We start from the raw sequence: 54,590 nt of genomic DNA, 5'->3' as shown, positions 1-54,590 counted from the left end.
GTTCTGTTAACCAAAATCCTGCAACTCTGCGGCATGATCCGGTGTCTTGCCCCTCTGCTGTTGGCTGCCTGCGCGGCCGGAACCCCTCATTTTCGTGACGTGCCTGCCACGCGCGTGGCGGTGAATGGCAGCGTATTCGACGTGCGCGTGCGCGGTGAGCTGGCCGAAGCGGTTCGGGTCAACGCGCAATACGCACCCCGGCTGGGTCCGGTCCGAGACCGGGCTGCCCTTGCGATGGCTCAGGTTTCGGGTTGTCCGATTCTGGATGTGCTGGGCGATGCGGCGGTAACGGTTGGTGTTTTGGGCTGCGATCGAGACGCTGGCGAGCGGTTGCTGCTGACCGCTGTTTCTACGCCCAATTATGAATGCATCGACTATGGCATCTACGAAAACGTTGGGGATGACTACGGCTATCAGGTCTTTGAGTGCACACCATATTGATATACGCGTATTTTCGGGTATTCCGGCAAGATATTGTGGATAACTCAAAATGATATCCCATATCCTGCGCAACTCCGTTGACTCGGACCCTATCCCTTGCGCAGACTTTCAACTCATAGGAATCACGGGACACGCTGCCATTGCGTTTCAGCAAGCTCAAACTGACCGGCTTCAAAAGCTTTGTTGATCCGACCGATCTGATCATCGCGGACGGGTTGACAGGTGTGGTGGGGCCAAATGGCTGCGGCAAGTCCAACCTTCTGGAAGCTTTGCGATGGGTGATGGGCGAGAATCGCCCCAAATCCATGCGTGGCGGTGCGATGGAGGATGTGATTTTTGCCGGTGCAGCCACGCGGCCCGCGCGCAATTTTGCCGAGGTTGTCCTGACCATGGACAACTCGGAACGCCTCGCGCCATCCGGGTTCAACGACAGCGATCAGTTGGAGATCGTGCGGCGCATCACCCGCGATGTTGGCAGCGCTTACAAAACCAACGGCAAGGATGTGCGCGCGCGCGATGTACAGATGCTGTTCGCCGATGCCTCGACCGGGGCGCATTCGCCTGCGCTGGTCGGGCAGAACCGCATCGCCGAATTGATCAACGCCAAACCCCGCGCGCGCCGCCGCATTCTGGAAGAAGCTGCTGGGATCTCGGGTCTGTATCAGCGTCGTCACGAAGCCGAATTGAAGCTGAAGGGCACCGAGGCGAACCTGACCCGCGTCGATGACGTTCTGGAGCAGCTTGGTGGGCAATTGGCTCAACTGGCGCGCCAGGCCCGCCAAGCTGCACGATACCGCGAGATTGGCGAGCAACTGCGTCAGGCCGAAGGGATGCTGCTCTATCGGCGCTGGAAAGAGGCCGATATGGCCCGCCAGCAGGCTGAAGATAAGCTGCGTGAACGTATCGCCGAAGCCTCTCGTGCCGAAGCTGAGGCGCGCGCCGCTGCTGCAAAACGGGCTGAAATCGAGGAAACTTTGCCGCCTTTGCGGGAAGAAGAGGCCATTGCTGCGGCTGTCTTGCAACGCCAGCAGGTGCAGCGCGATCAGCTTGCGGATCAGGAAACCCGCGCGCGGCAAACCATTGAGACACTGACCAACCGTATCCAGCAGCTTGGCAATGATATTGAACGAGAAACCGGTCTGAACCGCGACGCGGGCCAGATGATCGAGCGCCTGGAATGGGAAGCGCGCGAGCTGGCGAAAGCAGCCGAGGGTCATGACGAGAAAGTGGCCGAAGCGGCAGAAATCGCACGCGAAGCAGCCTCGATTCTGCAGGACCGTGAAGACCACCTGTCGCAACAGACCGAAGATATGGCTCGCCTTGTTGCACGGCATCAATCGGCACAGCGATTGGTAGAAGACAGTCGCAAGACATTGGCCCGGTCTGAGGGCGAAGAGGAAAAGGCACGACAGGCTGTGGATGAGGCCAAGACAGCCCTGACCCGCGCCAGCGAAGCGTTCGAAGCAGCCCTTGAGGGCGAAGAGGAAGCCCGAGAAGCAGCGGAAGCCGCAGAAGAGGCTCTGGCTGCTGCAGATGAGCTGCGCAACGAAACGCAAGCCCGCGAGGCCGAAGCGCGCGCACAGCGTTCTGAGGCCGAAGGTGAGCTTGGTGCGATCCGGGCCGAAACCACGGCGCTGGCCAAGCTGGTGGAACGCGACACCGCTGAAGGTGGTCAAGTGCTGGATTTGTTGCGCGTCGAGCCGGGCTTTGAAAAGGCTCTGGGCGCCGCGTTGGCCGATGATCTGCGCGCGCCGCTGGTCGACGGCGATGGCCCCTCTGGCTGGGTGCAGGTGGCGGGCTATGACGGGGATCAGCCTTTGCCGGATGGGGTTGAACCGCTGGCGCTGCACGTCTCCGGCCCGGATCGTCTCAGCCGTCGGATTGCGCAGATCGGTGTTATAGATGCTGATCAAGGCGCACGCTTGCAGGCGTCTTTGAAACCGGGGCAGCGGCTTGTATCCCGCTCAGGCGACCTGTGGCGTTGGGATGGGTTCCGGGCGTGGGCCGAGGATGCCCCAAGCGCGGCAGCGCTACGGTTAGAGCAGCTCAACAAGCTGGAAGCGTTGAAACAGGAACTTGCCCGCACCGAGGCGCAGGCAGAAGGTGCGCGCGCCGCGCATGAGGCGCTGTCGCGGCAATTGGCGGATGTGACTGAGGCCGACCGCCGTGCGCGAGAAGCCCGCCGTGCTGCGGATCAGCGCATGGCCGAAACTGCGCGCTTGCTCAGCCGCGCCGAAGCGGATCGTAATCTGGCGCAGGGCAAGCTGGAGACTTTGACCCTTGCCGTAGATCGCCACAAGGAAGACGCTATGGCGGCCCGCGCGCAACTGCGCGAAGCCGAGGGCGCATTGAATGGCTTGGGCGATCTCGACAGTGCACGTGCCGAGGTCGAAGACATCAAACAAACTGTCGAGGCGGCGCGGATCACGATGCTGACCCACCGTTCGACCCATGATGAGCTGCGTCGTGAGGGGGACGCACGCACCCGCCGCTCGCAAGAGGTCACTAAGGATCTCAGCGGGTGGCGGCACCGATTGGAAACCGCTGAAAAGCGGATTTCGGAATTGGCTGAGCGCAAGGAAAGTTCGGAAGAGGAACTGACCGAGGCCATGGCCGCACCGGCAGAAATCGCCGAAGCGCGGGAAGAGCTGAACGAATTGATCGAAGCTGCCGAAGCGCGCCGGGCAGAGGCTGCGGACAAGCTGGCCGAGGCTGAGGCCCAGCAGCGTGAGGTTGTTCTGGCAGAACGTGAAGCGGAACGCCTGGCGTCGGAAGCGCGCGAAAGCCGCGCGGCGGCTGAGGCGCGCTGTGATGCGGCAAAGGAAAGTGTGGTCGCTGCGGCAGAACGGATCGCTGAGGATCAACAACTGACCCCGAACCAGTTGCTGAACCAGTTGGATGTGAACCCCGACCAGATGCCTGCGGCGGATGTTCTGGAATCTGAGGTGAACCGCCACAAGCGTCAACGCGACGCCATGGGTGCGGTGAACCTGCGGGCGGAAGAAGACAGCAAAGAAGTTCAGGAAGAGTTCGACACGCTCAGCAGCGAAAAGGCCGATTTGGAAGAGGCGATCAAGGCCCTGCGCAGCGGTATCGCAAGCCTCAACCGCGAAGGGCGCGAACGTCTGCTGACCGCGTTTGAACAGGTGAACTCGAACTTCGCGATGCTTTTCAAGCACCTGTTTGGGGGTGGCGAGGCCAACTTGGTCATGGTTGAAAGCGACGATCCGCTCGATGCGGGGCTTGAGATCATGTGCCAGCCGCCGGGCAAGAAACTGTCGACCCTCAGCCTGTTGTCGGGCGGGGAACAAACCCTTACTGCGACCGCGCTGATTTTTGGTGTCTTCCTCGCCAATCCCGCACCGATCTGTGTGTTGGACGAGGTCGACGCGCCGCTGGACGACGCCAACGTCACGCGCTTTTGCGACTTGCTGGACGAGATGTGCCGCCAAACCGACACACGCTTTCTGATCATCACCCACCACGCAGTGACAATGGCACGGATGGACCGATTGTTCGGCGTCACGATGCAGGAACAAGGCGTGAGCCAGCTGGTCTCGGTTGATCTGAAAAAGGCCGAACAGATGGTCGCGTGACCGTTCACTGCAAGTTTACAACGTTTGCGTTCGGATCGCGCTAGCTTGGGCGCATGACACGATTTCTGATCCCCGCCCTGTTCGTAGCAAGCTTTGCTTATGCTGCAGACTGGCCTTTAAAGTCCGGGGACACTCCTCTGACATCAGCAGAGCTTGACGCTTTGGCAGGCCAAACGATCACCTTCTACGATGATGGTCAGGCCAAATTCTCGGCTGGTGGGGCTTATTCCTATACCTATGCCAGCGGAGACTCGGCTTTCGGCACCTATTCCATCTCCGAGGACGGCAGCGTTTGTATCGCCTATCGAAACGGATTCAGCCGGTGTGATCTTTATGTACGAAGCGGTGAACGGCTGATTCTGATTGATCAGAAAGGAGATCGCTATCCCGTCCGGTCTGATTAAAGCTTTTCGAAATTGAGGCGCTCGACCTGAGCGCAAAGCTGGTGCTCTCTTCATTTTGGTAGGAAACCTTGCCAGACTGAACGGAGGACCATGCCAGTCTATGGCTTAGGAAGGGATTGAACCTGTGGCAGAAGACACCGACGACCGGCTCGCTTTAGGAAAGCAACGCGGCTCACATGGTCGTCAGCAGGACGAAGGTGTTCTGGTCATTCGAACGATTGCAATGCCCGCGGATACCAACCCGGCTGGTGATATTTTTGGCGGGTGGCTGATGTCACAAATGGATCTGGCGGCGGGTAATATGGCGGCGCGTGTGGCGCAAGGACGCGCCGCGACCGTTTCCGTTGAGGCCATGCAATTCTTGCAACCGGTCAAAGTTGGGGACGAAGTGACACTGTATGCGGCGCTGACGCATGTCGGGCGCACATCCATTCGTGTTCACGTGGATGTCTGGGCACGCCCGAGGCAATCGCAGAATGGAAAAAAGGTTACGGAAGCCGAGTTCGTATTCGTCGCTTTGGACGACAACGGTGCGCCGCGCCCTGTGTTCGACGACAGTTAAACGCGGCGTGCCAAGTCAAAGCCGGTTCAGCAAGTCGACCGTTGGCCAGGCATCTGCAGGCAGGCCCAAGCGGGCCTGTTCAGCCTGCACCGCGGCACGTGTGCCGGCCCCAAGAATCCCGTCGATCTTGCCCACGTCATACCCTTTGGCTTGCAGTTTGGTTTGCAATTGCTTCATTTGCGCGCCATTCAAACCTTGCGCCGGGTTGCCCGCATCATAGATTTGTGCCCCTTCCAGTCGTGTACCAAAATAAGCCGCGGTCAGAACGTAGACAAAGCTCTGATTCCATTCGAAATAGACGTCGAAATTCGGGTAGGCCAAAAAGGCCGGACCATTGCGCCCTTGCGGCAGGATCAGCGAGGCAGGCAAGTTGGCCAACGACCCGCTGCGCGCCTGCACGCCCATGGCTTGCCAGTCGGCCACCGAACGCGGTTTGCCGGGGCCGGACAGGGACCAGTCCATCTGTGCGGGCACCGTGACCTCTTGCAGCCAAGGCTCGCCTGCGCGCCAGCCCAGATGCGACAGCATTTTGCCCCCGGACATCAGCGCATCAGCGGCAGAGGTTTTCAGGCGGACATGCCCGTCGCCATCACCGTCGACGCCGTTTTCCAAAATGTCGCGCGGCAGCATCTGGACCATTCCAATCTCTCCGGCCCATGCGCCTGTTGTTCGGGCCGGGTCGAAATCGCCGTTCTGATACAGTTCGATGGCGGCGAAGATTTGTGGGCGGAAGAGTTCTGGCCGGCGACAATCATGCGCCAAAGTCACCAGCGCGTTGCGGGTGTTGAAGTCGCCCTGGAATGACCCATAGTCGGTCTCGAACGCCCAGAATGCCAGCAGCACGCCGCGAGAGATGCCGTATTCACGCTCGATCCGATCAAAGACCGCATCATATTTGCGCGACATGGCCTGCCCGCGCTCTATCCGGTTGGCTGAAATCAGACGGCGCGAAAACTCGATGAACGGTTTCTGAAACACCCCTTGCGCCCTGTCGGCCCTGAGTACGGCATTGTCTTGCTGCACCCCTTTGAAAAACGCGTTCACGGTGGATTTGTCAAAGCCTTGTTGTACCGCTTCGGTCTTCAGCCCTTTGACAAAGGAATTGAACCCACCCCCACATTGGGCAAAGGCAGGAGAGGCAAACAACGCGGCTGCAATCAGCCCAGAGAGTAAACGCATGAAGAGACCCGTCAGAAAATCAGATTGACCCCAACCCACACCGACACGAGCCCAAGCGCAAGCCCCCAAACGCTCCACAACATGTGACATGCGCGGAAAACCTCCGCCGCCCCGATCTCGCGCGGCGCGTCGCCATTGACCCAGGCCAGGTCCCGCAGCTTTCCATCATAGCTGCGTGGCCCTGCCAGGGCGACGTTCAGCGCGCGAGCCATCGCGGCCTCGGGCCAGCCTGCATTGGGCGAGATATGGCGGCGCGCATCCCCCACAATTTCGCGCCAGCGCGACCGCTGCCCCGAGAGCGCCACGATCAGCACACAGGTCAGGCGGGCAGGGATCAGGTTTAGCAGGTCATCGAACCGGGCCGAGGCCCATCCAAACTCGCTGTACTTTTCATTGCGATAACCGATCATGCTGTCGGCGGTATTCACGGCCTTGTAAATCAGTAACCCCGGCAACCCTGCGACAAGAAACCAGAAAGCAGGCGCAATGACCCCGTCGCTGAGGTTTTCCGCCGCGCTTTCGATGGCCGAACGCGCCACCTGCGCCTCGGTCATGTCCCGCGTATCGCGTGAGACGATCATGGCCACCTGTGCCCGCCCCTCGTCCACTGAGGTCAGCAGACCGTCGCCCACTGCTCGCACATGTTCAACCAGCGATTTCTGTGCCAGCAGGATCGTGCAAAGCAGGATCTCGGCCACAGGCCCCAGCATGGACATTGCCCATCCAAGTCCACATGCACCGCCGACCAGTACGGCAAGCACGCCCGCACCTTTCAATCGTCGTGATGCCCCGTGGTTTAAGCGATTATCCAGCCAGGCAATCAAATTTCCGATCATCACTGCCGGGTGTTTGACGCGCGACCATAGCCAGTCGGGCTCTCCCAGCGCTGCGTCCAGACACATGGCACAGACCAGCATCAGGCCAAGGCTCACAGCGCGGCCTCCAGCCGATCCCACCCGTTTGCAGGCGGCAGCCCGAGGCGCAGGTAGGTGGTCGAATAAGGAAAGATGCGGCTCCAGATATGGGTCTTAGCAAGCCGATCCCGCCATTTCTCGGCATCATCAACCTGATAAAGACGGAACAGGCTTGTGCCGCCAACGACCTCGGCACCTTTGGTTGTCAGCAGCGTATCCAGTCGAGATGCCTCATCTGCCAGCCGCGCACGCATAGAGTCCGCCCAGCCGGTGTCTGACAGGGCCTGAGTTCCGACCCGCAGGGCAGGGCCTGACACCGACCAGGGGCCAGTCAGAGCATTCAGCTGGCCAATCACATCTGGCCGCCCGATCGCAAAACCAAGTCGCATTCCGGCCAATCCCCAGAACTTGCCAAAGCTCTTCAACACGATCACGCCGGGGCGGTCTGCCAGATGGATCAGAGAGGCGTCGGGCGTGACGTCGCAAAAGCTTTCATCAATTACGGTCAGCGGGGCAGAGACATCGCTTTCCAGCCAGATACGCCCGTCGGGATTGTTCGGGTGCACGATCACTCGGGCGTCTCCGGGCGTGTTTGCCTGAACACTCCACCCCTGAGATGTAAAGGCGGCCGCGTGTTCGTTATAGGTGGGTGGCGTGATTTGAACCGTGCCGGATTTAGCCAGGGCTGGGATTCGGGCGATAATGGCTGATGCCCCGGGTGCGGGAAGGATCGCTGCCCCATCCGGCACGTTCCAGAACCGGCGCGCGGCATTGCTAAGTCGTTCAAAAGCACCATGATCCGGCAGCTCAGTCCAATCCCCTGCGGTCAGTCCTGTAATCTCATAGGGATGTGGGTTGATGCCGGTCGACAGATCAATCCAGTCGCCACGTTGACCGCCATATCTGATGATCGCTCTGTCCAGCCCGCCGCCGTGGTCGCGCACCGCGCGTGGGTCCAGACCGTGATCCAATGTGCTCATCTGCTCTCTCTGCGGGAAATGACCGGTTTTGGCGCGTTTCAAGCGGATTTTCGCCTCTTTTACAAGCAAATCCGCTAGATCACGGAGCTGTGGGGGCGCTGTTAACACTTTGTTAAGGAAATAACGAGATCACGGATCACGGGGGTCGGCACCACTCACCATATCAAGTGCCGAGGTTGTTGCAAATGAAAGTTCTGATTGTTGAGAGTAACCCCGACCTTGGTCGGGTCTGGAAAAGGCATCTGGAACGGCAAGGCGCCGAGGTCACGCTGGTCGAGACGCAGGAGGCCGCCATTCTGGCGCTTTACGGCACGGATTTCGGAATCATCGTGCTGGATCTGGTTCTGGAAACCGGCAGCGCATTAGCCGTGGCCGATTTCGCAAGCTATCGCCGCCCCGAGGCGCGGGTGATCTTTGTCACCAACACCACCTTTTTCTCGGACGGTTCGATCTTTGCCCACAGCCCGAATGCCTGTGCCTATGTGCAAAGCGAAACACCGCCAGAGGACCTGGCGGCGATGGTTGAACATTACGCAGCGGGGCGCTGATCGCGTCGGTGCGGTTCCATATAGTCCAGCACAGGGTTCGTCGGGATGATCCGGTGTGGATTGATGCTGTTGTGGCTAAAGTGATAGTGGCGCACGATATGGTTCATGTTCACCGTGGGCGCGACACCCGGCCACTGATACAACTCACGCGTATAGGCCCAAAGGTTGGGGTAGTCGATCAGACGGCGCTTGTTGCACTTGAAATGCAAGTGATAGACCGGATCAAAACGGATCAGTGTTGTGAACAGTCGCCAGTCAGCCTCGGTGATCCGACCCCCTATCAAATACCGATTGCGGGACAGGCGCTCTTCAAGCCAGTCCAGTGTCTCGAACAGCGGGCCCACAGCGGCGTCATATGCTTCTTGTGAAGTGGCGAAACCGGACTTGTAGACGCCGTTGTTCACGTCTGAATAGATGCGGGCGTTGACCTCTTCGATTTCGTCCCGCATCGCCTCGGGCCAGTAGTCATCGGTGTTGCCCGTGATCCCGTTGAAGGCGGAATTGAACATGCGGATAATTTCCGAGCTTTCATTCGAGACAATGGTCTCTTGCTGCTTGTCCCACAGGATCGGCACCGTCACGCGCCCGGAATAGGAGGGGTCAGCCTTGGTGTAGATCTGATGCGCGTAGCTGAACCCATAGAGGTCATCGCCCGTCGCGCCATGATCGTCTTTTTCAAAAGTCCAGCCCTTGCCCAACATGTCGGGGTACACAACAGAGACTGAAATCAGATCGCTCAACCCTTTCAGCTCGCGAAAGATCAGCGTGCGATGTGCCCATGGGCAGGCATAGCTGACATAGAGGTGATAGCGCCCGGCCTCCGCCTTGAAACCGCCCTTGCCGGACGGCCCCGCGTTGCCGTCGGCTGTCAGCCAATTGCGAAATTGCGCCGCGCTGCGTTTGAATGCGCCGCCTGTCGATTTCGTGTCATACCAAGTGTCGTGCCATGTTCCGTCGACCAGCAGGCCCATACCTTTTCCTCCGCAAGAGCGTTTCGTCAAAGATAAGCCCAAGCAGGACCCGTTCCTATGCGAATGGCCGCGCAAAATCCCTGCGTTAGCGCACAGTCGCGGTTGGGATATCCGGGCAACAATTTGTACCGGCTTCGATTTCCGTGATCTCCTTCACTGGATTTTTACAACCTTTCCCGCACAATAGAAGTCATTCACGGGGGAACGGATTAATGAGTACTTATGTTTCAAAGGAAATACGCGCCGAGTTGGACGCTGCCCGAATCGCCACGCTGAAGAAAGCCAGCCGTCTAAGGGTGGAAATGGGCAACAATACCTACAAAATCCTCAAACTGTGGAAGGATGGATTCACAGTTGAGGCTGAAACTACGCCGCGTTTGCGCGGTCTGGTCGATATCTATGATGGGGCCAACCATCTCTACCAATGTCTGATCGTCGCGGACGAAGATGAGGGTGGTGAGATGCGGTATGAATTCAAACGCAGCACGGCGGCGCATGACAGGGCTCCGCTGGATTTCTATCGCGTGCCGGACGCGCCGATTGCTTTGTTGGGGCACGAAGATTAAGGCCTGATTTCTTTCGTTGTACCGGTTTTAGTCAGGCTCCAATGATGGCCATTCAGGCGTTCGACGATGCAATCTGGCCTCATGTCCGGTCTTCGGGCGGTTTTCTCGATCAGGTTAGGATCGAAACGTTAAGTTCGGGGCGTAACCACGGGCGCGGATCGGCGAGGCACAAAAAGTGCCAGCCAAGCTGGCTGGCACCTACGATCAACAGGGCCAGGCAAATCAATCCCAGCCAAATCATGTCTTACTGCAAATCACCGAAGGCCCGTTTCAACCGCGTACAGGCTTCTTCGACCCGCGCGCGCTGGGTGGCGAGGTTGAACCGCTCAAACGTTTCGCCACCCGTTCCGAAACCGGGGCCTGAGGAGGTTGCAATTTTTGCGTCCTCACGCAGGCGGCGGACAAATTCGTCGTGATCCATACCGGTGCCCGAGAAATCGACCCAGGCCAGATAAGTTGCCTGCAAAGGCATCGACCACAGGCCCGGAATCCCGGCAATGGTCTGATCAAACAAACGCTTGTTGCCTTCCAGATGTGCGACCTGGGCATCCACCCATTCGGCCCCTTCCGGGCTGTAAGCGGCGGTGATCATTTCCACGCCCAATGCACCGGGATCGTAATCCAGCGCCTGAAGCCGGTTCTTCATAGCTGTGCGTAGTTTTGGGTCGGGGATGATCATGTTGCCAGTGCGCTGACCCGCGATGTTGAAGGTCTTTGACGCCGCGGTCAGGGTCACGGTCCAAGGCCGTGCATCAGGCGCTGCCACATCCATCGGCACAAATTTGGTGCCGGGGTAAACCAGATCGTGGTGGATCTCATCGGACACCAGGATCAAGCCGTTGCGTTCGGCAAACGCGGCCACAGCGCACAGTTCCTCTGGCGTCCAGACCCGACCCGATGGGTTTTGCGGCGAACACCACAGCAGCATCGTTTCGGACCCGTCCAGCCGCGACTGCGCGTCGTCCAAATCAAGCCCATAGCTGTCGCCATCACGCACCAGCGGGCATTCCACGACACGGCGGCCCGATTTGTTCACTTTATGGGCAAACTCGTGGTAGACCGGGGTGAAGATCACGATGCCATCGCCCGGCTCGGTCCAAACATCCAGCGACAGCGCGATTGCATTGCCCAGACCTTGGGTCGTCAGGATCCAATCCGTGTCGATTTCCCAGTCATGACGGCTTTTCATCCACCATTGGATCGAAGCGAGATAATCCGGGTGCGTCCACGAATACCCGAAAACGCCTTGATCTGCGGCTTTACGCAAAGCGTCGATCACGCAAGGCGCTGTTTGGTAGTCGGAATCGGCCGTCCACATGGCCAGCCCATCCTCGGGTGAGACACCATAGAGCATCTCCATCTTATCCCATTTGGAACTGTTGGTGCCCCGGCGATCGATCAGGTCGTTGAAAGTCATGTCTGCTCCGTTCTGTTGGACGAAAGCTAACCGCAAATCAGGCAGGTGCAAGGGGGGCGTTGCGGCGCGAGGCGGGATGGCCTAAATCAGCCTCATGAAACGCAATATCCTGATCCATCCCGATCCCCGCCTGAAGAAGGTCTGCGCGCCCGTGGGCGACCTAACGGACGAGCTGCGCAAACTGGCTGATGACATGCTGGAAACCATGTATGACGCGCCCGGCATCGGCCTGGCCGCGCCGCAGATCGGTGTGCTGGATCGGTTGATTGTTCTGGATTGTGTCAAAGAAGAAGGTGAAACCCCGCGCCCCCTGATCATGTTCAACCCCGAGGTCATCGCATCATCGGATGAAACCAATGTCTATGAGGAAGGTTGCCTGTCGATCCCCGATCAATACGCCGAAGTGACCCGCCCTAAGGTGGTGGATGTCACCTGGATGGATCAAAACGGCAATCTGCAGCAGGAAACCTTTGATGGGCTTTGGGCCACCTGCGTGCAGCATGAGATTGACCATCTGAACGGCAAGCTCTTCATCGACTATCTCAAACCGCTGAAACGACAAATGATCACGCGCAAGATGCAAAAGCTGAAACGCGAGAAAGCGCGCTCATGACCGTGCGCACCTGCTTGCCCTGGCCGGACAAACGTCTGCGCACCAAAGCGGATGAGGTGGCTGAAATCACCGATGAAATTCGCGCCGTGTGGGATGACATGATTGACACGATGGAAGCGATGCCCGGTGTTGGTCTGGCCGCGCCACAGATCGGTGTGATGCTGCGTCTGGCCGTGGTTGATGCTTCAGCAGAACGTGGCAAGGCCGTGCGTCTGGCGAACCCGGAAATCCTGCACAGCTCGATCGAACTTCGCGAACATGAAGAGGCCAGCCCGAACTTGCCCGGCGTTTCGGCCAAGATCAAACGCCCGCGTGCAGTGACCGTAAAGTTCCTGAACGAACAGGGTATGGTGGACCGTCGTGACTTTGTCGGGATCGACGCTACCAGCGTGCAGCATCAGATCGATCACCTGAACGGGAAGATGTTTTTCGACCGTCTCAGCAAGGTCAAACGCGACATACTGCTGCGCAAAGCCAAAAAGCAGGGGTAAAGATGCGCGTTATCTTCATGGGAACCCCGGATTTCTCAGTTCCGGTGCTGGATGCGCTGGTCGAGGCCGGGCACGAAATTGCTGCTGTCTATTGTCAGCCTCCGCGCCCCGCTGGTCGCGGCAAGAAAGACCGCCCAACGCCCGTTCACGCCCGGGCCGAGGCTCTGGGCTTGCTCGTGCGCCATCCCGTTTCGCTGAAATCAGCCGAGGAGCAAGACGCCTTTGCCGCGCTGAACGCGGATGTGGCCGTTGTGGTGGCTTACGGCCTGATCCTACCGCAAACCGTTCTGGATGCGCCCAAGCATGGGTGCCTGAACATCCACGCCAGCCTGCTGCCGCGTTGGCGCGGGGCTGCGCCGATTCATCGGGCGATCATGTCCGGCGATGCCGAGACCGGGATTTGCATCATGCAGATGGAGGCTGGTCTGGACACTGGTCCGGTTTTGCTGCGGCAGGCAACTGAAATTGAATCCGAAGAAACCACCGCGCAACTGCATGACCGGCTTTCGATCCTTGGGGCCGTGTTGATCGTCGACGCACTTGCCAAGCTGCCGGACCTGGTGCCCGACCCGCAACCTGAGAGCGGTGTGACCTATGCCGCTAAGATCGACAAGTCTGAGGCGCGCATCGACTGGAGCCGCCCGTCGGTCGAGGTTGACCGGAAAATCCGGGGCCTTTCGCCTTTTCCCGGGGCTTGGACCGAAATGGATGGTGAACGCATCAAGCTGCTGGCGTCGCGCCTTGCAGAGGGGCATGGCGCACCGGGTGAGGTTCTGAACCAGGATCTGCATGTGGCTTGTGGGCAGGGGGCCGTTGAACTGCTGCGCTTGCAAAGGGCAGGCAAAGGCGCGCAGGATAGGGAAACGTTTCTGCGGGGCTGGGCAATACCAACTGGCGCTCGGTTATCTTCGGAGTAGAGCCATATGTTCATGGTGTTGATGGGCACCGTCGTGATTGCGGGGATCGTGGGCTACCTGTCCGAACAGACCGGTTTTACCCATAACGGCTATTTGCAATCGATCATCATCTGTGTAGGCGGGGCATTTTTGTTCTATTTCTTGCGCATCATGTTCGGCATCAGCTTTGGTCCTCCGGGTCTGGATGCGGTGATCTCATCCGTTGGTGCCCTGATCATTGTGCCGACCCACTGGAGGAAATGAGATGCCCATTGTCGCCCTGATCGTCATCGGTGCTGCCGCCGGATTTCTGGCCACCCGACTGATGCGGATCGAGGCGGATATCCCGACAACCATGTTGATCGGCATTATTGGGGCTCTGATCGGCGGGCTTCTGCTGCGGTTTTTGGCGACGGTAATGGGCTGGATGTCTGGCTTTGTCGGGGCGATCCTTGGTGCGTTGCTGGTGATCTGGATCTGGCAGACTTACCTGCGCCGCTAACCCCTTGACCTAGTACCTTTTGCCCGGCCAGATCGTGTCTAAACGATTTGGAGGATCTTGATGCAGTACGATCTGAAGCCTGGGGATGTAGCCCTGATGGGGGTGCCTCTGGATCTGCATTCCTCGTTCCTGCAAGGCCCGACCTTTGCCCCCGGACGCATCCGCGAGGCGCTGCATTCCGGCGCCGCCAACCTGACTGCTGAGGATGGCACTGATCTGGGTGCAAGCATGCGATTTTGCGATGCCGGAGATCTTGACGTGTTCGAAATGCGCGGACAGGAACCGATTGACCGGATCGAAGCCGAAGCAGCCAAGCGGATCGCAACTGGCGCGCGCCTGTTGTCTCTGGGCGGGGATCATTCCGTAGCCTATCCGCTGATCAAAGCCCATGCGGATCGTTACCAAGGGTTGAACATCCTGCATATCGACAGCCATCCTGATCTGTACGACCAGCAAGACATCGGCCCACTGGGCCATGGCTGTCCCTTTGCGCGGGTGATGGAGAATTGCCCGATCAACCGATTGGTGCAGGTCGGCATCCGCACCATGAACGCCCATCAGCGCGAACAGGCTGATAAATTCGGGGTCGAGGTGATCGACATGCGAAACTGGAGCCCCGACCTGCAGATTTCCTTTGATGGCCCTGTCTATTTGTCACTGGATCTGGATGCGCTGGATCCTGCTTTTGCCCCTGGTGTCTCGCATCACGAACCCGGAGGGCTGAGCACGCGCGAGGTCATCGACCTGATCCACCGGTTCGAAGGTCAGTTGGTCGGGGCAGACATTGTCGAGCTCAATCCGCATCGCGACCCTTACGGTATGACCGCAATGGTGGCCGCAAAATTCATCAAGGAAATCGGTGCGCGCTTGCTGACGGGGTGATTTACCGCTCGTCGCAGACCGTGGCCGATCCAAGCGCCGGAGCACCCCGCGTGGTCATGTCGTATTGGTTCGCCTCAGCGGCGGTCATCCAGTGCATGCTGTCGGCTGGGGCAGCGAACAGGGTATACCAGTAAAACTCCGCATCCACTCCGATGTCTTTGAAATAGTCCAGGTACCGGTCATGTTCCGGGTCGTCCTCGGGCAATTCTGTCGCCACCAATCCCGATCCGGCCCAGCTGTGAACGCCGACACAGGCCCCCGGCTGCAGGGTGCGGCGGTTTCCAGCCAGAAACAGATCGGTGCCGCCGCTGGCGACCAGACCGTTTGAAGGAACGACCGTATCGAAACCGGCCCTGCGCACTTCGCGGCTGAAGATGACATTGGCATCATCGTCCACTGATCCTTCGATGTATTGAAGAACCAAAATTCGGGCTTCGGGGTTTTTTGCGATGACCTCCTCAAAAGCGGATAACGTTGTTTCATCAATTGTGCCGGAGGCAATGATCTGGTCGCCCTGCGCAACGAAACTGACTGGTGTGTAGTATTCCCCGCATGAGGCTAGCAGGGTCATACAGGCTGCAAATGATGTTAGTCTAAAGATCACGCTGGCCTCCGGGCTGCAATGTTCACAGAGGTATCAGCACATTGCTTTGACGTCCATCGACAGGCTCAGTTGCGCGGTGGGCGGCTTTTGTAGACGGGCAATTGCCAGCCAAACACCAGTGACCCGGCCCGCAAGGCCCAGCAGACCAACGCGCACAAAGCCAGTGCAAGCGCGGGCTCCGTTCCGGCCTGAACGGCCAGAACTGCCGTCAATGACCCCGCAAAAGCACATGAAACATAAAGCTCGCCCTGCTTCAGCACCAGCGGCACCTCGTTGCAGACCACGTCGCGCATCAGCCCGCCCAGACACCCGGTTGTTACGCCCATCAACACGACGATGACGCCGGATTGGTCCAATGACAGCGCAGCGCCTGTACCGGCAGCGACGGCAACCGACAGAGCGAAACTGTCCAGCCAGATCAGCCAGTTGTAGCGGCTTTCCATCAGGTGTGCGGTAAAGAACACCAGCACTGAAGCGGCAACGGCGATCAGGATGTAATCCGGCTGACCGACCCAAAAGATCGGATGTCGGTCCAACAACAGATCACGCACTGTGCCGCCGCCGACTGCGGTCAAGCAAGCCATGAAAGCAAACCCAACAAGATCCAGCTGGGCACGGCTTGCCACCAAAGCCCCGGTCAGAGCAAATATCAGGACCGAGGCGTAATCCAGCAACGAAAGCGCGGTCACACCTGCGCCTTCTTAGGTTTGAATGGGGCCATGCCCGCGCGGGCCAGTTCGTCGGCCTTTTCATTCTCTGGGTGGCCCGCATGACCCTTGACCCATTCCCAGGTCACATCATGCCGTTCTTGCGCTTCGTCCAGGCGTTGCCACAGATCGACATTCTTTACTGGCTTCTTGTTCGAGGTCTTCCAGCCATTGCGCTTCCAGCCAAAGATCCAGCCGGTGACGCCGTTCTTAACATAGGCGCTGTCAGTCACGATGGTGATTTTCGAGGAACGCTCAAGCGTTTCCAAGGCCGAGATGGCGGCCAGCAACTCCATCCGGTTGTTGGTTGTCTCGGCCTCGCCCCCGTTTAACTCACGCTCTTTCAAGACAGTGTCCCCGTCCATTGCACGCAAAAGCACGCCCCAGCCTCCGGGGCCTGGATTGCCGGAACAGGCACCGTCGGTATAGGCAAACAAGTCAGGCATGAGCAAACACCAGCATGTATCCTTCGTAAGACCCGGCCAGACCTTTGCCCATCCCTTTGACGGTGCGGTCAATCGTGAACCCAGCCTGGGTCAGAGCGTCTTCGATCTCGGCTTCGGTATAATAGGTAAAGTAACGATCAAGCGCGTCCCTGTGTTCGCCCGTGCCCAGTTTCATGCCCAAAAACAACTGACCTTTGGGCTTTAGGGCTTCATGAATTGCCCGAAGGTGGCCGGGGAAATCTGTGCGCGGCGCATGAAGCAAGGAGAAGCTGGCATAAACACCATCATAGACGGACGTCTCCGTGACGTCGTTGAACGTGCCCAAATGCGCATCCACGCCGTTGTCGCGGGCGTGGTCAACAAAGGCAGGCGTTACGTCCAGCGCCCGTACCGTCAGCCCTTGACGCATCAGAAAGATGCTGTCTGATCCGGGCCCGGACCCCAGGTCCAGCACATAGCCCCCAGTGTCGACTGCATCAGCAAATGCCTGGCGCGCCTCAAGCTGTTCCGGCGGCAACGGGATATTCAGATACTCGGCCAATCGGTTGGTGTAGGCGCTGATCGTGCGTTTGTCGGTCACATATAAACTCCGACGGCAAGGCTGGCGACAACGACGGCGGTCAGCAGGACGCGCAACCGCATCCACCAGACCGGCGTCAGCCGCCAAAAAGTGAACAGGGCATCAAGAATCAACAAACCGGCAAACCCGTAAATCAGGTTTGTACCTGCTTGAACCGGTCCGCCGCCTGTCATGAAAAAGGCCCAAAGCGCGGGCAGGACCGACAGAGTGTAGCACAAACCTGCCTTGCTGCCCGAGGTTTTAGTTGCAAAGCCCCAAAGAACACCTGACATGAAACTCAAGATGACCGAGCCATAAAACAACTGCACGTACGGTCCCACAAAACGCGCGCCAAGGTTTTGTGCGCCCCAGGCATTCAGGTCGCCGCTCAGGTAGGTCAGCGCACCCCAAACAAACGGGATCAGCCCCGCGAGCCCCAGAAAAAGCGGCGCCTTTGGTACTCCGATCACGCTGGTTGCCTCAGGACGCGGGGGACTTTGAATTCGACGTTCTCGACGGCTGTCTCGACCAATTCGACGGTGACATCATAATGCGCGCGGAAGGCGTCGATCACTTCGTTCACCAAAAGCTCTGGGGCCGATGCGCCTGCGGTGACGGCCACGGATGAGATCCCATCCAACGCGCGCCAATCGATCTCGGTGGCGCGCTGCACCAGTTGCGCGTATTTGCAGCCCTCGCGCGAGGCGACCTCGACCAGACGGCGCGAGTTCGATGAGTTCGGCGCACCCACAACCAGCAGAGCGTCTGCCTTAGGCGCCACGGCCTTGACGGCCTCTTGCCGGTTCGTCGTGGCATAGCAAATGTCTTCCTTGTGTGGTCCGACAATGGCCGGGAACCGGGCCTGAAGCGCGGCTATGATGTCTTTGGTGTCATCAACCGACAGGGTGGTCTGGGTTACAAAAGCAAGTTTCTTCGGATCGCGAACATCAACCGTGGCCACATCTTCGACGGTTTCAACCAACAGAACATCGCCCTCGGGCAATTGTCCCATGGTGCCAACGGTCTCGGGATGGCCCTTGTGGCCGATCATGATCATCTGCAACCCCGCATCCGCATGGCGCTGTGCCTCGACATGCACTTTCGAGACCAACGGGCAGGTCGCGTCCACATAGATCATCTCGCGCTTTGAGGCCTCTGCGGGCACTGACTTCGGGACGCCATGAGCGGAAAATATCACCGGACGATCATCAGGGCATTCATGTAGCTCCTCGACAAAGACCGCGCCCTTGTCTCGCAATCCGTCGACGACAAATTTATTGTGCACGATCTCATGGCGCACATAGACCGGAGGTCCCCATTTTTGCAGGGCCATTTCTACGATCTTGATGGCACGATCCACACCGGCGCAGAAACCCCGGGGAGCGGCAAGGTAAAGTGTCAGTGGTGGCTTTGTCATTGAGTTGTCTCCTTAAGGCACAGGTAAGTCTTTTCACGGCCTTGGTCCAGACAGGAGATCGTCATTCAACTGACACGAATCGATGCTAGTCAGGTTTTGTTTCAGCACCTGTTTATAGTTAAAGAAGCGCGGCCAGGACCTCGGTCCTGACCGCGCGAAATTTACCCCATCAGAAAGAGAGTGCCGGATCAGCTGTTGCTGGCCATGGCGACGTTGCGCGGCTCAGCCGGCATTTCACGCGGCGGGCGCCCGATTACGTCACGCAAATCTTCCAGTTCGATGAAGTTGTCAGCCTGGCGGCGCAGTTCGTCCGAGATCATCGGCGGCTGGCTGCGGATCGTCGACACGACCGAAACGCGCACGCCTTGACGTTGCAGGCTGGCAATCAACGGGCGGAAATCCCCATCGCCCGAGAACAGCACGATATGATCCACGCGTGGTGCAAGCTCCATGGCATCGACGGTAAGTTCGATATCCATGTTTCCTTTGACTTTCCGACGCCCCATGCTGTCGGTGTATTCCTTGGCGGGTTTCGTGACCATGGTGAAGCCGTTGTAGTGCAGCCAGTCAACCAATGGGCGGATCGGCGAATACTCGTCATTTTCCAGGAGCGCTGTGTAATAGAAAGCCCGAAGCAACTTGCCACGGCGCATGAATTCCTGCCGCAGAAGTTTGTAGTCTATATCGAAACCGAGTGCTTTTGCCGCGGCATAAAGGTTCGAGCCGTCGATGAACAGCGCTAGCCGTTCGTCTTTATAAAACATAAATAGTCCCTTCCGGTATAATCCAGACCGCCCCGCATGGTGAGTGAGTGAGTGAGTGATGATTTGGCGCGATCTGTCGGTCTATAATTAGAACTTTTGCTGGTTATCGCAAGTATGCAATGTGTCGAATATAGGGTGCTATATGAGCAATTCGTTGTCAAATGCCGTTGTTGCGCTGGGCGCAAATCTCAGCTTGAGAGGAAAAGGGCCCGAAGTTACGCTGCGGAACGCACTTGACGCTATTTCGCGTCAAGGTGTAGTGATTCGCGCGGTCAGCCGGTTTTTCGCGACGCCTTGCTTCCCCGCCGGGGCGGGTCCGGACTATGTGAACGCTGCGGCTTTGATCGCCACCGAAAAACCTGCGACCGAGTTGTTAAGTGTGCTGCACGCCGTGGAACATGAGTTTGGGCGCGAACGGATACAACGTTGGGGAATGCGAACTCTGGATCTGGACCTGGTGTGTTTTGATGAACAGGTGCTGCCTGATCGCGCCCAGTTCGATCGCTGGCTGACGTTGCCACCAGAGGCGCAGCGGCAAGAGGCCCCGGATCAACTGATCCTGCCTCATCCGCGTCTGCAGGACCGCGCTTTTGTGCTGGTGCCGATGGCCGATATCGCCCCCGACTGGCGTCATCCTGTTCTGGATCGCACGGTATCGCAGATGGTCACCGATTTGCCTGCGGACGATATTGCAGCGGTCACACCACTGTGATCCTTGCAATTGGGGTATTTCCTGCTTGTCAAGGCGCGGATTCGCGCTTAGATAAACCTCTTCCTGACATGGATTCAGAAACGGAGAGCGCCCCATGGCCCGCGTGACGGTTGAAGATTGCGTAGATAAGGTTCCAAACCGGTTCGAGCTGGTGATGCTTGCCGCCCATCGGGCGCGTGAGATTTCCGCCGGTGCAGCGATTACCGTTGACCGCGACAACGACAAGAACCCTGTCGTGTCCCTGCGTGAAATCGCCGACGAAACCCAAAGTGCGGATGAACTGCGCGAGCGCCTGATCGAAGCCAACCAAACCCAGATCGAGGTTGATGAGCCGGAAGAAGATCAGATGGCGCTGCTGATGGGTGCCGAATCGGACAAACCTGCCATGGACGACATGTCTGAAGAAAAACTCCTGCGCGCTCTGATGGAGGCACAGGGACAGGGGTAAGCCCCAAAGACGAAGGTGCGGACCGGATGATTTCTGCTGACGACCTGATTGCGCTGGTCCGCAACTACAATCCCAAGACGAATGCTGAACGCATCACTCTGGCTTACGAATTCGGTCAGCAGATGCATGAGGGGCAGTTCCGCCATTCTGGCGAGCCCTATTTTACCCATCCCGTTGCCGTTGCCGCCATCCTGACCGAACAGCGTTTGGATGATGCGACCATCATTACGGCGCTGCTTCATGACACGATCGAAGACACCAAAGCCAATTACGGCAAGGTGGCCGAGCTGTTTGGGGATGAGGTCGCCAAGCTGGTCGATGGCGTGACCAAGCTGACCAACCTGCAATTGTCCAGTCGCGAAACCAAGCAGGCCGAGAACTTCCGCAAGCTGTTTATGGCCATGTCCAAGGACTTGCGGGTTATTCTGGTCAAGCTGGCCGACCGTCTGCACAATATGCGCACGATCAAGGCAATGCGCCCCGAAAAGCAGGTGATCAAAGCGCGCGAGACGATGGACATCTATGCGCCGCTTGCAGGCCGGATGGGTATGCAATGGATGCGCGAAGAACTGGAAGACCTCGCTTTCCGTGTCCTGAACCCCGAAGGCCGTCAATCGATCATCCGGCGTTTTATCACGCTGCAACGCGAAACCGGTGACGTGATCCATCGCATCACCGGCGACATGCGGCACGAGCTGGAAAAGGCGGGGATCGAGGCTGAAGTGTTTGGCCGCGCCAAAAAACCCTATTCGATCTGGCGAAAGATGCAGGAAAAGGATCAGGGCTTCTCACGCCTGTCGGACATTTACGGCTTTCGCATCATCACCCAGACCGAAGAGGACTGCTATCGCACACTTGGTGCCATCCACCAACGCTGGCGCGCGGTGCCGGGGCGGTTCAAAGATTACATCAGTCAGCCGAAATCGAACGGCTACCGCTCGATCCACACCACTGTTTCAGGGCGCGACGGAAAACGGGTCGAGGTTCAGATCCGCACCCGCCAGATGCATGACGTGGCTGAAACCGGCGTTGCGGCGCATTGGTCCTATCGTGACGGTGTACGGACCGAGAACCCCTTTGCCGTTGACCCGGCCAAGTGGATTTCCAACCTGACTGAGCAGTTCGACAACGAAGAAGATCACGAAGACTTCCTCGAGGCCGTCAAGCTCGAGATGTATTCCGACCAGGTGTTCTGCTTCACGCCCAAAGGGGATGTGGTGAAGCTGCCGCGCGGGGCGACGCCGATTGATTTTGCCTATGCTATCCACACCCGGATCGGCCATGCCTGTGTCGGGGCCAAGGTGGACGGCATTCGCGTGCCGCTCTGGACCCGACTGAAGAATGGGCAATCGGTGGATATCATCACCGCCGACGGTCAGACGCCCCAGGTCACGTGGCTTGAGATCGCCGTCACCGGCAAGGCCCGCACCGCCATCCGTCGCGCCTTGCGCGAGGTCGACCGAGAGCGGTTCATCAAGCTGGGCAAGGAGCTGGCGCGTTCCGGTTTCGAACATGTTGGGCGCAAGGCAACAGACAAGGCGCTGGACACTGCTGCCAAGCACCTGCGCCTGAAAGATCGGCATGAATTGCTGGCCCGTCTGGGCAGCGCGGAACTGACGGCGCATGAAGTGGTCGAGGCTGTTTATCCTGAACTGGCTAAGGACGATGGTGACGCCATTCCGCTGCGTCGCGCCGTGATCGGCCTTGAACCAGGTCAGAAATTCGATCGCGCCCCATGCTGCCAGCCATTGCCGGGAGAACGTATTGTCGGCATCACGTACCGGGGCAAGGGCGTGGTGGTACACGCCATCGACTGCAACCGGCTGAGTGAGTTTGAAGGCGAACCCGACCGCTGGGTCGATCTGCACTGGCATTCGGGAACCCACCCTGCCGTCTATGGTGCGACATTGGATCTGACCATCGGCAACGATGCAGGAGTTCTGGGTCGTATTTGCACATTGATCGGCGAGAAAAAGGCCAATATCTCAAACTTGGAATTTGTTGACCGCAAACCGGATTTTTACCGTCTGCTGATCAATGTCGAACTGCGCGACCTTGAACAGTTGCATTCGCTTATGCTGATGCTTGAGGCGGAAAGCGATGTTGCGGCCGTCGAACGGTATCGGGATCAGACCAAAGCTGCGGTTGCGGCTGGCTGAGGAAGGGTGAGCACGCGTGGTATTCAAGCGCCGAGACCGACGCTCTGCTGTCCAAGTCGCGTCGGAGTTTGTCTATCCGCGTGGTGGGTGGACCCGCGCTTTTCACTATGTAAAACACCGAGTTCGCCGTCTTCCAGATTCGCCTGACCGAATTGCGCGTGGAATTGGGGCAGGGGTTTTTGCGGCGTTCACCCCGTTCTACGGATTGCATTTTCTGGTCGCGGCTGTTGGCGCAAGGCTGATCAAGGGAAACATTCTGGCCGCGCTGAGTGGCACATTTTTCGGTAACCCTCTGACCTATGTGCCGATCGGTGTGATCTGCCTGCAGACCGGGCACTTTCTGTTGGGAACCGAATATGAAGAGGGTGACACACAGGGGCTGATGGGAAAGTTCGCTGACGCCATCGGTGATCTCAAGAATAACTTTGTGGCCTTGTTTACAGACCGCGTGGCAGATTGGCATGGGTTGGCGCAGTTCTACGATGACGTCTTCTACCCCTATATGATTGGTGGCATCATCCCCGGCATTGTGGCGGGTGTGGTCTGTTATTACCTCAGCCTGCCATTGATCCTAACCTATCAGCAGCGACGTCGCGCCAAGATCAAGGCGAAGTTTGAGGAAATCAAGCGCTTGGCCGAAGAATCGACTGCCGTTTATCCGGCAGAGCCACTAGGCTCGGGCCAAACGACTCAAAAGGAATCGAGGGATGTCTGAGAACCATCTGCGGCTTGGTGTGAACATTGATCACGTTGCCACTGTGCGCAATGCGCGGGGCGGGGCTTATCCCGATCCGCTACGCGCCGCCAAACTGGCGGAAGAGGCTGGTGCTGATGGCATCACGGCGCATTTGCGCGAAGACCGCCGCCATATATCGGACGCTGATATCGACGGGTTGATGGAAGTTCTGTCGGTGCCATTGAACTTTGAAATGGCCGCCACGGAAGAGATGCAGAAAATCGCCCTGCGGCACAAACCGCACGCGGTCTGCATCGTGCCTGAAAAGCGCGAGGAACGTACCACCGAAGGCGGGCTTGAAGTCGCGCGTGAAGAAAACAAGCTGGCTCATTTTATCGCGCCGCTGCGCGATGTCGGCTGCCGCGTGTCGATCTTCATCGCCGCTGACCAGCGCCAGATCGAGGCGGCCCACCGTATTGGCGCCGAAGTGATCGAATTGCACACCGGTGCCTATTGCGACGCCCACGCAGAGAGCCGCATGGGAGATGCCACGCAAGAACTTGAATCGCTGCGCCAGATGTCTGCGTTTGCCCACTCGCTGGGGCTTGAGGTGCACGCGGGGCATGGTCTGACCTATGACACGGTCAAGCCGGTTGCGGCCTTCCCTGAGGTGAAAGAGCTAAATATCGGCCATTTCCTGATTGGTGAATCGATTTTTCTGGGCCTCACCCCCGCCATTCAGGAAATGCGCCGCCTGATGGACGAGGCGCGCACGTGATCACGCCCGGCTTTGTCGCCATCTGGCTGGCCTGGCTGATGGCTGGCGGCTCTCCGGGGCCTGCAACGATGGGTATTGCCGGAACTGCGATGAACGAAGGCCGCCGTGCCGGTCTGGTCTTTGCGCTGGGCATCTGTGCCGGATCCGCCGCTTGGGGCATAGCAGCTGCACTGGGTTTGTCGGCGATCATGCTGGCCAATGTCTGGGTGTTCGAGGCGATCCGCTACATCGGTGTGGCCTATCTGGGCTGGCTGGCCCTCAAGGCGTTGCGCCGTGCGATGACCTCGGACGAAGTCGCCTTGGGCAAACCTGTCACTGGTTCGCTGCCGACGATCTTTGCCAAAGGCGCGGCGATCCACCTGACCAACCCCAAAGCGATCCTCAGCTGGGGCTCGATCTACGCCATCGTCGCCCCAAATGACGCCAGCCTGTCCATGCTATTGAGCTATTTTGCCATGTTGTATGCGGGGTCACTGATGATCTTCATCGGCTATGCGTTTCTGTTTTCGTCCGAGCGTATGGTCCGAACCTACCGCCGCGCCCGCCGCTTGTTCGATTTTGCCTTTGCCGGGTTCTTTGGCTTGGCGAGTTACAAGATCCTGACGGTGCGGTTGTCATGATCCTCGGTATCGGCACAGACCTCGCAAACATCGACCGCATCCAAGGCACGCTTGACCGCTTTGGCGATCGGTTCCGCAATCGTGTCTTTACTGACATCGAACAGCGCAAAGCCGAACGCCGCCACGACACCGCTGGCACCTATGCCAAGCGGTGGGCGGCGAAAGAGGCATGCTCTAAGGCGCTGGGCACTGGGCTGCGCATGGGCATAGCGTGGAAGGACATGGCCGTTACCAATCTGAAAACCGGCCAGCCTGTCATGCATGTCACTGGCTGGGCCGCCGAGCGCCTCAGGGAAATGACACCCGAAGGATATGAGGCCATCATCCATGTCACCCTGACGGATGACCATCCCTGGGCCCAGGCATTTGTGGTGATCGAGGCGCGTCCGCTTCAAGATCACGCCACGCAGCCTTGACTTGCCCCCATCCCCCCCGCATGTAGCAGCCAAGCCAAGCACAGAACTGGAGAGAGCAGTATGGCCGAGGAAGCCAAAACCGGAAATCCCGTTTGGGAGACGATCAAAACCATCGTCTATGCGCTGCTGATTGCAGGCGTGTTCCGCACCCTCTTCTTTCAGCCGTTCTGGATTCCCTCGGGCTCGATGAAGCAGACCTTGCTGATCGGCGATTTCCTTTTCGTCAACAAGATGGCCTATGGGTACTCATACGCGTCTTGCCCCAGTCTGATCATTCCAAGCGTCGGTTTGAATGTTGATGCCGAAGATATCTGCGGCTGGATGCAGGGCGATGGTGATACGCGCATCTGGGGCGGTGAGCCTGAGCGCGGCGATGTCATCGTCTTCCGCCACCCCGTCACGGGCCGCGATTATATCAAGCGTCTGATCGGCTTGCCGGGGGATCGCATCCAGATCCGTGAAGGTCAGATCATCCTCAATGGTACGCCGGTTCCACAGCAGCCCGACGGCGTCTTTACCGAAGTCGCTGAACCTCAGGGGCCTCAGCGTCTGCGTCCCCGTTGTGAAAATGGAGCTGTTGGCATTGGTGGTGCTTGTGAAAAATCACGCCTGATCGAAACCCTGCCAAATGGGGTGTCTTATGACGTGCTGAACATCGGCAATCAGGGGTCGGACAATACCGGCATCTATACCGTGCCCGAGGGCCACTATTTCTTCATGGGCGACAACCGCGACAATTCCAGCGACAGCCGCCTGCCGCAATCTGCAGGTGGGGTGGGCTATGTGCCGTACGAAAACCTGATCGGTCGCGCTGATCGGATCATGTTCTCGTCTGCGGGCCGATCGATGTTGTTTTTCTGGACCTGGCGCGGTGATCGGTTCTTCAAGGCGGTCAATTGAAGCTATCGGCTGAAATAAAAGCGTTCCAGCAGCGTTTGGGGTACGATTTCACCAACCCCGAACTGCTGGTGCGCGCGTTGACCCACGGCTCGGTGTCGTCGTCTACCCGGCCCGACAATCAGCGGCTGGAGTTTCTGGGCGACCGAGTGTTGGGCCTTGTTATGGCCACGGCGCTGCTAGAGGCCGATAAGAAAGCCTCCGAAGGTCAGCTGGCCCCTCGATTCAACGCATTGGTCCGCAAAGAGGCTTGTGCCGATGTTGCGCGTCAGATCGATCTGGGCGCGGTGCTGAAGCTGGGCCGGTCCGAGATGTTGTCCGGAGGTCGCCGCAAACAGGCGCTGCTGGGTGATGCGATGGAGGCTGTCATTGCAGCCATCTATCGCGATGCCGGGTTTGAGGCCGCCCGCGATGTCATCTTAGCCCTGTGGGGGGACCGTATTCACAAAGTCGAGGCCGACGCCCGCGATGCCAAGACCTCGCTTCAGGAGTGGGCGCAGGCCCGCGGCCAAAGACCGCCCTCATATGTCGAGATCAAGCGCAGCGGTCCGGATCACGCGCCGATCTTTACCATTGCCGCCCGCCTTCAGGACGGAACCGAGGCACAGGCCACTGCGGGATCCAAACGGCAAGCCGAGCAGGCAGCTGCGAAGGCGCTGCTTGAGAGGTTGAGCCCGCCCAGTTCCTCTTAGGGAAATGAATTTCAGGCCAGCCGTAAAGGCGGATGCTGCCAGCCTGGCTGCTTTGTCGATTGAAGTCTGGGTGGGCACCTACCTGCGTCATGGCGTGAGTTCTTTGTTCGCCGAGTTTGTACTGGCTGAGTTTACAGCGGCGCGGTTTGAAGCACTTATCGAGGAAGGTTCGGACCTTTTGGTGGTCTTGGAAAACCGGGATGGTATTGATGGCTATATTCGGGTTTCAGAAGGTCGCGCAGCTCCTGTCGACGGGCTGTCCGATCTTGAGATCGTGACATTTTATGTCCAGCCGCGGCATCATGGTAAGGGTATTGGGTCAGCCTTGCTGCAATTAGCGACCGACCACTGCCGAGATAAAGGGCAGGGCGAGATCTGGCTGACAACAAATTCCGAAAACGCACCCGCTATCGATTTCTACCTGTCCAAAGGGTTCAGGCAGGTTGGCGTTTCGGACTTTCGGATCGGCGACCAAGCCTATCCGAACCATGTTCTGGCGCTGGACGTAGCGACGCTGGGCTAGGGTCAAACCACCCGAATGAACCCTGCCAGCCCGGTTTTCTGATGCTCGATCACGTGGCAATGAAAGGCCCAGTCGCCGGGGTTGTCAGCGACCAGCGCGATATCAATGGTCTCGTCTTTCAACAAAAGCATCGTGTCGGTCATCAAGGGCGGCAGGGCGCGCAGGTTCGATTTCAGCGGCACGAAAGCCAGTCCGTGCAGGTGGATCGGGTGCAAGTTAGGAGATTCGTTACGGAGGCGCAAAACATAGCTCTTGCCTTGTTCCAGCACGGCCAGCGGACCGGTTCCCTCTGCTGCATCTCCGGGCCACGGCGTGCGGTTGATCGACCAGAAACTATACCCCAGTGATCCGCAGAACCCGTCATTCGGAGGGCCACCTTCAGGCGTCCAGCCGAACACGAACTCATGCAGCTCGGCTTGGTTCAGTTCAGGGCGCAGAACAGGGTTTCTGCGCAAAGGGCGCAATTCCCTCATATCGCGCGCTTTGGATTGTCCGGTCGCGCGCAACCGCGCCATCGCGCGGTGTTTCTGTCCAGGAAATTTGGCGACAAGTGCCACCGACTGCCCTTCATCGTCTGGCATCAGTACGGCAAAATCCGCCCGCTGACCCGGGCCCAGCAAAAGCGGTGCATCGGGTGTGGGTAAGGTCAGGTCGATCTCAACCGGATGCCCGTCCCACGCAATGATCTGCGCCTCAGCCCCTTCAAGATGCAGCTTGTAGATGCGGGTTGTGTCCGTATTGACGACGCGCAGCCGCACAAGGCTGCCTGCCGCGTGATCATACACTGCTTCTGTCAACCAGTTTGCAGTCTGGACATTGCCAAACGTACCTGCGCGCGCAGCACCACGCGCCGTATAAGCGGGCAAAAACGCGTCTTCTTCGTCCAGTCGGAAATCACGCAGATTGATCACTTGCTCGCTGTCGAAACCGGGGTCTTCCCGCTCGGCAATCACCATGACGCCGGTCAACCCGTGGGCCATTTGATCCATTGTCATGCAGTGGGGGTGATACCAATATGTGCCGGCGTCCGGTGGTGTGAATTCATAGGTAAAGCTGTCATCCTCGCCGATTGGCATCTGGGTCAGATAAGGCACCCCGTCCATCTCGTTGGCGATGCGCAGCCCGTGCCAGTGCATTGCGGTGTAATCGGGAAGGGTATTGCGCACCGTAAGCCGCATGACGTCGCCTTGCCGTCCATACAGAACCGGTGGTGGTGCGTCGGGGTAAAGGCTGACCATCCCCGTGGTCAACCGATTGCGCAACCTGTAGCTGGCGGTCTGCAACACGAGGTCTTGCGTGGCATCGCTTGCCGCCAAAGACAAACCACCCAAACCCATGGCACCAGCAGCGGCACCGCTTCCAAGAATAAACTTGCGACGTTTCATTGCGACCTCTCTGTAGGGATGTGTCGCCGGGCTGGGAACGGCTGGGCGTCTGTGCCTGACCTGCCTTGGCCCGCGCATAGCTGCAATGCGACAAATCCCTCTGGCCCAAAGGTCCTTTCTGCTATAGCAGAGCGCAATTGCAAACAGGAACGCCAGATATATGACCACACGCGCCGGATTTATCGCCTTGATCGGAGAGCCCAACGCAGGCAAATCCACCCTTCTGAACCGCATGGTTGGGGCCAAGGTCTCGATCGTGACGCACAAGGTACAGACCACACGCGCCCGCATTCGGGGTGTGGCGATGGAGGGTGACGCGCAGCTGGTCTTTGTTGACACGCCGGGCCTGTTTAAGCCCCGCCGCCGCCTGGACCGCGCCATGGTCGCTGCCGCGTGGGGTGGGGCAGCGGATGCCGATGTCGTTGTCCTGATGGTTGAGGCGCATCGCGGCATCACCGAAGGGGTTGAACGCATCCTTGAGGGGCTGGAAGAGATCGGGCAGGGTCGGACCATCGCGCTGGCGATCAACAAGATCGACAAGGTGCCGTCCGAGAAGTTGCTGGCGCTGACCAGCGACCTGAACGCCCGCTATCCGTTTGCAGAAACTTTCATGATCTCGGCCGAAAAGGGACATGGTGTAGACGATCTGCGCAAATGGTTGGCCGGGGAACTGCCAGAAGGCCCGTGGCTCTATCCTGAAGATCAGATCGCTGATTTGCCTTTGCGCATGATCGCGGCTGAAATGACGCGCGAGAAACTGACCCTCCGCCTGCATCAGGAACTGCCTTATCAGCTGACCGTTGAGACCGAAAACTGGGAAGAGCGCAAAGATGGCTCTGCCAAAATCGATCAGGTCATCTATGTCATGCGCGACGGCCACAAAGGCATCGTACTGGGCAAACGCGGCGAGACGATCAAGGCTGTCAGTCAGGCGGCGCGGGCCGAATTGGAAGAGTTCCTTGACCGTAAGATTCACCTGTTTCTGCAAGTGAAAGTCCGGCCCAACTGGCTGGAGGAATCCGAGCGGTATTCGGAAATGGGTTTGGATTTCAAAGACGGCAACGCATGACCCGCCTGACGGCCGAATTCTGGGTCCATGCCTATTTGGCACGGCTTCGGTTTCAGGAAATCCCGGCCTTTGTTGTGGCCCATGGCGATGACACTGCTGGGGCGGTTCTGGTTAAGCTCAATACGCTGGACGGAAAGGCCGCCGCATTCCAACGCAGCTTTGACCTGATGAGTGGTGAGCGAAAATGGGTCGAGCTTTCCAGCGGCACTGAGATGGATGTGGACGCCGCCATCACCAAACAGCGCAGCTTTGACCCTGACCTTTGGGTGATTGAAGTTGAGGACCGACAAGGGCGACATCTGCTTGGCGAAGAGGGTTTGGAGTAACCTCTGCACAGATCGCGCTTTGACGCGTGGATCAAAGTGACTATTTTCAAATGACATCTGGCCGTTCAGGGCTGATTGCCCCTTGGATCAATGCAAAACGATGAGGTGTTCTCGTGACTGAAACACTTGCTGAGAAACTGGAAAAATCGGAACTTGGCCACTGGATGCAGCGGTTCGAGAACTTCATGGTCTTTGTCGGTGTCGTCGGCCCATTCGCCACGCTTCCGCAACTGGTCAAGCTCTACTTTACCCATTCCGATCACGCCTCAGGTCAGTCGCTGCTATCCTGGTCGCTTTATGCGGGGCTGTCTTTTCTGTGGTTTGCCTATGGGCTGGTGGTCGGCAAGTTGCCCATCTATGTGGGCAACGGAATCTCAACGGTGCTGAATCTGCTGATGGTCGTGGGTATTCTGATTCATGCCGGTGTGACGTTCTGATCTTCCGACGTCCTTGGAATTCTTATCAACATCGCCCCGGAAAATCATTCACGACGCTTTCAACCTGCATCGCTGAAGTAAACAAAGCTCATCTTATTCCCATCCGGGTCGCGGGCATAGGCGCCAAAGAAGTTCGGACCGTATTGGGGGCGATCACCCGGGTCGCCCTCGTTTGTGCCGCCATGGGCCAGCGCTGTTTCGTGTGCATCTCTCACTTCTTTTTCGCTTTGGCAAAGCAAGCCAACCATGTTGCCATTTCCGATTGTCGCAACTTCCTTATCGAACGGCGTCGCGACCCATATGCACCCGCCACCGCGCAGCTCATAGCATACTGCATGCGGCATGTACTCGGCGACGACTTTTCCGCCCATTGTTGACACAACCGCATCATAGTATGTGCGCGCCTTAACAACGTCGTTTGAACCGATCATGACATAGTTGAGTGACATTTCTGAAATCCCTAAATTTAGAACATAAAGGGAACATTAATGGCGGAATTGCATTCGTGCAATGCGATTCTTGCACTGTGGTCAGCCCGATCCCCGCGAAACCGTGACTTCGGACCGTGATGTAATACCACGCTGGAAGTGACCTAGATCCGTGTTGAAGGCTGCCTTTGCTGGGACTGAAGGGAATTGCGACAGACTCGCCTTACACGGCCCTATGTTCAAAAGGGCAGGGTTTTGGCTTGCTATTCTGTGTGGGCAAATCTCACATGTTGTTTTGACCACTCCAGCCGTCTTCGTACGCGCCCAACACTCTGGACATCTGTAGCAGTGATGAGAACAAGCGCGCGTAAACATCCCTTGATAGCATGGGTTTGTTGTCGTCCAGCACCTGCACCAGATCGACAACGGTCGAAGCGAACCTCTCATACACCTGCATGTCAGCAGCCGTTGGATCATGCGTCCAGATGTTTCGTGCGTCGTAGTAAGCCCCAGGTTGCGGTTCGTCATCGATCATTACTTGACCCCTTCCATTTGAAGCGCAGGTGGGCGAGCTTGTGAGGCTGTGCAAGATGGCTGGCAGGAAGTCACAAAACTATGGCTGTTTCTGAAAAGAACCTTGAACGGTACATGCGGGGCAGGTTCTGCACTTGCGTGCCAACTCGGCTTGGGATTTTCTGCGGTTTAACCCAAGCAGCAACAAGGTCGAGTTTTGGACTGGCGTGATCACGGCATACTTCTGACCTCTCGCAACCACGGTGAGACTGCGGCGATAATAGAGGTCTTCACCGAGGCCCACGGGCGTCACGCCGGTGTTGTACGCGGTGGAACCAGCCGTAAGGTCGCGCCCATTCTGCAACCAGGCGCGCAGCTGGACGTGCTGTGGCGCGCGCGGCTGGAAGAGCATCTGGGCACGTTTCAGGTTGAACCGCTGAGGTCCCGCGCGGCGGCCGCGTTTTCGGGGCGGCTGGCATTGTCCGGGCTCAATGCCGTTGTGGCGTTGCTATCCTTCTGCCTGCCCGAACGCGAACCGCATCCCGCGCTTTACAAGCGGACCGAACAATTGATGGATCTGCTGGGTCAGGATGAAATCTGGCCGCTGGCGTATTTGCGTTGGGAGCTTGCTTTGCTGGATGAGCTGGGCTTTGGTCTTGACCTGACCACTTGCGCCGTGACCGGAGTGACGGAAGGGCTTGTTTACGTGTCACCCAAAACGGGTCGCGCCGTCAGTGCAAAAGGTGCCGGGGAATGGGCGGACAAGCTGTTGCCGTTGCCGCCGTGCCTGCGCGGCCAAGGTACCGCGCCGGACACCGAGATCGCCGAGGCCTTGCGTACGACCGGGTATTTCTTGGAACACCGTGTCGCCCCGTCTTTGGGGCATAACCCGCTGCCAGAAGCACGTGCGCGGTTTGTGGATCAGGTTACTCGGCGGCTGTGAACACCATCTCGTGCTCATCCTCATTGCGCAGGATCAGCACGTCGCCGGACACTTCGGATTGGGTCATGGCCATGAGGGCGGCGAAATAGAACCCCTCTGCCTCGAGTCCCGCACAAGCGGCTCGTGTTGCGCTCAGGTCTTGTATCTCAAACCAGGGGTAGGGCGCATTCAGAGTGCCTGTGTAGCTGTTGCAGGGGGCGTTTCCTGCAATCTTACCCTCTTCTGGAAAGCGCAGCAGGGCGCTGGCCTCGTAAGGTTGGCCATCGATTTCCTGCAACACCCATGTCCGGTCCGCAGCGCCATAGGCGGCGACGGTTTCGTCTTTTTCACATTGGAACAGGCCCAGCAGGGGCAGAGTCAGGATCAGGCGGGTCATTTCAGGGTCTTAACCCAATTAGGCTGTAGGGAAAACTCAATAGGGGATCGTGCCGCTCAGCAAGTCCCGGCGCACTTCAAGGCGTGGCCTCCAGTTGTATTTGGTGTCCTCGCGCACGGGTGCCCAGTACAATGCGCCGCTATTCCGCCACGGGTCCAGAATGATACCGTCATACATCGAATCCCCTTTGGCGCTGATCAGCGCGGAATGATGGATGATCCGAAACTGCGTTGGTGGAGACGTGACCCAATGCAAGTCGAGCGTGCGGAAGTTTTCCTGCCGTAGCCGTGCGGTCATGGCCTGTGCCCAATCGTTGCACAGACCAAACTCGCGAAATCCGTTAGCGATCTTGGCATTGTGGATGATGGCTGGATCGGTGATGTTCCATTCCCGCGCCAATTGCTGAGAATAGGTGTAGGAGATCGTGGCAGCCTGTTGCGCCTCGACGGGATCAACCTCGGGCCCGAGCGACCGGATGGCCTGTGTCAGCGCATCGATGTCGCTTTGGGTCGCGTTCGGTTGACTGACGGAGCAGCCGCCCAGCACAAGTGCAGCAAGTATCGCCCAAAGCGCAAAGAGTCGTCGGATCATTTTATGCTCACCATTCCGTTGACTGGGCCTGTTTCGCTGGGTGCTGTACCGGGGTTCCAAACAGATGCAAAGGGGAAGTTTGCAGAGTTCAGCGCCGCACAGCGGAAGTGCGCCGGATGTTCTCTGTTTACTGAAAGTACATCAGTGGCTGCCCTTGCAATGCCATTGCATCAAGAAAAAGACCCGGCGCAAAGGCCGGGTCAGTTGGGGAAACGGGATGCTGAAAGCAGTTACCCAAGCAGTCGGCGTGCGATAACCTGCGCCTGAATTTCAGCGGCCCCTTCGAAAATGTTGAGAATGCGCGCGTCACACAGGACGCGGCTGATCTTGTATTCCAGCGCAAAACCGTTGCCGCCGTGAATCTGTAGCCCGTTATCGGCAGCGGCCCAAGCCACACGGGCGCCCAGCAACTTGGCCATACCGGCTTCAAGGTCACAGCGCTGGCCGTGGTCTTTCTCCCACGCGCTGAAATAGGTCAGCTGACGTGCAATCATGATCTCGACCGCCATCATTGCCAGCTTGCCGGACACGCGTGGGAAGTTGATCAGTGATTTGCCGAACTGTTTGCGGTCGATCGCGTACTGCATTGCGATATCCAGCGCGCTTTGCGCCACACCGATGGCGCGTGCAGCGGTCTGGATGCGGGCAGATTCGAAGGTTTCCATCAACTGCTTGAAACCCTTGCCTTCTTCGCCGCCCAGCAGGTTTTCACCTTTGACGTGGAAGCCGTCAAAGCCCAGCTCGTATTCTTTCATACCGCGATAGCCCAGAACTTCGATCTCGCCGCCAGTCATGCCGGGGGTTGGGAAGGGATTCTCGTCTGTGCCCGGGGTCTTTTCGGCCAGGAACATCGACAGGCCTCGGTGGTCGGTGCTGTCGGGGTTTGTCCGCGCCAGCAAGGTCATCACATGGGTGCGTGCCGCGTGGGTAATCCAGGTCTTGTTGCCGGTGATCTTATAGTCGCCGTTTTCATCCTTCACAGCACGCGTGCGCAGGCTGCCAAGATCCGACCCGGTGTTGGGCTCGGTGAACACGGCGGTGGGCAGGATTTCGGCGCTGGCCAGTTTTGGCAGCCAGTTGGCTTTCTGCTCGTCCGTGCCGCCGGCGATGATCAGCTCGGCTGCAATTTCGGACCGGGTGCCCAACGAACCGACGCCGATATAGCCGCGCGACAGTTCTTCTGAAACTACGCACATCGACGCCTTGGACAGGCCAAATCCGCCGAATTCCTCTGGGATGGTCAGGCCGAACACGCCCATTTCCGCCAGCTCTTCGATGATTTCCAGCGGGATCAGCTCATCCTTCAGGTGCCATTCATGGGCGTGGGGCTCGACCTTCTCCTGCGCGTAGCGTCGGAATTGGTCGCGGATCATCTCAAGCTCTTCGTCCAGACCAGAGTTGCCGAACATGGTGGCACCCGCCTGATCCTGCATCAGTTCGACCAAACGGCTGCGCGCCGCCTGAGAGTTGGCCTGCGCCATCAGAGTTTGAACTTCGCTAGACTGAAAGCCCGACAGCGCGTCCCAGCCAAGGCCCATATCCTGAAGGCGGACGACTTCGCCTTGATTCATCGGGATGCCACCTGCGACCTGATGCAGATATTCGCCAAAGGCGATCTGGTGCAGCAGCTGCTCAAGCTCGCCGAATTTTCCCTCGGCTTGCAGCGCTTCTGCCCAACGTTGCATCTGTTGCAGCGATTGGGTGTAAGTGGCGAGCCAAGCCAAGCCGTGCGCAGCAGTCTGGTTCGCTTCAATAAGGGAGCCAGACACGCGGCCATCCGCAGTGACCATGCCGCGCACAGACTCGCGGGCTTTTTCAAATACTGCCTCCACCGCAGGCACAGCGGCTCGGGTTAAATCCAGAAGATCGGGCAAAACTGCAGCAGTTGTCATCTCGGTCATATCCTGTCCGTCGTGGGCCATGAATCGCGTCCTTTCCTGGGTCGTCTGGTCATATCATGCTGCACGTGCAGCGCAACAAAAATACTTATTACGCTGCGAAAAAGTTCAAAAATTACCTGATCATTTTTGCAATGCAGAAGAAATTCCAGATGGTATCTAGGGGGAATGACCTTGTTTTCCATTCTTTCCCCGCAGGACCTGATGCTTGCCATGGCCATTGCTTTTGCCGCGGGGTGGATAAAGGGTATTGTTGGTTTCGCCATGCCCATGGTCATGGTGTCCGGGTTGAATTCTTTTCTTACCCCGGAGTTGACCTTGGCTGGGCTTATCCTGCCAACGCTTGTGACGAATGGACTTCAGGCATTGCGCGGAGGCGCGGTCGCCGCTTATTCCTCGGTCTTGAACTTTCGCGTGTTCCTGATCGTCGGTGGCCTCATGTTGGTTCTGAGCGCGCAACTAGTCACCATGGTGCCCAGTTCCGTTTCGTTGCTTTTGATTGGCGGTCTTGTTTCCGTTTTCTGCCTGTTTCAAGTTCTGGGGGTCCGTCTGGTACTGAACCAACCGTCGCCTAGAATTGAGGCTGCCATGAGAGGGTAAGCGGGTTTTGCGGGCGGTATGTCTGGTGTTTGGGGGCCGCCAACAGTGGCTTACCTGATGGCCTTGAATACACCCAAGTCGGAACAGATCCGCATTCAGGGTGTTATTTATGGACTAGGTGCGCTGCTACTTGTAGCCGCTCATTTAGGATCCGGCATCTTGCGGACGGAAACAATTTCGTTTTCCGCGATACTGATCTTACCGGCTATGGCTGGAATGTGGGTCGGCTTCAAACTGCAGGACCGGATTGACCAGGCCAGCTTTCGCAAAGCGACTTTACTTGTATTGCTGGTGGCTGGGTTGAACCTGCTGCGGCGCGGTCTGTTGGGGTGATGTCTCAACCCGTACGTCTATCGGCAAAGCGGAATGCGAAATAGAGCCCCAGCATTAAGAAGAACAAGCCCGAGATATCCCCGATCAAAAAGGCAATATATTCGACGGTTTCACTGCCAAAGGCCAGATTTGTCAGCCCTGAGACAAGAAAGGACGTGATTACACCCACTCCCATGATGCAAACCCAACATGGTTTGCGATCAGGGCGCGGGAACAAATCCCACCCCACAGCCTTTAACAGATAAAACACTGCTGGAACCGTGGTGACTGCAATGGCAATGGCCAGCAGGCGACTGGACAGGAAAACGTCCGTACCCCCCAAATAAGCAAAAACGATGAAGACGCCTGGCAACAAGGCAAAAATCGCGCGCCACCCTAGTAGCCAAGCAGAAAGAACCCGCACGCCATGTGGCAAAAACAGCAGGCTGGCCCGGCTTGGGTATTCGGGAAAATACATGTTCTGGAGCGGCATCAGAACGGCGAAGGTCAGGAATGACGCCACGACATAGGCCAATGAGGCCGCAAACGTATCAATCGCCCAGGCGCGCACTGCGATCACCGCATCGCGCATATGTTGCAGGCGTCATCTGGGAGCATTAACGATATACCGCCCCCGGTTGGCGCTGCCGCTTTGTGAAAGATAGCCTTTTTCCACCAAGGATTTCAGGGCGCGGAAAAAAGTCGGGCGCGATACGCTTTGAACCAATGTATGCTCGATCAAACCAAACGTGCGCACTTCCTGATCGGACTTGGAAAGCTCTTCTGCGGCGTAATAGATGTCGCGCTCAACCGGAGATAGTTTTTCCAGACCCAGCGTCCGCTCCATGCTTTGCATCAGTTTGCGAAGTTCGGTGAGTTTCGAGATTTCTGTCATGTTCTTACCTGCAATTTCCTGTGCCAACGATCGCCAGTCTGCGACCATTTGGGACACCCCGGTTTCAATACAAACCAGGTAGTCCCATATTGACACTCATCCCCATTTACATAGACTAGGCACCTGATTAGGTTGCTCAATTCTGCATTGTGAGTGTGCGCGTTTGAGCTGCCAAAAAGTCCTTTCAGTCAATGCCCGGCGCTGACGTGCCGGGCTTTTTCGTCCCTTCGAACCCTATGGGTACCGCAGATCGCAATTTGAAACAACGCACTTGTATGTGCTTTTTGTGACATACAATCAAAGGTTGATATCAAAGAATGACGCCGCGCAAGAAAAAGGGGCCCGTAGGCCCCTTTACTTGCTAGCCGATTGCAACGGCTTTGATGTCGTCATCGATGAACGGCAGGTACTGCTCGAAGTTCTCGGCAAACATCTGAACCAGTTTTTCCGCCTGTTTGTCGAACGCCGCCTGATCGTCCCATGTGCGGCGCGGGTCCAGCAGAACCTCGGCCACTCCCGGCACCGAGACAGGCACGTCAAAACCGAAATTGGCATCCTTGCGGAATTCAGCATCGCGCAGTGACCCATCCAGGGCCGCAGTCAACAGAGCGCGGGTCGCCTTGATGGGCATCCGGCTGCCTACGCCATAAGCGCCGCCGGTCCAGCCGGTGTTCACCAGCCAGCAGGTCGCGCCATGCTGGGCTATCTTGTCGCGCAGAAGGTTGCCGTATTCTTCCGGCCGACGCGGCATGAAAGGCGCGCCAAAGCAGGTCGAGAATGTGGGTTGGGGTTCGGTGACGCCGCGTTCCGTACCTGCAACTTTCGACGTGAAACCAGACAGGAAGTGATACATCGCCTGCGCCGGGGTCAGTCGCGCGATCGGAGGAAGCACGCCAAACGCATCGCAGGTCAGCATAATAATGTTCTTGGGATGGCCCCCCAAGGCGCTGTTGGAGGCGTTGGATATGTACTCCAGCGGGTAGGCACAGCGCATATTTGCGGTCAGCGAATCGTCGTCGAAATCCAGCTCTTTGGTTTCGGGGTCGAATACCATGTTCTCAATCACGGTGCCGAACTTGCTGGTGGTCGCGTAGATTTCTGGCTCGGCCTCGGCGTTCAGGTTGATTGTTTTGGCATAACAACCGCCTTCAAAGTTGAAGGTGCCGCGATCCGACCAGCCATGTTCGTCGTCGCCGATCAACACTCGGGCGGGGTCAGCGGACAGAGTTGTTTTGCCGGTCCCCGACAGGCCGAAGAACACGGCGGTGTCGACCGGGTTGCCAACAGCGTGGTTGGCCGAGCAGTGCATCGGCATCACGCCTTTTTCCGGCAGCATGTAGTTCAGCAGTGTGAAGACGGACTTCTTGTTCTCACCTGCGTATTCAGTTCCGCCGATCAAAATCAGTTTACGATCAAAGTTCAGCGCGATCACAGTCTCGCTGCGGCAGCCGTGCTTGGCCGGGTCGGCCTGGAAACTCGGGCAGTTGATAATGGTAAAGTCGGCTGTGAAGTCATCCAGATCCTCGCGATCCGGTCGGCGCAGCAGGTGGCGGATGAACAGATTGTGCCATGCCAGCTCGGTGACCATGCGCACGTTGATCGCGTATGCGGGGTCAGCGCCGCCAACGAGATCCTGAACGAAATAGTCGCGACCTTTCATATGGGCCAGCATGTCTTCGTACAGCGCGTCAAAGCCTTCGGGGCTCATTTCGGCGTTGTTTTCCCACCAGATGGTGTCCGCGACACTATCTGTTTTAACGACGTGCTTGTCCTTCGGCGAGCGACCAGTGAACTTACCGGTGGTGACCAGAAACGCACCACCGTTGCCAAGTGTACCTTCGCCGCGCTTCAGCGCTTCTTCGATCAACGCTGGTTCCATGAAGTTGTAATAGACATTGCCCAGACCCTCGATGCCCTGATCTTCGAGGCGGAATTGCGGGTTAACCCGTCCAGATGTCATGTTTGTCTTCTCCTGTGGCGGCGCGAAGGCTTTGGCCGTGTGCGCCATTGGGGCAGTGAGCCGGTAAAAACCGGCGGCTGGGCGCCTCTTATCACGGTCGTTTGGGACATGAACAGGCGGGTTGACGCAGTTAGCGCAACCAAGTCCGAGTTTAGCGCCACCACCAATTCAATGTTCGAAAAGCGGGCAGATTTTTGCGGGCATCAAGGCAAATTTGCCGCAGACCTGCCGCAACAAAGGCACGATTCGCGGTTACGGATTGATTCGGCGTCTTAAAACCGCCAACAATGCCTTACAAATAAGCGAATTATTGCGCGAGTGAGCAGGAATAGGGGTGAGCCCGATGTCAAAGATTGCACTGGTGGATGACGATAGAAACATTCTAACGTCCGTATCCATGACACTTGAAGCCGAAGGTTTCGAGGTTGAAACTTATAATGATGGCCAGGCCGCGTTGGATGCGTTCAACAAAAAGCTGCCGGATATGGCTGTGCTCGATATAAAAATGCCGCGTATGGACGGCATGGATCTGCTGCAGCGGCTGCGCCAGAAAACGCAGATGCCGGTGATTTTCCTGACCTCGAAAGATGACGAGATCGACGAGGTTCTGGGTCTGCGCATGGGCGCAGATGACTACGTGAAAAAGCCTTTTTCGCAACGTTTGCTGGTTGAACGCATCCGTGCTTTGTTGCGCCGACAAGAGGCGACAAGCGGAGATGCAGTCGCCGCCAACAGCGCTGACACGAAGGTTATGGAGCGCGGCGACTTGCGGATGGATCCGTTGCGCCATGCTGTAAGCTGGAAGGGGAATGATGTATCCCTCACTGTGACCGAGTTCTTGTTGTTGCAAGCGCTTGCCCAGCGTCCGGGATTTGTCAAAAGCCGCGATCAGTTGATGGATGTGGCTTATGATGATCAGGTTTATGTGGACGATCGGACAATCGACAGCCACATTAAACGCCTACGTAAGAAAATGCGCGCAGCCGACCCAGAGTTCTCGGCGATCGAAACCCTGTATGGTATCGGTTATCGTTACAACGAAGAATAGGCGCGACGCCTGCAAGAGGTAATGGGCTCTCGTGCGCGACACCGAAGAAACCAGAGAACTGCGCGACGGTGATGTCGTTCTTGGGGATGACTGGGTCATCCCACAGGATTTCGAATCCGCCGAGCTGAGAGAAAAGCGGTCCCGGAGAAACCTGTTTTCTCTGCGCGGTTCACCCTTGGCGCGCAAAATTATCACTTTCAACCTGATCGCCTTGGTGATTTTGGTCACAGGGCTGCTGTATCTGGACGATTCGCGCAAAGAAAAGGTGCAGCAAACCGCCCGCAATCTGCTGGGTGATGCGCAGCTGGTCAGCAACGTTTTTGAAACCCAGCTGCGGCAGGGGGCGCAGATATCTGCGCAAAATGCCGGAAACCTGGACGTCAAGGACACGCTTTCAGGGCTGACGCTGCCCGAAGGCGGCGAGGTTTTTGTGTACGACGCCAGCGGCACCTTGATCGGGTGGACACGCGGCGTGCCACAAGCGTCCGATATGCCCGTGCTTCTGCGTACAAGCACCGAAGTACAGACTGGCGGCACCGTCATCAGCGACACATTGAATGCGGTTTGGATTGGGCTGTCGAACATATTCAACTGGTCGACCGAAACTGAATCTCCGACCTTGGCGCAGCGAGTCCAAACAATTATTCCGCAGGCTCTTACCGGGCAAACACAGGTTCAGGCGGTGCAGGATAGCGCGGGTGACACAGTGATTGTTGCCGCTGCTCCGATCCTGTACGAAGGCAACCCAGCGGGCGCGGTTGCCATCACAGGTCCGGCAGGGGAAATTGACGCGCTTGCCCGCCGCGAACAAGAGCGCATCCTTCAGATGTTTGTGGTGGCCCTGCTTGTCTCTGTAGGGCTAAGTTTGGTTCTGGCCTCAACCATCGCCAACCCATTGGCGGATTTGGCGGCAGCGGCTGAAATGGGCAAGGATCGTGGCACAGGGGTTAATCCCGGTCGTATCCGTATCCCGGACCTTAGCGCTCGGCCGGACGAAATCGGACGGCTCAGCCGCGCCCTGCGTGGCATGGTGACCGCACTTTATAATCGGATCGACGCAAACGAGCAGTTCGCGGCCGATGTTGCCCACGAAATCAAGAACCCTCTGGCCAGTCTGCAATCCGCTGTCGGCACATTGCGTATGGTTAAAAGAGAGGATCAGCGCGACAAGCTGCTGGATGTGATCGAACACGATGTCCGTCGTCTGGATCGCCTGGTCAGCGATATCTCGAACGCATCGCGTCTGGACGCGGAATTGGTAAAAGAAGCAGAGCAGCCATTTGATCTGCTCAAACTGCTGGGCAACCTTGGCCAATACTTGGGTGAGGACGCCCGGTCCAAAGGTATCGACTATATAACTGACCTGCCGTCCGAACCCATTGTCATCAACGGGCTCGAAGCAAGGTTGGCGCAGGTATTTGTAAACCTCATCACAAACGCGATTTCATTCTGCGAAGAAAACGATGCTATTCGTGTTTGGGTCCGTCAGCGCGACAACCGAGTGCTGGTTGTGGTCGAGGACACGGGCCCAGGCATCCCCGAACAAGCGCTAACGAAAGTGTTCAAGCGATTCTATTCGCAGCGTCCTGCAGAGCACTTTGGCAATAACTCAGGTCTTGGGCTGGCGATCTCAAAGCAGATTATAGAAGCCCATGGCGGCGTGATCTGGGCCGAAAACATACGCCCGACCGAGGCAGACATCACCTCTGATCCGCTGGGCGCACGATTTGTCGTGGGGCTGCCTGTTTGAGAAATGCAAATCTTCTTACTGTCAGAGGCCAACAACCGTGACAGGGCGTGCGTTCATGCGTCTTGTGTATCGGTAGAACAGCGTGGCGTGTTGATCATCGGGGCTTCTGGTGCTGGGAAATCTGAGTTGGCGTTGCAGCTGATGGCCTATGGGGCTGACCTGGTTGCAGATGACCGTGTGATTCTACAGATGCACGATGAACAGATCGTTGCGTCCGCTGTTTCACAAATCCGTAACTTGATCGAGGCGCGTTACATCGGCCTGCTCAGGGCCGAAGCAACCGGGCCAGTTCCGATCGATTACGTCGTCGATCTGGACCAGAGCGAACCACAACGCCTACCCGAACAATTCACTGTTCAGGTTCTGAGGCAAACTGTTCCCTTGCTTCGCGGTGCCGGCGTCCCCAATTTGGCTGCAGCGTTGATGCAGCTGCTAAAAAATGGGCGTGTAAATCCGGAATGGCCGAACACATGATTTCACAACGGCGGATCGTATTGGTCACAGGCCCTTCGGGGGCTGGTCGGTCTACCGCAATTCATGTTCTCGAAGACCTTGGTTTTGAAGCCATCGACAATCTGCCCATGGGGCTGCTGATGCGCCTGCTCGATAGCGCGGACAGCGACCGCCCGATGGCGTTGGGTGTTGATGCTCGCAATCGGGACTTTTCGACAATCAGGTTTATCGAGCTTGCAGAAAAGCTGGGCCGAATGGCGCAGGTCGATCTAACGGTATTGTACCTGGATTGCAGCGATGACGTTCTGTTGCGTCGGTTTTCGGAAACCCGCCGCCGTCACCCCGTTGCCAGAAATGCCAGCCCCGAAACGGGCATCCAGCGTGAAAAAGAACTGTTGGCCCCGATCCGCGAGATTGCGGATACCCTGATCGACACCAGTCTTCTCAACGTCCATCAGCTGCGCGAAGAGGTCGAGACCTGGTTTGCGCCTAAAGGCGGGCGGCACCTTGCGGTATCGATCGAGTCTTTCTCGTATAAACGCGGGCTACCGCGCGGGTTGGACATGGTGTTCGACTGCCGGTTTCTTGCCAACCCGTATTGGCGTCCCGAATTGCGGGCGGCCGATGGTCGACATCCTGATGTCGCGCACTACGTGCAATCGGACACGACCTATTTGCCGTTTTTTGAACGAGTCATGGACCTGCTTACTTTGCTGCTGCCCGCATTTCGGGCAGAAGGCAAAGCGCACCTGTCCGTGGCCTTTGGGTGTACCGGGGGGCAACACCGATCCGTTGCAATGGCCGAAGCAGTCGCAAAGGCCCTTGCCGAAGGCGGTCAGCAAGTGGCAATTAGGCATCGCGAGATGGAACGCCGGACGTTGAATGTGAGGTCGGATTGATCGGGATTGTGATCGTTGCGCATGGGGGGTTGGCTCAGGAATATCTGGCCGCCACACGGCATGTGGTCGGGCCGCAACCCGGCCTGGTGGCTATTGCGATCGAAGCTGAACACGACCGCGACAAGAAACAAGCCGAGATCTGCCAGGCGGCCGACAGCGTAGACATGGGCGATGGCGTCGTGGTCGTCACAGATTTGTTTGGCGGAAGCCCATCGAATCTCAGCTTAAGAGCCTGCGCACCTCAGGATCGGCGGATTCTTTATGGTGCCAATCTGCCTATGTTGATCAAATTGGCCAAAAGCCGCCACCTGCCCATCGGCGATGCTGTGCGTCAGGCGATGGAGGCTGGACGGAAATACATAAATGCACAAAATGTGACATTAGAATAAAACCGGATTGACGACTATGACCAACCGAAGCCTTAAAATTATCAATGAAAAGGGCCTTCACGCCCGCGCCTCGGCAAAGCTGGTCGAGGTCGTGGAAGGGTTCGATGCCCGTGCCGAGGTGTCAAAAGACGGACTTTCTGCTTCAGGTGACAGTATTATGGGTCTTTTGATGTTGGCAGCCTCGCGCGGAACAACTATTGACGTCGAGACGTCCGGGCCGGATGCTGAGGCATTGGCGGAAGCTCTGGAAGCGCTTGTGAACGACAAGTTCGGAGAGGGGTTTTAATCCGCCCCGCCGCGACATGAAAACGGGAAGACCAGGAATTGGCGGAAACGACGCACGAGACCAAGACAAGCCCAGTGGTGGATGGGACCGCGGATGAGGGCGAAATCTACGACCGTAGAACCCTGACATATGCGAACTCGTTCGATGATGCCTGGACCTCAACCGCCATTCGGGCCATCGAATGGTGCACCGGCAAGCTGACCATTTTGCGAATGGTCAACAAATTCGAGAAAAAGAACGAATACTATCGCGGCCAGAGGTTCTGGGGTGGTGCCCTTACGACTATGGGTATCGACCTGACCACACCGCAGGAACAGATTGCCCGGATTCCCAAAACCGGTCCCGTCGTTGTGGTCGCCAACCATCCGCACGGTATGGTCGATGGTATGATCCTGGCCGAGCTGATTGGACGGGTCCGCAGCGATTACCGCATTCTGACTCGCTCGGTCCTGACCGGACTTGATGAGGCGGCGACATCTTTCATGATCCCGGTGCCCTTCCCGCACGACCCCGAGGCGCAGGCCAAAATGCTCGAGATGCGTGGCAAGGCGATGGAGCACCTAAAGAACGGCGGCGTTGTTGCACTGTTCCCGTCAGGCGTGGTGATGTCTTCGGACGACTGGTTTGGTCCAGCTATCGAGCGGGAATGGAACGTTTTCACGGCCAAGATGATCCGCCGCTCGGGTGCGCAGGTGCTGCCGATTTTCTTCCCGGGCAGCAACTCGCGCTGGTACCAGATTGCCAATAAACTGTCGCCGATTCTGCGTCAGGGTTTGCTGCTGCACGAGATCGTACGATCCTGCAACAAACCGCAGTCGCCGGTTATCGGCGAGCCGATCGGCGATGAAGACATGGAACTGCTCGAGCGCGACCCGCGCGGCTTCATGGCATGGCTACGGGATCGCACAATGTCCTTGGGCCAATCAAACAAAGCCTAATCCGCGTCTTCATCTGGCCAAAAGTACCTCGGGGGTGAGCCCGGATGAAATCCGGGCGAGGGGGCTGGCCCCCTTTTATCGTGTCGGTACCGGAACCTCTCCGCGATAGTCATAGAACCCGCGCTCGGTCTTGCGACCCAGCCAGCCAGCCTCGACATATTTAGTCAACAGCGGGCAGGGGCGGTACTTGGTGTCTGCCAGACCGTCGTGCAAGACATTCATGATTGCCAGACAGGTGTCCAGCCCGATGAAGTCCGCCAATTCCAGCGGGCCCATCGGATGATTCGCGCCCAGCTTCATCGACTGGTCGATGGATTGAACGCTGCCGACGCCTTCATACAGCGTGTACACGGCCTCGTTGATCATCGGCATCAGGATGCGGTTAACGATGAAGGCCGGGAAATCTTCGGCACTAGCAGCCGTTTTGCCCAGGCGGTCGACAACAGCTTTGCAGGCGCTGAATGTGTCTTCGTCCGTCGCAATGCCCCGGATCAGTTCCACCAGCTGCATGACCGGCACTGGGTTCATGAAATGAAACCCCATGAAACGCTCTGGCCGGTCGGTGCGGCTGGCCAGACGTGTGATCGAGATAGACGATGTGTTGGACGTCAAAATCGTATGCGGCAGAAGATGTGGTTGCAGGTCTTCGAAAATCGCCTGCTTGATCGTTTCCCGTTCGGTCGCAGCCTCGATCACCAGATCGGTCTGTCCAAGGCGGGGCAACTCCAAAGTGGTCGAGATCCGGTTCAACGCGGCCTGCATCTCTGCGTCGGTGATCTTCCCGCGAGAGGCTTGGCGCGCCATGTTCCCTTCAATTGTGGACACAGCGTTATTCAGTGCGTCCTGGCTGACATCGTTCAGCAAGACCTCGTATTCCGCCAATGCCAGAACATGGGCAATCCCATTGCCCATCTGACCTGCGCCAATCACTCCGACTGATTTTACTTCCATGTACAGCTGCCTTTGCCCTGAAGGATACCGCGACAGTATCGGCAGACCGGGGCATGCGGCAAGGGGATCGAACCAGTCAATTTTGCTTCAAATGCGCGCATTAGGAATTTCTCAACATCTGAGGCCGCAAGATGGCAACCGGGTGAAATGTGGGGGGCTTGGGATGAGCTTTCATGAGATGAACAGGGGCGGGGACTCCGTCTGTCAATACAAGGGCTCCAAACTCTGGTTTCGCGGCCCGCCGAGTGACCTGAGCGACCCTTTCGTTGCGTGTTTGGGCGGAGAGGAAACCTTTGGCCGTTTTGTGGAACAGCCTTTTCCTGCCGAGCTTACCAAACTTTTGGGACGACCTTGTGTCAATTTTGGTAGCCTTTTTTGTGGTGCTGACGCGTTACTTGCTGATCCGGCAGTGTTAGAGTTGGCAAACAGGGCCGAAATTTGCGTGTTGCAAACACCCGACTTGCCGTGCTTGTCGAACAGGTTTTACCGGGTTCATCCGCGCCGCAATGATCGGTTTCTGGCCCCTTCGCACGATCTGGAACAGCTTTTTCCCGAGGTCGACTTCACGGAAATCCATTTCGTACGGCATCTGCTAACGCGGCTGCACGCAGTGCAAGACGCGCGATTTGAAGTCATTGCTCAAGAACTGCGCGAGGCTTGGGTGCGCACTACGTCCAAGGTTCTACGCCAAATCAAACCGCCGGTCATTTTGCTTTGGCTAGAGGTGCACAGGCAGGAGGGGATGCACAGCGACCTCGTTTTGCCAAATGCCGAAATGATCAATCAGCTTCGGCCCTTGTGTACGGGTATCGTTGAATGTTCGGTGCGCGTGACAGGGCAATCGGAATCTTTGGAAGATGTGTTGTTTGGAACCTTGCAACAGCCAATGGCAGAGCATGTGATAGGCCCATCTGCGCACCGTGAGATTGCCGGGAAATTGCTACCTGTTTTGCGGGACCAAAACTGAAAAGGCCCGCCAGAAGGCGGGCCCAGTAAGGTTTTTCGACGAAAACTTACGCTGTTTGATCAGCCGAGTTTTTCGGTCAGTTCTGGTACGGCCTGGAACAGGTCTGCGACCAGTCCGAAGTCGGCGACTTGGAAGATCGGGGCTTCTTCGTCCTTGTTGATCGCAACGATGACCTTGGAGTCTTTCATACCGGCCAGGTGCTGGATCGCGCCCGAGATGCCGACAGCGACATACAGATCGGGGGCAACAACTTTACCGGTCTGACCCACCTGCCAGTCGTTCGGGGCATAGCCCGAGTCAACGGCGGCGCGCGACGCGCCAACTGCAGCGCCCAGCTTGTCGGCCAGGGTTTCGATCAGTTTGAAGTCCTCTTCCGAGCCGACGCCACGGCCACCGGAGACAACAACGCCTGCCGAGGTCAGTTCCGGACGGTCGCTCTCGGCAACCTTGTCCTCGACCCACGACGACAGACCGGGGTTTTCACCGACAGAAATGGTCTCAACCGGGGCCGAGCCACCTTCGCCCGCAGCATCAAAGCTGGCGGTCCGCAGGGTGACAACTTTCTTGGCGTCGTTCGATTTCACGGTCTGGATCGCGTTGCCCGCATAGATCGGACGCTCGAAGGTCGAGCCGTCAACTACACCGGACGCATCCGAGATCACCATCACGTCCAGCAGCGCAGCAACGCGCGGCATCACGTTTTTGGCGTCGGTGGTTGCAGGGGCAACGATGTGCTCGTACCCGTCGGCCAGCGACACGATCAGCGCCGCGGTCGTTTCCGCCAGGCGGTGACCCAGCGAGGCATCTTCGGCAACCAGAACCTTGGACACGCCGTCGATCTTTGCAGCAGCCTCACCAGCAGCGGCGGCAGACCCACCTGCGGCAAGAACGGTCACATCGCCCAGAGTTTTTGCAGCGTTGACGGCTTTTGCAGTCGCGTCCAGCGCCAGTTCACCATTGTTGACTTCGGCAAGCAGAAGTACAGCCATTACACAGCCCCCGCTTCTTTAAGTTTCTCGACCAGCTCGTCGACCGAGCCTACAACGATACCAGCGGCGCGCGCTGGCGGCTCGTCGGTTTTGACAATCTCCAGACGCGGGCTGACATCCACGCCGTAATCGGCGGCGGTTTTCTCATCCAGCGGCTTTTTCTTCGCCTTCATGATATTGGGCAGTGACGCGTAACGCGGTTCGTTCAGGCGCAGGTCAACTGTCACGATGGTCGGCATCTTGACGCTGATGGTCTGCAGGCCGCCGTCCACTTCACGGGTGATCTTGGCGCTGTCGCCTTCGATGTCCAGTTCCGAGGCAAAGGTACCCTGCGACCAGCCCAGCAGGGCCGACAACATTTGGCCGGTGGCGTTCATGTCATTGTCGATTGCCTGTTTGCCCGCCAGAACGATGCCAGGCTGCTCTTCCTCGACCACTTTGGCCAAGATCTTTGCAACGGCCAGCGGCTCAATGTCGGTGTGAACGTCGTCTGCCGCCACAACAAGGATCGCGCGGTCGGCGCCCATGGCCAGCGCAGTCCGCAGGGTTTCCTGCGCCTGCTTGACGCCGATCGAAACGGCGACAACTTCGTCGGCCTTGCCAGCTTCTTTCAGACGGATCGCCTCTTCAACAGCAATTTCGTCGAACGGGTTCATCGACATTTTGACATTGGCGAGATCAACACCGCTTCCATCCGCTTTCACGCGAACCTTAACGTTGTAGTCAATCACGCGTTTGACAGGCACCAGTACCTTCATTTTTGCGTACGCTCCTCAAAAAAACGGCAAGCCGCGAAGGCGACTCTGCCAATGCTCTCGACGGACTAGATAGCGCCTGCAGCAGTGGCACAACAGAGCAAAATCGTCACGTCATAGCGTCGGGACGTCGCGTTTTGCGGTTTTTTTCAAACAAGGGCGAAAGATTGCCGTTTGAAGCCTCTGCATTTTAAGGACTGCGGCGCGCACAAATTTGACAGCCGCCTTCCCACCGCGCCGCTTTCAGCGGTTCGCGCCCGGAACCCACAAAACGTCGTCTTTGCCGTTGGCGTTCGCGCAGCGAGCCGCGACAAAGAACCAGTCGCTGAGCCGGTTGAGGTATTTGACAGCCACATCGTTGACCGGCTCCATATTCGTCAATTCGACCGCCAGCCGTTCTGCCCGACGAGACACCGTACGACACACGTGCAGATGCGCTGCCAGACGTGATCCACCGGGTAGGATGAAACTGCGCAGTGGTTCCAGATTTTCGTTCATCGCATCAATCTCGGCTTCAAGACGGTCGATCTGAGAGGGTACGATACGCAGGGGTGGATAGTCGGCCTCGGAATCCTTATCCATATCGGGGCGACAAAAATCTGCGCCCAGGTCGAAAAGGTCATTCTGAATGCGCGACAATGCTGCATCTGTTTCACCTTGGGCCTCGGTTCGGGCCACACCGACAAATGCGTTCAACTCATCTACCGTTCCGTACGCGGCAACGCGCCCCGCGTATTTGGCCACGCGTTCGCCATTGCCCAGAGCGGTTTTGCCGTCGTCACCTGTGCGTGTGTAAATCTTGTTGAGAACGACCATTTATTGCACCCCTTGTCCGCGCAGGTAAACGAATAGCACGATCAGCACCACGGCAATGAACTGAAAGAGGATGCGAAGCCGCATCATCTTGTTGCTTTTCTTTGCAGCTTCCATGCCGCTTTTGCCGAAATTCGCAATGCCAAGGGTCAGCACTACGACAACTGCCGCCATGGCCAAAAGCAGAACGACCATTAAAAGGTCCATTTCAAGTCACCGTCCGGTTTTTTCGATTATGACCCATCTAGCGTTGGGACGTCAAAAAGCGAACGGGAAATTTCGCCTCAGATGTCCGACAGGATGCGATCGGTCGCTTTTGTGGGCAAGATTCGGCGCAATATCCCGGCCACATATGTGGGCGTCGTCACATAGTATCGCGCCTTCGGCCGCCGCGCTTCAGCCGCGTGGGCGAGTTTGTCGGTCACAGCCGAAGCTGGCAGTTCGAAACGATCCGGGCCGCTGCTTTCATAAAGCCTTTTCAACAGCGAGGCTTCATATTTTTCTCGTAACGCCGAGCTTTCCCAATCAATGAATCTTTCGAACATCGGGATCGCTTTTTCCCTGAGTTTCGAGGTGATTGGTCCGGGTTCGATCAGAACAACGTGAATTCCGGTATCCCGCAGTTCAAGCCGCATTGTGTCGGTCAAACCCTCGATGGCGTATTTGGTGGCGACATAGGCCCCACGCCAGGGGAAGGCGACAAGGCCCAGAACCGAAGAACACTGAACTATTCGTCCATAACCCTGTTCCCGCATAACGGGAATCACCTGGCGTGTCAGCTCATGCCATCCGAAGACATTGGTTTCAAAGATATGGCGTAATCCGTCCGTAGGCACGTCCTCGACCGCGCCAGGCAGTCCATGGGCGCCGTTGTTGAACAAGGCATCCAGAGTGCCGCCCGTTGCCTCGAGCACAGAAGATAATCCCGACGTAATGCTCTTGGTGTCGGTATAGTCGATTTTGGGGCTTTCAAAGCCTTGTGCGCGCAGACGGTCGCAATCGCGTTGCTGGCGGCAGGACGCAAAAACACGCCAGCCGCGTGCACGCATACCGTGTGCTGCATCCAGGCCTATACCCGAAGAGCATCCCGTAATGAGTATCGATTTCTGCATGAGCCTTCCGAACATGAACCCCGCCAATAGCTATGGCGGGGTTTGCGGCAGGGCAATGACGCTCCGGCGTCAGTTTGTTGTTTTCCGGACAAGTGATGCCGAAATCCATCCAACCTGTTGCCCCGGCAACACGCGCAGGCGCAACCAGCCTGTGCCCGATTCGCTTAAGACTTCGACCTGTTGGCCAATGCGGGCCTTGCCGATGATTGGATAAATGGTTCCGGGCCCGTCGCGCATATTGACACGGGTACCCGAAATTTCGCGGATATCTTTGGGTGGTTCAACTGGTGCAGCCAGATCAACCGTTGGCAGTTCGGCATCCGTTGCGACTTGTTCCAGTGACCCCAAACCTTGCTCAAGCGACGCCAGGGTCAGAGTGACGTTTTCGTCGCTGAACAGCGACGGGTTTGCCTTGAGGCCCGCAGCCACTTGCGAAAGCAAGGCTTTGGTCTCCTCTTCGCCCAGCTGAGCATCGGATTCGACGGGCGTCGGCACCACTTTTTCTGACGCGGCAGAGGTCCGTATCACCAGTTTCTCAACCGGTTCAGGTTTGACAATTGGTGTGGGTTCGACGACCGGTGTCGCCGGTTTGGCTGCAACAGCAACGCGTTCCGGCTTAGCGTCGCGCACACCGCGCGGTTCAAAGTCGGGACCTCCGCTCATCACGTAAAACGTCCAGCCGAGAGCGGCGAAAGTAACAAGTATCAGGCGCATAGAGGCCATCCCCCAAGGTAATCGTAACAACAATAATAGGCAGCAATCATTCAATTGTTGGAATGGTAGCATAATTGTGAGGCCGAGTCGAAAATTCGGGGAAAACACTCACTTGCCTCCCCCTGTTGCAAAAAGCGCGACTTGTCCCCAGTAAAATGTACTCTGCTTGCTTTACCCGGGCAGCCTAGCGTCGTATCACATCATGTATGAATGACACGATCGACGACCCCAATATGGAGGCCCCTGACAATGGGGGCGAGGTTGCTGAACCACTGCGCCGCGCGATAGGTGAGCGCTATCTGACCTATGCGCTGTCCACCATCATGCACCGTGCTCTGCCTGATGCGCGGGACGGGTTGAAGCCGGTACACCGGCGAATCCTCTATGCGATGAGGGAACTGCGACTCAGTGCAACCGGAGGTTTTCGAAAGTCCGCCAAGATCTCGGGCGATGTGATGGGTAACTATCACCCGCACGGTGACGCCGCTATTTACGACGCGATGGCGCGATTGGCGCAGGACTTCAACGTCCGTTACCCGTTGGTCGACGGGCAAGGGAACTTCGGCAATATCGATGGCGATAACCCTGCTGCCTCTCGTTACACTGAGGCGCGGATGACCATCGTGGCCGAGGCGCTGCTTGAGGGCCTGAACGAGGACGCTGTCGATTTCCGCGACAACTATGACGGCACACTAACCGAGCCGGTGGTGCTGCCTGCGCAATTCCCGAACCTGCTGGCCAATGGTGCCAGCGGTATCGCTGTGGGTATGGCGACGAACATTCCGCCGCACAATATCGCCGAGCTGTGCGATGCCTGCCTGCATCTGATCAAGACGCCGGATGCCCGCGACGATACGCTGCTGAATTATGTGCCCGGCCCCGATTTCCCAACCGGCGGCGTGATTGTCGAGCCGGCGGAGAATATCGCTCAAGCTTACCGCACTGGGCGCGGTTCGTTCCGGTTGCGTTGTAAATATAAGGTCGAAGATCTGGGCCGTGGCCAGTGGCAGATCATTGTCACCGAAATTCCGTATCAGGTTCAGAAATCCAAGCTGATCGAAAAGATTGCGGAACTGATCCAGACCAAGAAAATCCCGATTCTCGCCGATGTGCGCGACGAATCCGCCGATGACATCCGACTGATTCTTGAACCTCGATCTAAAAACGTGGATCCCGAGGTGTTGATGGGCATGCTCTATCGCAACTCGGACCTTGAAGTGCGGTTCAGCCTGAACATGAACGTGCTGATCGATGGGGTAACGCCCAAGGTCTGTTCGATGAAGGAAGTGCTGCGCGCCTTCCTCGATCACCGGCAAGAGGTGCTGATCCGACGCTCGCGTCACCGTATGGCGAAGATCGACCATCGGTTGGAGGTCTTGGAGGGCTTTATCGTCGCCTTCCTGAACCTTGATCGTGTGATCGACATCATCCGCTATGACGACGACCCCAAAGCCGCGCTTATGCGCGAGGATTGGGGCATCGACCACGTTCGTGCCACCGACGAGTCTGATTACGTCACGCCCAAGCCGGGTGAGGGCGAACTGTCCGAGGTTCAGGTCGACGCCATTCTGAACATGCGCCTGCGCAGCTTGCGCCGTCTGGAAGAGATGGAGTTGGTCCGCGAACGTGACGAGTTGATGCTGGAGCGCGCCAATCTCGAAGACCTGCTGGCCGATCCGGCCCTGCAATGGGCGAAAATAGCCGAGCAGTTGAAAGAGACGAAGAAGACCTTCGGCAAAGACTACGACGGCGGCGCGCGTCGCACGCAGTTCGCCGAGGCCGGACAAGTCGAAGAAGTTCCGCTTGAGGCAATGATCGATAAGGAGCCGATCACGGTTGTCTGCTCTCAGATGGGCTGGATTCGCGCCATGACCGGCCATATCGACCTGAAACGAGAGCTGAAGTTTAAAGATGGCGACGGCCCGCGTTTCATTTTCCACGCGGAAACTACGGATCGCCTACTGGTGTTTGCTTCGAATGGGCGATTCTACACTGTCAGTGCGGCCAATCTGCCCGGTGGACGGGGAATGGGCGAGCCGCTGCGCCTGATGGTTGATCTGCCGAACGAGGCCCAGATCATCGACATCCTAATCCACAAGCCGGGGCGTAAATTGCTGGTGGCCTCGGATGCAGGCAATGGGTTTATGGTTCCCGAAGATGACGTGCTGGCCCAGACCCGCAACGGAAAACAGGTGCTGAACGTCAAAGGCGACGAGACGGCGATGATCTGTAAGCCGGTCGATGGCGACCACGTGGCCGTTGTATCCCAGAACGGTAAGTTCTTGGTTTTCCCGACAGAAGAACTGCCTGAAATGACCCGTGGCAAGGGTGTGCGCCTGCAGAAGTACAACATGGCGCGTGGACGGCAGGGCACGCTGGAACTGGATGGCGGGTTGTCGGACATCACCACCTTCAACTGGGAAGAAGGGCTGAAATGGTCCATGGGCGGTGAGAAGACCCGACACGAGGCGGACATGTCCCAATGGTTGGCCAAGCGCGCGAGCGTTGGGAAAAAACCACCTTACGGCTTCCCTCGGGACTATAAGTTTTCGTGACTCTGCTGCCACTGCGATCAATTTCTGCTGATACGACTTTGCACAGGCCGTGTTGGTGCGCTACATCCCGTAAAACAGGCCTATCGAGAAGAGACACATGTTGCGAATTCTGACCCTGATTACCGGATTGGCCCTGATGGGCGCATGTACGCAGACCCAGGTTTATGAACCGCCTGAGTCGTTGGGGGAATTCAAACTGCGCGTAAACTATGCCTTTGCGGACAAAGCCGTGCAGGGTCCGGTGTCGCGCGACGCCACACCAGATGAATGGACCAAAGCCATTCAGAACGCGGTTGATATTCGATTAGGCCGTTACGAAGGCGCGCAGGAATATGACATCGGCATCAGCCTTGAGGGGTATATGCTGGCACCCCCTGGGATACCTGTGATTTACAATCCCAAAAGCACCGCGATTGTGCTGGTCAACGTGTATGACGTTAAGAAAAAAGAGTTTCTGGCCAAGGGGAAACAGTTTCAAGTGCTGGAAGACACGACCGGTGAAAGTGCCCTTACTGGCTCAGGCAATACCCGAACCAAAGAAGAACAGATGAGCGGTCTGGCCCTGAAGGTCGCGGACCGAGTCGAAGAATGGTTGGCCGAAGAACATGAAGAGAATGGCTGGTTCGACAAGCGTCCGAGCCTGATCCAACCGCTGGAATCCACCGAGGTCACGCAAAATCCTGCGTGATTGCCGCATTTCCTTCAGGATGTGCTTGATTTTCCCCCGTGAACCAAATATCTCGCGCGCGCAGATGTAACCACGGGACCAAGGGTCCCCCAAATCGCAAAAGGGCGCCTGAGGAATGGCAAAGGAAAAGTTTGAGCGTACAAAACCGCACGTCAACATCGGCACGATTG

General features: G+C 57.6%; 64 protein-coding genes and 1 pseudogene. 37 read left to right on the top strand and 28 right to left on the bottom strand.

Annotation, left to right across the window (positions count from 1 at the left end; genetic code table 11):
- Positions 1-33 precede the first annotated feature (33 nt).
- The 4 genes from I9187_RS18365 to I9187_RS18350 all read left to right on the top strand — a co-directional run bounded on the left by I9187_RS18365 (position 34) and on the right by I9187_RS18350 (position 5,003).
- Positions 34-441, top strand: a complete 408-nt coding sequence (locus tag I9187_RS18365) for a hypothetical protein (protein WP_171180829.1) — start codon at positions 34-36, stop codon at positions 439-441.
- A gap of 140 nt (positions 442-581) precedes the next feature.
- Positions 582-4,037 carry an AAA family ATPase gene (locus I9187_RS18360; protein WP_171238796.1) on the top strand — a complete coding sequence of 1,152 codons (3,456 nt, stop codon included), beginning with the start codon at positions 582-584 and terminating at the stop codon, positions 4,035-4,037.
- A gap of 53 nt (positions 4,038-4,090) precedes the next feature.
- Positions 4,091-4,441, top strand: a complete 351-nt coding sequence (locus I9187_RS18355) for a hypothetical protein (protein ID WP_171721888.1) — start codon at positions 4,091-4,093, stop codon at positions 4,439-4,441.
- A gap of 223 nt (positions 4,442-4,664) precedes the next feature.
- Complete coding sequence (locus tag I9187_RS18350) at positions 4,665-5,003, top strand: acyl-CoA thioesterase (RefSeq protein WP_171180982.1); 339 nt, start codon at positions 4,665-4,667, stop codon at positions 5,001-5,003.
- 15 nt (positions 5,004-5,018) lie between these two features.
- Here I9187_RS18350 and I9187_RS18345 read toward each other — a convergent pair whose 3' ends face one another.
- Genes I9187_RS18345 through I9187_RS18335 form a run of 3 tightly spaced genes read right to left on the bottom strand, consistent with a single transcriptional unit; the run spans position 5,019 to position 8,076 of the window.
- Entirely contained in the window at positions 5,019-6,182 is a 1,164-nt protein-coding gene (locus I9187_RS18345) for a lytic murein transglycosylase (RefSeq protein WP_171180981.1), read from the bottom strand.
- An 11-nt stretch (positions 6,183-6,193) separates the two neighbouring features.
- Positions 6,194-7,114 carry an adenosylcobinamide-phosphate synthase CbiB gene (gene cbiB / locus I9187_RS18340; protein WP_171180822.1) on the bottom strand — a complete coding sequence of 307 codons (921 nt, stop codon included), beginning with the start codon at positions 7,112-7,114 and terminating at the stop codon, positions 6,194-6,196.
- Positions 7,111-8,076, bottom strand: coding sequence for a threonine-phosphate decarboxylase (locus I9187_RS18335; protein WP_171238797.1), 966 nt, complete (start codon positions 8,074-8,076; stop codon positions 7,111-7,113). The genes cbiB and I9187_RS18335 overlap by 4 nt, the downstream gene beginning before the upstream one ends.
- Before the next feature lie 185 nt (positions 8,077-8,261).
- Here I9187_RS18335 and I9187_RS18330 point away from each other — a divergent pair, with 185 nt between their 5' ends.
- Complete coding sequence (locus I9187_RS18330; protein WP_209940287.1) at positions 8,262-8,624, top strand: response regulator; 363 nt, start codon at positions 8,262-8,264, stop codon at positions 8,622-8,624.
- Here the strand turns inward: I9187_RS18330 and I9187_RS18325 are convergent.
- Positions 8,606-9,595 (bottom strand): glutathione S-transferase family protein, encoded by a 990-nt coding sequence (locus I9187_RS18325; RefSeq protein WP_171180818.1) that lies wholly within the window; start codon positions 9,593-9,595, stop codon positions 8,606-8,608. The two genes, I9187_RS18330 and I9187_RS18325, sit on opposite strands and share 19 nt — an antisense overlap.
- Before the next feature lie 212 nt (positions 9,596-9,807).
- Between I9187_RS18325 and I9187_RS18320 the strand changes: the two genes are divergently transcribed.
- Positions 9,808-10,161 carry a hypothetical protein gene (locus I9187_RS18320; protein ID WP_171180816.1) on the top strand — a complete coding sequence of 118 codons (354 nt, stop codon included), beginning with the start codon at positions 9,808-9,810 and terminating at the stop codon, positions 10,159-10,161.
- A gap of 244 nt (positions 10,162-10,405) precedes the next feature.
- Here the strand turns inward: I9187_RS18320 and I9187_RS18315 are convergent, their stop codons facing one another.
- Positions 10,406-11,578, bottom strand: a complete 1,173-nt coding sequence (locus I9187_RS18315) for a MalY/PatB family protein (protein ID WP_171180814.1) — start codon at positions 11,576-11,578, stop codon at positions 10,406-10,408.
- Between the two features lie 94 nt (positions 11,579-11,672).
- Here I9187_RS18315 and def (I9187_RS18310) point away from each other — a divergent pair, with 94 nt between their 5' ends.
- Genes def (I9187_RS18310) through speB form a run of 6 tightly spaced genes read left to right on the top strand, consistent with a single transcriptional unit; the run spans position 11,673 to position 14,962 of the window.
- Positions 11,673-12,191, top strand: a complete 519-nt coding sequence (gene def, locus I9187_RS18310) for a peptide deformylase (RefSeq protein WP_171096140.1) — start codon at positions 11,673-11,675, stop codon at positions 12,189-12,191.
- Positions 12,188-12,682 carry a peptide deformylase gene (def, locus tag I9187_RS18305; protein ID WP_171721889.1) on the top strand — a complete coding sequence of 165 codons (495 nt, stop codon included), beginning with the start codon at positions 12,188-12,190 and terminating at the stop codon, positions 12,680-12,682. The genes def (I9187_RS18310) and def (I9187_RS18305) overlap by 4 nt, the downstream gene beginning before the upstream one ends.
- 2 nt (positions 12,683-12,684) lie before the next feature.
- Positions 12,685-13,599 carry a methionyl-tRNA formyltransferase gene (gene fmt, locus I9187_RS18300; RefSeq protein WP_171180810.1) on the top strand — a complete coding sequence of 305 codons (915 nt, stop codon included), beginning with the start codon at positions 12,685-12,687 and terminating at the stop codon, positions 13,597-13,599.
- A 6-nt stretch (positions 13,600-13,605) separates the two neighbouring features.
- Positions 13,606-13,842 (top strand): hypothetical protein, encoded by a 237-nt coding sequence (locus I9187_RS18295; RefSeq protein ID WP_171180808.1) that lies wholly within the window; start codon positions 13,606-13,608, stop codon positions 13,840-13,842.
- A 1-nt stretch (position 13,843) separates the two neighbouring features.
- Entirely contained in the window at positions 13,844-14,080 is a 237-nt protein-coding gene (locus I9187_RS18290; protein ID WP_171180806.1) for a GlsB/YeaQ/YmgE family stress response membrane protein, read from the top strand.
- A 60-nt stretch (positions 14,081-14,140) separates the two neighbouring features.
- Entirely contained in the window at positions 14,141-14,962 is an 822-nt protein-coding gene (gene speB, locus I9187_RS18285) for an agmatinase (RefSeq protein ID WP_209940286.1), read from the top strand.
- 1 nt (position 14,963) lies between these two features.
- Here speB and I9187_RS18280 read toward each other — a convergent pair whose 3' ends face one another.
- The 7 genes from I9187_RS18280 to I9187_RS18250 form a co-directional block, all read right to left on the bottom strand.
- Positions 14,964-15,566 carry an alpha/beta hydrolase gene (locus I9187_RS18280; protein ID WP_348540141.1) on the bottom strand — a complete coding sequence of 201 codons (603 nt, stop codon included), beginning with the start codon at positions 15,564-15,566 and terminating at the stop codon, positions 14,964-14,966.
- 65 nt (positions 15,567-15,631) lie between these two features.
- Positions 15,632-16,255: a trimeric intracellular cation channel family protein gene (locus I9187_RS18275; RefSeq protein WP_171180802.1), complete on the bottom strand. Its 624-nt coding sequence runs from the start codon at positions 16,253-16,255 to the stop codon at positions 15,632-15,634.
- Positions 16,252-16,719, bottom strand: coding sequence for a ribonuclease HI (gene rnhA / locus I9187_RS18270; protein WP_171180800.1), 468 nt, complete (start codon positions 16,717-16,719; stop codon positions 16,252-16,254). Before rnhA ends, I9187_RS18275 begins: the two co-directional genes overlap by 4 nt.
- The gene (locus I9187_RS18265) at positions 16,712-17,299 is read right to left on the bottom strand and encodes a class I SAM-dependent methyltransferase (protein WP_209509764.1); all 588 of its coding nucleotides are present in this window, start codon (positions 17,297-17,299) and stop codon (positions 16,712-16,714) included. The genes rnhA and I9187_RS18265 overlap by 8 nt, the downstream gene beginning before the upstream one ends.
- Complete coding sequence (locus tag I9187_RS18260) at positions 17,296-17,748, bottom strand: DUF3429 domain-containing protein (RefSeq protein ID WP_171180796.1); 453 nt, start codon at positions 17,746-17,748, stop codon at positions 17,296-17,298. The genes I9187_RS18265 and I9187_RS18260 overlap by 4 nt, the downstream gene beginning before the upstream one ends.
- Positions 17,745-18,695, bottom strand: coding sequence for a 4-hydroxy-3-methylbut-2-enyl diphosphate reductase (gene ispH, locus I9187_RS18255; RefSeq protein WP_171180794.1), 951 nt, complete (start codon positions 18,693-18,695; stop codon positions 17,745-17,747). The genes I9187_RS18260 and ispH overlap by 4 nt, the downstream gene beginning before the upstream one ends.
- A gap of 188 nt (positions 18,696-18,883) precedes the next feature.
- Complete coding sequence (locus I9187_RS18250) at positions 18,884-19,459, bottom strand: NYN domain-containing protein (RefSeq protein ID WP_050605228.1); 576 nt, start codon at positions 19,457-19,459, stop codon at positions 18,884-18,886.
- 142 nt (positions 19,460-19,601) lie between these two features.
- Between I9187_RS18250 and folK the strand changes: the two genes are divergently transcribed.
- The 10 genes from folK (at position 19,602) to I9187_RS18200 (ending at position 27,380) form a co-directional block, all read left to right on the top strand.
- Entirely contained in the window at positions 19,602-20,171 is a 570-nt protein-coding gene (folK, locus tag I9187_RS18245; RefSeq protein WP_171180790.1) for a 2-amino-4-hydroxy-6-hydroxymethyldihydropteridine diphosphokinase, read from the top strand.
- Between the two features lie 94 nt (positions 20,172-20,265).
- The gene (gene rpoZ, locus I9187_RS18240; RefSeq protein WP_171180788.1) at positions 20,266-20,619 is read left to right on the top strand and encodes a DNA-directed RNA polymerase subunit omega; all 354 of its coding nucleotides are present in this window, start codon (positions 20,266-20,268) and stop codon (positions 20,617-20,619) included.
- Between the two features lie 26 nt (positions 20,620-20,645).
- A complete protein-coding gene (locus I9187_RS18235) occupies positions 20,646-22,778 on the top strand; it encodes a bifunctional (p)ppGpp synthetase/guanosine-3',5'-bis(diphosphate) 3'-pyrophosphohydrolase (protein WP_171236159.1) in 2,133 nt (710 codons plus the stop codon).
- 16 nt (positions 22,779-22,794) lie between these two features.
- Positions 22,795-23,493, top strand: a complete 699-nt coding sequence (locus I9187_RS18230) for a DUF2062 domain-containing protein (protein WP_171180784.1) — start codon at positions 22,795-22,797, stop codon at positions 23,491-23,493.
- Positions 23,486-24,232: a pyridoxine 5'-phosphate synthase gene (locus I9187_RS18225; protein WP_171721894.1), complete on the top strand. Its 747-nt coding sequence runs from the start codon at positions 23,486-23,488 to the stop codon at positions 24,230-24,232. The genes I9187_RS18230 and I9187_RS18225 overlap by 8 nt, the downstream gene beginning before the upstream one ends.
- Positions 24,229-24,852: a LysE family translocator gene (locus I9187_RS18220; protein ID WP_171180780.1), complete on the top strand. Its 624-nt coding sequence runs from the start codon at positions 24,229-24,231 to the stop codon at positions 24,850-24,852. The genes I9187_RS18225 and I9187_RS18220 overlap by 4 nt, the downstream gene beginning before the upstream one ends.
- The gene (gene acpS / locus I9187_RS18215) at positions 24,849-25,268 is read left to right on the top strand and encodes a holo-ACP synthase (RefSeq protein WP_171236156.1); all 420 of its coding nucleotides are present in this window, start codon (positions 24,849-24,851) and stop codon (positions 25,266-25,268) included. Before I9187_RS18220 ends, acpS begins: the two co-directional genes overlap by 4 nt.
- 60 nt (positions 25,269-25,328) lie before the next feature.
- Positions 25,329-26,168 carry a signal peptidase I gene (gene lepB, locus I9187_RS18210; RefSeq protein ID WP_171180776.1) on the top strand — a complete coding sequence of 280 codons (840 nt, stop codon included), beginning with the start codon at positions 25,329-25,331 and terminating at the stop codon, positions 26,166-26,168.
- Positions 26,165-26,857 (top strand): ribonuclease III, encoded by a 693-nt coding sequence (rnc, locus tag I9187_RS18205; RefSeq protein ID WP_171180774.1) that lies wholly within the window; start codon positions 26,165-26,167, stop codon positions 26,855-26,857. Before lepB ends, rnc begins: the two co-directional genes overlap by 4 nt.
- A gap of 4 nt (positions 26,858-26,861) precedes the next feature.
- Positions 26,862-27,380: a GNAT family N-acetyltransferase gene (locus I9187_RS18200; RefSeq protein ID WP_171180771.1), complete on the top strand. Its 519-nt coding sequence runs from the start codon at positions 26,862-26,864 to the stop codon at positions 27,378-27,380.
- Between the two features lie 2 nt (positions 27,381-27,382).
- Here I9187_RS18200 and I9187_RS18195 read toward each other — a convergent pair whose 3' ends face one another.
- Positions 27,383-28,765 carry a multicopper oxidase family protein gene (locus I9187_RS18195; protein ID WP_171180769.1) on the bottom strand — a complete coding sequence of 461 codons (1,383 nt, stop codon included), beginning with the start codon at positions 28,763-28,765 and terminating at the stop codon, positions 27,383-27,385.
- 160 nt (positions 28,766-28,925) lie between these two features.
- Between I9187_RS18195 and era the strand changes: the two genes are divergently transcribed.
- The 3 genes from era to I9187_RS18180 all read left to right on the top strand — a co-directional run bounded on the left by era (position 28,926) and on the right by I9187_RS18180 (position 30,597).
- A complete protein-coding gene (gene era / locus I9187_RS18190; RefSeq protein WP_171180767.1) occupies positions 28,926-29,834 on the top strand; it encodes a GTPase Era in 909 nt (302 codons plus the stop codon).
- The gene (locus I9187_RS18185; protein ID WP_171180765.1) at positions 29,831-30,160 is read left to right on the top strand and encodes a DUF1491 family protein; all 330 of its coding nucleotides are present in this window, start codon (positions 29,831-29,833) and stop codon (positions 30,158-30,160) included. The genes era and I9187_RS18185 overlap by 4 nt, the downstream gene beginning before the upstream one ends.
- Positions 30,161-30,273: 113 nt before the next feature.
- Positions 30,274-30,597, top strand: coding sequence for a SemiSWEET transporter (locus I9187_RS18180; RefSeq protein ID WP_171180764.1), 324 nt, complete (start codon positions 30,274-30,276; stop codon positions 30,595-30,597).
- A gap of 59 nt (positions 30,598-30,656) precedes the next feature.
- Here the strand turns inward: I9187_RS18180 and I9187_RS18175 are convergent, their stop codons facing one another.
- The gene (locus I9187_RS18175) at positions 30,657-31,046 is read right to left on the bottom strand and encodes a VOC family protein (protein ID WP_171180762.1); all 390 of its coding nucleotides are present in this window, start codon (positions 31,044-31,046) and stop codon (positions 30,657-30,659) included.
- Between the two features lie 262 nt (positions 31,047-31,308).
- A complete protein-coding gene (locus tag I9187_RS18170; RefSeq protein ID WP_171180760.1) occupies positions 31,309-31,560 on the bottom strand; it encodes a hypothetical protein in 252 nt (83 codons plus the stop codon).
- A 195-nt stretch (positions 31,561-31,755) separates the two neighbouring features.
- Between I9187_RS18170 and recO the strand changes: the two genes are divergently transcribed.
- Positions 31,756-32,481, top strand: a complete 726-nt coding sequence (gene recO / locus I9187_RS18165) for a DNA repair protein RecO (RefSeq protein ID WP_171180758.1) — start codon at positions 31,756-31,758, stop codon at positions 32,479-32,481.
- Here the strand turns inward: recO and I9187_RS18160 are convergent.
- The 3 genes from I9187_RS18160 to I9187_RS18150 all read right to left on the bottom strand — a co-directional run bounded on the left by I9187_RS18160 (position 32,465) and on the right by I9187_RS18150 (position 35,370).
- Positions 32,465-32,857, bottom strand: coding sequence for an META domain-containing protein (locus I9187_RS18160; RefSeq protein WP_171180756.1), 393 nt, complete (start codon positions 32,855-32,857; stop codon positions 32,465-32,467). The genes recO and I9187_RS18160 overlap by 17 nt on opposite strands.
- Positions 32,858-32,893: 36 nt before the next feature.
- Positions 32,894-33,448 carry a hypothetical protein gene (locus I9187_RS18155; protein ID WP_171180754.1) on the bottom strand — a complete coding sequence of 185 codons (555 nt, stop codon included), beginning with the start codon at positions 33,446-33,448 and terminating at the stop codon, positions 32,894-32,896.
- Positions 33,449-33,678: 230 nt separating this feature from the next.
- A complete protein-coding gene (locus tag I9187_RS18150; RefSeq protein WP_171180752.1) occupies positions 33,679-35,370 on the bottom strand; it encodes an acyl-CoA dehydrogenase family protein in 1,692 nt (563 codons plus the stop codon).
- Between the two features lie 144 nt (positions 35,371-35,514).
- Here I9187_RS18150 and I9187_RS18145 point away from each other — a divergent pair.
- Positions 35,515-36,279, top strand: a pseudogene (locus I9187_RS18145) (sulfite exporter TauE/SafE family protein).
- A gap of 4 nt (positions 36,280-36,283) precedes the next feature.
- Here I9187_RS18145 and I9187_RS18140 read toward each other — a convergent pair.
- From I9187_RS18140 to I9187_RS18130, 3 genes are all read right to left on the bottom strand, one after another.
- Positions 36,284-36,850, bottom strand: a complete 567-nt coding sequence (locus tag I9187_RS18140; RefSeq protein WP_245223296.1) for a hypothetical protein — start codon at positions 36,848-36,850, stop codon at positions 36,284-36,286.
- A 12-nt stretch (positions 36,851-36,862) separates the two neighbouring features.
- Entirely contained in the window at positions 36,863-37,201 is a 339-nt protein-coding gene (locus tag I9187_RS18135) for a hypothetical protein (RefSeq protein WP_245223295.1), read from the bottom strand.
- A gap of 313 nt (positions 37,202-37,514) precedes the next feature.
- Positions 37,515-39,113 (bottom strand): phosphoenolpyruvate carboxykinase, encoded by a 1,599-nt coding sequence (locus I9187_RS18130; protein ID WP_171180750.1) that lies wholly within the window; start codon positions 39,111-39,113, stop codon positions 37,515-37,517.
- A gap of 343 nt (positions 39,114-39,456) precedes the next feature.
- On the opposite strand from I9187_RS18130, the gene I9187_RS18125 reads away from it, so the two are divergent.
- Genes I9187_RS18125 through I9187_RS18095 form a run of 7 tightly spaced genes read left to right on the top strand, consistent with a single transcriptional unit; the run spans position 39,457 to position 44,876 of the window.
- Positions 39,457-40,161: a response regulator transcription factor gene (locus I9187_RS18125; protein ID WP_171180748.1), complete on the top strand. Its 705-nt coding sequence runs from the start codon at positions 39,457-39,459 to the stop codon at positions 40,159-40,161.
- A 31-nt stretch (positions 40,162-40,192) separates the two neighbouring features.
- Complete coding sequence (locus I9187_RS18120; RefSeq protein ID WP_171180746.1) at positions 40,193-41,911, top strand: sensor histidine kinase; 1,719 nt, start codon at positions 40,193-40,195, stop codon at positions 41,909-41,911.
- A gap of 3 nt (positions 41,912-41,914) precedes the next feature.
- Positions 41,915-42,385, top strand: coding sequence for an HPr kinase/phosphatase C-terminal domain-containing protein (locus tag I9187_RS18115; protein ID WP_171180744.1), 471 nt, complete (start codon positions 41,915-41,917; stop codon positions 42,383-42,385).
- Entirely contained in the window at positions 42,382-43,263 is an 882-nt protein-coding gene (gene rapZ / locus I9187_RS18110; protein ID WP_245223293.1) for an RNase adapter RapZ, read from the top strand. Before I9187_RS18115 ends, rapZ begins: the two co-directional genes overlap by 4 nt.
- The gene (locus I9187_RS18105) at positions 43,260-43,652 is read left to right on the top strand and encodes a PTS fructose transporter subunit IIA (protein ID WP_209509763.1); all 393 of its coding nucleotides are present in this window, start codon (positions 43,260-43,262) and stop codon (positions 43,650-43,652) included. Before rapZ ends, I9187_RS18105 begins: the two co-directional genes overlap by 4 nt.
- 16 nt (positions 43,653-43,668) lie before the next feature.
- Positions 43,669-43,938, top strand: coding sequence for an HPr family phosphocarrier protein (locus tag I9187_RS18100; RefSeq protein WP_171096062.1), 270 nt, complete (start codon positions 43,669-43,671; stop codon positions 43,936-43,938).
- Positions 43,939-43,976: 38 nt separating this feature from the next.
- On the top strand, positions 43,977-44,876 hold the full coding sequence (locus tag I9187_RS18095; RefSeq protein ID WP_171180739.1) for a lysophospholipid acyltransferase family protein: 900 nt from the start codon (positions 43,977-43,979) through the stop codon (positions 44,874-44,876).
- 75 nt (positions 44,877-44,951) lie between these two features.
- Here I9187_RS18095 and I9187_RS18090 read toward each other — a convergent pair whose 3' ends face one another.
- Positions 44,952-45,827 carry a 3-hydroxybutyryl-CoA dehydrogenase gene (locus I9187_RS18090; RefSeq protein WP_171180737.1) on the bottom strand — a complete coding sequence of 292 codons (876 nt, stop codon included), beginning with the start codon at positions 45,825-45,827 and terminating at the stop codon, positions 44,952-44,954.
- Here I9187_RS18090 and I9187_RS18085 point away from each other — a divergent pair.
- Positions 45,826-46,794, top strand: a complete 969-nt coding sequence (locus I9187_RS18085; RefSeq protein ID WP_348540139.1) for a DUF6473 family protein — start codon at positions 45,826-45,828, stop codon at positions 46,792-46,794. The two genes, I9187_RS18090 and I9187_RS18085, sit on opposite strands and share 2 nt — an antisense overlap.
- Before the next feature lie 59 nt (positions 46,795-46,853).
- On the opposite strand, the gene I9187_RS18080 is transcribed toward I9187_RS18085, so the two are convergent.
- The 6 genes from I9187_RS18080 to I9187_RS18055 all read right to left on the bottom strand — a co-directional run bounded on the left by I9187_RS18080 (position 46,854) and on the right by I9187_RS18055 (position 51,177).
- Positions 46,854-47,783, bottom strand: coding sequence for an FAD-binding protein (locus I9187_RS18080; RefSeq protein ID WP_171180735.1), 930 nt, complete (start codon positions 47,781-47,783; stop codon positions 46,854-46,856).
- Positions 47,783-48,541, bottom strand: a complete 759-nt coding sequence (locus I9187_RS18075) for an electron transfer flavoprotein subunit beta/FixA family protein (RefSeq protein WP_171180733.1) — start codon at positions 48,539-48,541, stop codon at positions 47,783-47,785. Before I9187_RS18075 ends, I9187_RS18080 begins: the two co-directional genes overlap by 1 nt.
- 240 nt (positions 48,542-48,781) lie before the next feature.
- Positions 48,782-49,354 carry a cob(I)yrinic acid a,c-diamide adenosyltransferase gene (locus I9187_RS18070; RefSeq protein ID WP_171180731.1) on the bottom strand — a complete coding sequence of 191 codons (573 nt, stop codon included), beginning with the start codon at positions 49,352-49,354 and terminating at the stop codon, positions 48,782-48,784.
- Entirely contained in the window at positions 49,355-49,558 is a 204-nt protein-coding gene (locus tag I9187_RS18065) for a twin transmembrane helix small protein (protein WP_171180728.1), read from the bottom strand.
- Positions 49,559-49,635: 77 nt separating this feature from the next.
- On the bottom strand, positions 49,636-50,463 hold the full coding sequence (locus I9187_RS18060) for an SDR family NAD(P)-dependent oxidoreductase (protein ID WP_171180726.1): 828 nt from the start codon (positions 50,461-50,463) through the stop codon (positions 49,636-49,638).
- A gap of 69 nt (positions 50,464-50,532) precedes the next feature.
- The gene (locus I9187_RS18055; RefSeq protein ID WP_245223292.1) at positions 50,533-51,177 is read right to left on the bottom strand and encodes an SH3 domain-containing protein; all 645 of its coding nucleotides are present in this window, start codon (positions 51,175-51,177) and stop codon (positions 50,533-50,535) included.
- A gap of 206 nt (positions 51,178-51,383) precedes the next feature.
- Between I9187_RS18055 and parC the strand changes: the two genes are divergently transcribed.
- Together parC and I9187_RS18045 are read left to right on the top strand one after the other, a co-directional pair.
- Positions 51,384-53,732 (top strand): DNA topoisomerase IV subunit A, encoded by a 2,349-nt coding sequence (gene parC, locus I9187_RS18050; RefSeq protein ID WP_171180724.1) that lies wholly within the window; start codon positions 51,384-51,386, stop codon positions 53,730-53,732.
- Between the two features lie 97 nt (positions 53,733-53,829).
- Entirely contained in the window at positions 53,830-54,420 is a 591-nt protein-coding gene (locus tag I9187_RS18045; protein WP_171180722.1) for a hypothetical protein, read from the top strand.
- The last annotated feature ends 170 nt before the right edge of the window (positions 54,421-54,590 follow it).

The organism is Ruegeria sp. HKCCE4148, from assembly GCF_017872495.1.
GTDB lineage: Bacteria > Pseudomonadota > Alphaproteobacteria > Rhodobacterales > Rhodobacteraceae > Ruegeria.
The sequence above is the reverse complement of the archived record's forward strand: the minus strand, read 5'-3'. Positions and strand labels throughout refer to the sequence as shown.

What these genes read in the sequence shown, in the direction of transcription:
- I9187_RS18155 (WP_171180754.1), bottom strand. Translation starts at nt 33,448, where the DNA reads ATGATCCGACGACTCTTTGCGCTTTGGGCGATACTTGCTGCACTTGTG.
- lepB (WP_171180776.1), top strand. Translation starts at nt 25,329, where the DNA reads ATGGCCGAGGAAGCCAAAACCGGAAATCCCGTTTGGGAGACGATCAAA.
- I9187_RS18075 (WP_171180733.1), bottom strand. Translation starts at nt 48,541, where the DNA reads ATGAAGGTACTGGTGCCTGTCAAACGCGTGATTGACTACAACGTTAAG.
- I9187_RS18225 (WP_171721894.1), top strand. Translation starts at nt 23,486, where the DNA reads ATGTCTGAGAACCATCTGCGGCTTGGTGTGAACATTGATCACGTTGCC.
- I9187_RS18365 (WP_171180829.1), top strand. Translation starts at nt 34, where the DNA reads ATGATCCGGTGTCTTGCCCCTCTGCTGTTGGCTGCCTGCGCGGCCGGA.
- rapZ (WP_245223293.1), top strand. Translation starts at nt 42,382, where the DNA reads ATGATTTCACAACGGCGGATCGTATTGGTCACAGGCCCTTCGGGGGCT.
- I9187_RS18130 (WP_171180750.1), bottom strand. Translation starts at nt 39,113, where the DNA reads ATGACATCTGGACGGGTTAACCCGCAATTCCGCCTCGAAGATCAGGGC.
- I9187_RS18345 (WP_171180981.1), bottom strand. Translation starts at nt 6,182, where the DNA reads ATGCGTTTACTCTCTGGGCTGATTGCAGCCGCGTTGTTTGCCTCTCCT.
- I9187_RS18045 (WP_171180722.1), top strand. Translation starts at nt 53,830, where the DNA reads ATGTTGCGAATTCTGACCCTGATTACCGGATTGGCCCTGATGGGCGCA.
- I9187_RS18315 (WP_171180814.1), bottom strand. Translation starts at nt 11,578, where the DNA reads ATGACTTTCAACGACCTGATCGATCGCCGGGGCACCAACAGTTCCAAA.
- I9187_RS18100 (WP_171096062.1), top strand. Translation starts at nt 43,669, where the DNA reads ATGACCAACCGAAGCCTTAAAATTATCAATGAAAAGGGCCTTCACGCC.
- I9187_RS18080 (WP_171180735.1), bottom strand. Translation starts at nt 47,783, where the DNA reads ATGGCTGTACTTCTGCTTGCCGAAGTCAACAATGGTGAACTGGCGCTG.
- acpS (WP_171236156.1), top strand. Translation starts at nt 24,849, where the DNA reads ATGATCCTCGGTATCGGCACAGACCTCGCAAACATCGACCGCATCCAA.
- I9187_RS18325 (WP_171180818.1), bottom strand. Translation starts at nt 9,595, where the DNA reads ATGGGCCTGCTGGTCGACGGAACATGGCACGACACTTGGTATGACACG.
- I9187_RS18090 (WP_171180737.1), bottom strand. Translation starts at nt 45,827, where the DNA reads ATGGAAGTAAAATCAGTCGGAGTGATTGGCGCAGGTCAGATGGGCAAT.
- I9187_RS18150 (WP_171180752.1), bottom strand. Translation starts at nt 35,370, where the DNA reads ATGGCCCACGACGGACAGGATATGACCGAGATGACAACTGCTGCAGTT.
- ispH (WP_171180794.1), bottom strand. Translation starts at nt 18,695, where the DNA reads ATGACAAAGCCACCACTGACACTTTACCTTGCCGCTCCCCGGGGTTTC.
- I9187_RS18335 (WP_171238797.1), bottom strand. Translation starts at nt 8,076, where the DNA reads ATGAGCACATTGGATCACGGTCTGGACCCACGCGCGGTGCGCGACCAC.
- I9187_RS18235 (WP_171236159.1), top strand. Translation starts at nt 20,646, where the DNA reads ATGATTTCTGCTGACGACCTGATTGCGCTGGTCCGCAACTACAATCCC.
- parC (WP_171180724.1), top strand. Translation starts at nt 51,384, where the DNA reads ATGAATGACACGATCGACGACCCCAATATGGAGGCCCCTGACAATGGG.
- I9187_RS18115 (WP_171180744.1), top strand. Translation starts at nt 41,915, where the DNA reads ATGCAAATCTTCTTACTGTCAGAGGCCAACAACCGTGACAGGGCGTGC.
- folK (WP_171180790.1), top strand. Translation starts at nt 19,602, where the DNA reads ATGAGCAATTCGTTGTCAAATGCCGTTGTTGCGCTGGGCGCAAATCTC.
- I9187_RS18330 (WP_209940287.1), top strand. Translation starts at nt 8,262, where the DNA reads ATGAAAGTTCTGATTGTTGAGAGTAACCCCGACCTTGGTCGGGTCTGG.
- I9187_RS18065 (WP_171180728.1), bottom strand. Translation starts at nt 49,558, where the DNA reads ATGGACCTTTTAATGGTCGTTCTGCTTTTGGCCATGGCGGCAGTTGTC.
- fmt (WP_171180810.1), top strand. Translation starts at nt 12,685, where the DNA reads ATGCGCGTTATCTTCATGGGAACCCCGGATTTCTCAGTTCCGGTGCTG.
- era (WP_171180767.1), top strand. Translation starts at nt 28,926, where the DNA reads ATGACCACACGCGCCGGATTTATCGCCTTGATCGGAGAGCCCAACGCA.
- I9187_RS18160 (WP_171180756.1), bottom strand. Translation starts at nt 32,857, where the DNA reads ATGACCCGCCTGATCCTGACTCTGCCCCTGCTGGGCCTGTTCCAATGT.
- I9187_RS18355 (WP_171721888.1), top strand. Translation starts at nt 4,091, where the DNA reads ATGACACGATTTCTGATCCCCGCCCTGTTCGTAGCAAGCTTTGCTTAT.
- speB (WP_209940286.1), top strand. Translation starts at nt 14,141, where the DNA reads ATGCAGTACGATCTGAAGCCTGGGGATGTAGCCCTGATGGGGGTGCCT.
- I9187_RS18170 (WP_171180760.1), bottom strand. Translation starts at nt 31,560, where the DNA reads ATGATCGATGACGAACCGCAACCTGGGGCTTACTACGACGCACGAAAC.
- I9187_RS18055 (WP_245223292.1), bottom strand. Translation starts at nt 51,177, where the DNA reads ATGCGCCTGATACTTGTTACTTTCGCCGCTCTCGGCTGGACGTTTTAC.
- I9187_RS18140 (WP_245223296.1), bottom strand. Translation starts at nt 36,850, where the DNA reads ATGCGCGATGCGGTGATCGCAGTGCGCGCCTGGGCGATTGATACGTTT.
- I9187_RS18350 (WP_171180982.1), top strand. Translation starts at nt 4,665, where the DNA reads ATGCCCGCGGATACCAACCCGGCTGGTGATATTTTTGGCGGGTGGCTG.
- I9187_RS18200 (WP_171180771.1), top strand. Translation starts at nt 26,862, where the DNA reads ATGAATTTCAGGCCAGCCGTAAAGGCGGATGCTGCCAGCCTGGCTGCT.
- I9187_RS18175 (WP_171180762.1), bottom strand. Translation starts at nt 31,046, where the DNA reads ATGTCACTCAACTATGTCATGATCGGTTCAAACGACGTTGTTAAGGCG.
- I9187_RS18125 (WP_171180748.1), top strand. Translation starts at nt 39,457, where the DNA reads ATGTCAAAGATTGCACTGGTGGATGACGATAGAAACATTCTAACGTCC.
- I9187_RS18070 (WP_171180731.1), bottom strand. Translation starts at nt 49,354, where the DNA reads ATGGTCGTTCTCAACAAGATTTACACACGCACAGGTGACGACGGCAAA.
- rpoZ (WP_171180788.1), top strand. Translation starts at nt 20,266, where the DNA reads ATGGCCCGCGTGACGGTTGAAGATTGCGTAGATAAGGTTCCAAACCGG.
- I9187_RS18185 (WP_171180765.1), top strand. Translation starts at nt 29,831, where the DNA reads ATGACCCGCCTGACGGCCGAATTCTGGGTCCATGCCTATTTGGCACGG.
- rnhA (WP_171180800.1), bottom strand. Translation starts at nt 16,719, where the DNA reads ATGCCTGACTTGTTTGCCTATACCGACGGTGCCTGTTCCGGCAATCCA.
- def (WP_171096140.1), top strand. Translation starts at nt 11,673, where the DNA reads ATGAAACGCAATATCCTGATCCATCCCGATCCCCGCCTGAAGAAGGTC.
- I9187_RS18135 (WP_245223295.1), bottom strand. Translation starts at nt 37,201, where the DNA reads ATGGTCGCAGACTGGCGATCGTTGGCACAGGAAATTGCAGGTAAGAAC.
- I9187_RS18085 (WP_348540139.1), top strand. Translation starts at nt 45,826, where the DNA reads ATGTACAGCTGCCTTTGCCCTGAAGGATACCGCGACAGTATCGGCAGA.
- I9187_RS18250 (WP_050605228.1), bottom strand. Translation starts at nt 19,459, where the DNA reads ATGTTTTATAAAGACGAACGGCTAGCGCTGTTCATCGACGGCTCGAAC.
- def (WP_171721889.1), top strand. Translation starts at nt 12,188, where the DNA reads ATGACCGTGCGCACCTGCTTGCCCTGGCCGGACAAACGTCTGCGCACC.
- I9187_RS18195 (WP_171180769.1), bottom strand. Translation starts at nt 28,765, where the DNA reads ATGAAACGTCGCAAGTTTATTCTTGGAAGCGGTGCCGCTGCTGGTGCC.
- I9187_RS18320 (WP_171180816.1), top strand. Translation starts at nt 9,808, where the DNA reads ATGAGTACTTATGTTTCAAAGGAAATACGCGCCGAGTTGGACGCTGCC.
- I9187_RS18295 (WP_171180808.1), top strand. Translation starts at nt 13,606, where the DNA reads ATGTTCATGGTGTTGATGGGCACCGTCGTGATTGCGGGGATCGTGGGC.
- I9187_RS18290 (WP_171180806.1), top strand. Translation starts at nt 13,844, where the DNA reads ATGCCCATTGTCGCCCTGATCGTCATCGGTGCTGCCGCCGGATTTCTG.
- I9187_RS18060 (WP_171180726.1), bottom strand. Translation starts at nt 50,463, where the DNA reads ATGCAGAAATCGATACTCATTACGGGATGCTCTTCGGGTATAGGCCTG.